68 protein-coding genes and 1 pseudogene (1 of these 69 only partly in view) are annotated in these 56603 nt (G+C 41.9%); 17 read left to right on the top strand and 52 right to left on the bottom strand.

Annotation, left to right across the window (positions count from 1 at the left end; genetic code table 11):
• Positions 1-13 precede the first annotated feature (13 nt).
• Both PFZ69_RS12490 and PFZ69_RS12485 read left to right on the top strand, forming a co-directional pair.
• Positions 14-616: a TetR/AcrR family transcriptional regulator gene (locus tag PFZ69_RS12490; RefSeq protein WP_270181411.1), complete on the top strand. Its 603-nt coding sequence runs from the start codon at positions 14-16 to the stop codon at positions 614-616.
• A gap of 10 nt (positions 617-626) precedes the next feature.
• The gene (locus tag PFZ69_RS12485) at positions 627-1790 is read left to right on the top strand and encodes an FAD-dependent oxidoreductase (protein ID WP_270181410.1); all 1164 of its coding nucleotides are present in this window, start codon (positions 627-629) and stop codon (positions 1788-1790) included.
• A gap of 32 nt (positions 1791-1822) precedes the next feature.
• On the opposite strand, the gene PFZ69_RS12480 is transcribed toward PFZ69_RS12485, so the two are convergent.
• The 7 genes from PFZ69_RS12480 to PFZ69_RS12450 all read right to left on the bottom strand — a co-directional run bounded on the left by PFZ69_RS12480 (position 1823) and on the right by PFZ69_RS12450 (position 5617).
• A complete protein-coding gene (locus tag PFZ69_RS12480) occupies positions 1823-2212 on the bottom strand; it encodes a sporulation protein (protein ID WP_270181409.1) in 390 nt (129 codons plus the stop codon).
• Between the two features lie 3 nt (positions 2213-2215).
• Positions 2216-2386: an FbpB family small basic protein gene (locus tag PFZ69_RS12475; RefSeq protein ID WP_270181408.1), complete on the bottom strand. Its 171-nt coding sequence runs from the start codon at positions 2384-2386 to the stop codon at positions 2216-2218.
• A gap of 260 nt (positions 2387-2646) precedes the next feature.
• Positions 2647-2919 carry a YkvA family protein gene (locus PFZ69_RS12470; RefSeq protein WP_270181407.1) on the bottom strand — a complete coding sequence of 91 codons (273 nt, stop codon included), beginning with the start codon at positions 2917-2919 and terminating at the stop codon, positions 2647-2649.
• A 253-nt stretch (positions 2920-3172) separates the two neighbouring features.
• Positions 3173-4087, bottom strand: coding sequence for an AEC family transporter (locus PFZ69_RS12465; RefSeq protein ID WP_270181406.1), 915 nt, complete (start codon positions 4085-4087; stop codon positions 3173-3175).
• Positions 4088-4210: 123 nt separating this feature from the next.
• Positions 4211-4507 carry a hypothetical protein gene (locus PFZ69_RS12460; protein WP_270181405.1) on the bottom strand — a complete coding sequence of 99 codons (297 nt, stop codon included), beginning with the start codon at positions 4505-4507 and terminating at the stop codon, positions 4211-4213.
• 104 nt (positions 4508-4611) lie between these two features.
• A complete protein-coding gene (locus PFZ69_RS12455; protein ID WP_270181404.1) occupies positions 4612-4938 on the bottom strand; it encodes a DUF3889 domain-containing protein in 327 nt (108 codons plus the stop codon).
• 196 nt (positions 4939-5134) lie between these two features.
• Positions 5135-5617 carry a CBO0543 family protein gene (locus PFZ69_RS12450; RefSeq protein WP_270181403.1) on the bottom strand — a complete coding sequence of 161 codons (483 nt, stop codon included), beginning with the start codon at positions 5615-5617 and terminating at the stop codon, positions 5135-5137.
• A gap of 223 nt (positions 5618-5840) precedes the next feature.
• Here PFZ69_RS12450 and PFZ69_RS12445 point away from each other — a divergent pair, with 223 nt between their 5' ends.
• Positions 5841-7238 (top strand): DUF2254 domain-containing protein, encoded by a 1398-nt coding sequence (locus PFZ69_RS12445; protein ID WP_270181402.1) that lies wholly within the window; start codon positions 5841-5843, stop codon positions 7236-7238.
• 321 nt (positions 7239-7559) lie between these two features.
• Here PFZ69_RS12445 and asnB read toward each other — a convergent pair whose 3' ends face one another.
• Positions 7560-9473: an asparagine synthase (glutamine-hydrolyzing) gene (asnB, locus tag PFZ69_RS12440; RefSeq protein WP_270181401.1), complete on the bottom strand. Its 1914-nt coding sequence runs from the start codon at positions 9471-9473 to the stop codon at positions 7560-7562.
• Between the two features lie 384 nt (positions 9474-9857).
• Positions 9858-10448, bottom strand: coding sequence for a peroxiredoxin (locus PFZ69_RS12435; RefSeq protein WP_270181400.1), 591 nt, complete (start codon positions 10446-10448; stop codon positions 9858-9860).
• A 181-nt stretch (positions 10449-10629) separates the two neighbouring features.
• Between PFZ69_RS12435 and PFZ69_RS12430 the strand changes: the two genes are divergently transcribed.
• Positions 10630-10908: a hypothetical protein gene (locus PFZ69_RS12430; protein WP_270181399.1), complete on the top strand. Its 279-nt coding sequence runs from the start codon at positions 10630-10632 to the stop codon at positions 10906-10908.
• 258 nt (positions 10909-11166) lie between these two features.
• On the top strand, positions 11167-11343 hold the full coding sequence (locus PFZ69_RS12425) for a hypothetical protein (protein WP_270181398.1): 177 nt from the start codon (positions 11167-11169) through the stop codon (positions 11341-11343).
• A gap of 391 nt (positions 11344-11734) precedes the next feature.
• Here the strand turns inward: PFZ69_RS12425 and PFZ69_RS12420 are convergent, their stop codons facing one another.
• Entirely contained in the window at positions 11735-12838 is a 1104-nt protein-coding gene (locus PFZ69_RS12420) for a histidine kinase N-terminal domain-containing protein (RefSeq protein ID WP_270181397.1), read from the bottom strand.
• 451 nt (positions 12839-13289) lie between these two features.
• Between PFZ69_RS12420 and PFZ69_RS12415 the strand changes: the two genes are divergently transcribed.
• Entirely contained in the window at positions 13290-13694 is a 405-nt protein-coding gene (locus tag PFZ69_RS12415) for a TipAS antibiotic-recognition domain-containing protein (protein WP_270181396.1), read from the top strand.
• Positions 13695-14073: 379 nt separating this feature from the next.
• On the opposite strand, the pseudogene PFZ69_RS12410 reads toward PFZ69_RS12415, so the two are convergent.
• Both PFZ69_RS12410 and PFZ69_RS12405 read right to left on the bottom strand, forming a co-directional pair.
• Positions 14074-14964 (bottom strand): annotated as a pseudogene (locus PFZ69_RS12410) (lipase/acyltransferase domain-containing protein); the annotation flags it as partial.
• A 141-nt stretch (positions 14965-15105) separates the two neighbouring features.
• The gene (locus tag PFZ69_RS12405) at positions 15106-15531 is read right to left on the bottom strand and encodes a GNAT family N-acetyltransferase (protein WP_270181395.1); all 426 of its coding nucleotides are present in this window, start codon (positions 15529-15531) and stop codon (positions 15106-15108) included.
• 120 nt (positions 15532-15651) lie between these two features.
• Between PFZ69_RS12405 and guaC the strand changes: the two genes are divergently transcribed.
• A complete protein-coding gene (gene guaC / locus PFZ69_RS12400) occupies positions 15652-16635 on the top strand; it encodes a GMP reductase (RefSeq protein ID WP_333489739.1) in 984 nt (327 codons plus the stop codon).
• Positions 16636-16721: 86 nt separating this feature from the next.
• On the opposite strand, the gene PFZ69_RS12395 is transcribed toward guaC, so the two are convergent.
• On the bottom strand, positions 16722-17186 hold the full coding sequence (locus PFZ69_RS12395; RefSeq protein WP_270181394.1) for a hypothetical protein: 465 nt from the start codon (positions 17184-17186) through the stop codon (positions 16722-16724).
• Between the two features lie 280 nt (positions 17187-17466).
• Between PFZ69_RS12395 and PFZ69_RS12390 the strand changes: the two genes are divergently transcribed.
• On the top strand, positions 17467-18981 hold the full coding sequence (locus tag PFZ69_RS12390; protein WP_270181393.1) for an esterase/lipase family protein: 1515 nt from the start codon (positions 17467-17469) through the stop codon (positions 18979-18981).
• Between the two features lie 36 nt (positions 18982-19017).
• Here PFZ69_RS12390 and PFZ69_RS12385 read toward each other — a convergent pair whose 3' ends face one another.
• Entirely contained in the window at positions 19018-19476 is a 459-nt protein-coding gene (locus tag PFZ69_RS12385; protein WP_442865154.1) for a MarR family winged helix-turn-helix transcriptional regulator, read from the bottom strand.
• Positions 19477-19623: 147 nt separating this feature from the next.
• Between PFZ69_RS12385 and PFZ69_RS12380 the strand changes: the two genes are divergently transcribed.
• Both PFZ69_RS12380 and PFZ69_RS12375 read left to right on the top strand, forming a co-directional pair.
• A complete protein-coding gene (locus PFZ69_RS12380; RefSeq protein ID WP_270181392.1) occupies positions 19624-20046 on the top strand; it encodes an organic hydroperoxide resistance protein in 423 nt (140 codons plus the stop codon).
• Positions 20047-20225: 179 nt separating this feature from the next.
• On the top strand, positions 20226-21662 hold the full coding sequence (locus PFZ69_RS12375; RefSeq protein ID WP_270181391.1) for an MDR family MFS transporter: 1437 nt from the start codon (positions 20226-20228) through the stop codon (positions 21660-21662).
• Positions 21663-21690: 28 nt separating this feature from the next.
• Here the strand turns inward: PFZ69_RS12375 and PFZ69_RS12370 are convergent, their stop codons facing one another.
• A complete protein-coding gene (locus PFZ69_RS12370; protein WP_270181390.1) occupies positions 21691-22083 on the bottom strand; it encodes a VOC family protein in 393 nt (130 codons plus the stop codon).
• 14 nt (positions 22084-22097) lie between these two features.
• Positions 22098-22481: a VOC family protein gene (locus PFZ69_RS12365; RefSeq protein WP_270181389.1), complete on the bottom strand. Its 384-nt coding sequence runs from the start codon at positions 22479-22481 to the stop codon at positions 22098-22100.
• A 163-nt stretch (positions 22482-22644) separates the two neighbouring features.
• Here PFZ69_RS12365 and PFZ69_RS12360 point away from each other — a divergent pair, with 163 nt between their 5' ends.
• Positions 22645-22854, top strand: a complete 210-nt coding sequence (locus tag PFZ69_RS12360; protein ID WP_270181388.1) for a DUF2642 domain-containing protein — start codon at positions 22645-22647, stop codon at positions 22852-22854.
• Positions 22855-22888: 34 nt separating this feature from the next.
• Here the strand turns inward: PFZ69_RS12360 and PFZ69_RS12355 are convergent, their stop codons facing one another.
• The 3 genes from PFZ69_RS12355 to PFZ69_RS12345 all read right to left on the bottom strand — a co-directional run bounded on the left by PFZ69_RS12355 (position 22889) and on the right by PFZ69_RS12345 (position 25812).
• Positions 22889-24091: an alanyl-tRNA editing protein gene (locus PFZ69_RS12355; RefSeq protein ID WP_270181387.1), complete on the bottom strand. Its 1203-nt coding sequence runs from the start codon at positions 24089-24091 to the stop codon at positions 22889-22891.
• Positions 24092-24377: 286 nt separating this feature from the next.
• On the bottom strand, positions 24378-24572 hold the full coding sequence (locus PFZ69_RS12350; protein ID WP_270181386.1) for a hypothetical protein: 195 nt from the start codon (positions 24570-24572) through the stop codon (positions 24378-24380).
• 19 nt (positions 24573-24591) lie between these two features.
• Positions 24592-25812: a GrpB family protein gene (locus tag PFZ69_RS12345; protein ID WP_270181385.1), complete on the bottom strand. Its 1221-nt coding sequence runs from the start codon at positions 25810-25812 to the stop codon at positions 24592-24594.
• A 351-nt stretch (positions 25813-26163) separates the two neighbouring features.
• Here PFZ69_RS12345 and PFZ69_RS12340 point away from each other — a divergent pair, with 351 nt between their 5' ends.
• The gene (locus PFZ69_RS12340) at positions 26164-27492 is read left to right on the top strand and encodes a hypothetical protein (RefSeq protein ID WP_270181384.1); all 1329 of its coding nucleotides are present in this window, start codon (positions 26164-26166) and stop codon (positions 27490-27492) included.
• A 161-nt stretch (positions 27493-27653) separates the two neighbouring features.
• A complete protein-coding gene (locus PFZ69_RS12335) occupies positions 27654-28265 on the top strand; it encodes an acetate uptake transporter (RefSeq protein ID WP_442865184.1) in 612 nt (203 codons plus the stop codon).
• 82 nt (positions 28266-28347) lie between these two features.
• On the opposite strand, the gene PFZ69_RS12330 is transcribed toward PFZ69_RS12335, so the two are convergent.
• Together PFZ69_RS12330 and PFZ69_RS12325 are read right to left on the bottom strand one after the other, a co-directional pair.
• On the bottom strand, positions 28348-29310 hold the full coding sequence (locus tag PFZ69_RS12330; RefSeq protein ID WP_270181382.1) for a ring-cleaving dioxygenase: 963 nt from the start codon (positions 29308-29310) through the stop codon (positions 28348-28350).
• Between the two features lie 72 nt (positions 29311-29382).
• A complete protein-coding gene (locus PFZ69_RS12325; protein WP_270181381.1) occupies positions 29383-30162 on the bottom strand; it encodes a GNAT family N-acetyltransferase in 780 nt (259 codons plus the stop codon).
• A 113-nt stretch (positions 30163-30275) separates the two neighbouring features.
• On the opposite strand from PFZ69_RS12325, the gene PFZ69_RS12320 reads away from it, so the two are divergent.
• Together PFZ69_RS12320 and PFZ69_RS12315 are read left to right on the top strand one after the other, a co-directional pair.
• Positions 30276-30479, top strand: a complete 204-nt coding sequence (locus tag PFZ69_RS12320) for a hypothetical protein (RefSeq protein ID WP_270181380.1) — start codon at positions 30276-30278, stop codon at positions 30477-30479.
• A gap of 6 nt (positions 30480-30485) precedes the next feature.
• Positions 30486-31121 carry an STAS domain-containing protein gene (locus PFZ69_RS12315; protein WP_270182029.1) on the top strand — a complete coding sequence of 212 codons (636 nt, stop codon included), beginning with the start codon at positions 30486-30488 and terminating at the stop codon, positions 31119-31121.
• A gap of 32 nt (positions 31122-31153) precedes the next feature.
• Here PFZ69_RS12315 and PFZ69_RS12310 read toward each other — a convergent pair whose 3' ends face one another.
• From PFZ69_RS12310 to PFZ69_RS12290, 5 genes are all read right to left on the bottom strand, one after another.
• Positions 31154-33067 carry an ABC transporter permease gene (locus PFZ69_RS12310; RefSeq protein WP_270181379.1) on the bottom strand — a complete coding sequence of 638 codons (1914 nt, stop codon included), beginning with the start codon at positions 33065-33067 and terminating at the stop codon, positions 31154-31156.
• On the bottom strand, positions 33057-33818 hold the full coding sequence (locus PFZ69_RS12305; RefSeq protein ID WP_270181378.1) for an ABC transporter ATP-binding protein: 762 nt from the start codon (positions 33816-33818) through the stop codon (positions 33057-33059). The genes PFZ69_RS12310 and PFZ69_RS12305 overlap by 11 nt, the downstream gene beginning before the upstream one ends.
• A 99-nt stretch (positions 33819-33917) precedes the next feature.
• Positions 33918-34922, bottom strand: a complete 1005-nt coding sequence (locus tag PFZ69_RS12300) for a sensor histidine kinase (protein ID WP_270181377.1) — start codon at positions 34920-34922, stop codon at positions 33918-33920.
• Complete coding sequence (locus PFZ69_RS12295) at positions 34922-35605, bottom strand: response regulator transcription factor (RefSeq protein WP_270182028.1); 684 nt, start codon at positions 35603-35605, stop codon at positions 34922-34924. The genes PFZ69_RS12300 and PFZ69_RS12295 overlap by 1 nt, the downstream gene beginning before the upstream one ends.
• Positions 35606-35673: 68 nt before the next feature.
• Positions 35674-36210 (bottom strand): DJ-1/PfpI family protein, encoded by a 537-nt coding sequence (locus PFZ69_RS12290; RefSeq protein WP_270181376.1) that lies wholly within the window; start codon positions 36208-36210, stop codon positions 35674-35676.
• Between the two features lie 214 nt (positions 36211-36424).
• Here PFZ69_RS12290 and PFZ69_RS12285 point away from each other — a divergent pair, with 214 nt between their 5' ends.
• Positions 36425-37108, top strand: a complete 684-nt coding sequence (locus PFZ69_RS12285; protein ID WP_270181375.1) for a bacteriorhodopsin — start codon at positions 36425-36427, stop codon at positions 37106-37108.
• Between the two features lie 63 nt (positions 37109-37171).
• On the opposite strand, the gene PFZ69_RS12280 is transcribed toward PFZ69_RS12285, so the two are convergent.
• The 9 genes from PFZ69_RS12280 to PFZ69_RS12240 form a co-directional block, all read right to left on the bottom strand.
• Positions 37172-38092 carry a type II secretion system F family protein gene (locus tag PFZ69_RS12280; RefSeq protein ID WP_270181374.1) on the bottom strand — a complete coding sequence of 307 codons (921 nt, stop codon included), beginning with the start codon at positions 38090-38092 and terminating at the stop codon, positions 37172-37174.
• Positions 38093-38095: 3 nt separating this feature from the next.
• On the bottom strand, positions 38096-39055 hold the full coding sequence (locus PFZ69_RS12275; RefSeq protein ID WP_270181373.1) for a type II secretion system F family protein: 960 nt from the start codon (positions 39053-39055) through the stop codon (positions 38096-38098).
• Position 39056: 1 nt separating this feature from the next.
• On the bottom strand, positions 39057-40388 hold the full coding sequence (locus tag PFZ69_RS12270; RefSeq protein ID WP_270181372.1) for a CpaF family protein: 1332 nt from the start codon (positions 40386-40388) through the stop codon (positions 39057-39059).
• Positions 40389-40401: 13 nt separating this feature from the next.
• Positions 40402-41598, bottom strand: a complete 1197-nt coding sequence (locus PFZ69_RS12265) for an AAA family ATPase (RefSeq protein ID WP_270181371.1) — start codon at positions 41596-41598, stop codon at positions 40402-40404.
• Positions 41595-42185 (bottom strand): Flp pilus assembly protein CpaB, encoded by a 591-nt coding sequence (gene cpaB, locus PFZ69_RS12260; RefSeq protein WP_270181370.1) that lies wholly within the window; start codon positions 42183-42185, stop codon positions 41595-41597. Before cpaB ends, PFZ69_RS12265 begins: the two co-directional genes overlap by 4 nt.
• A gap of 26 nt (positions 42186-42211) precedes the next feature.
• Complete coding sequence (locus PFZ69_RS12255) at positions 42212-43111, bottom strand: Tad domain-containing protein (protein ID WP_270181369.1); 900 nt, start codon at positions 43109-43111, stop codon at positions 42212-42214.
• Entirely contained in the window at positions 43111-43485 is a 375-nt protein-coding gene (locus PFZ69_RS12250; RefSeq protein ID WP_270181368.1) for a TadE family protein, read from the bottom strand. Before PFZ69_RS12250 ends, PFZ69_RS12255 begins: the two co-directional genes overlap by 1 nt.
• Positions 43482-43973 (bottom strand): A24 family peptidase, encoded by a 492-nt coding sequence (locus PFZ69_RS12245; protein ID WP_270181367.1) that lies wholly within the window; start codon positions 43971-43973, stop codon positions 43482-43484. Before PFZ69_RS12245 ends, PFZ69_RS12250 begins: the two co-directional genes overlap by 4 nt.
• A 68-nt stretch (positions 43974-44041) precedes the next feature.
• Positions 44042-44206, bottom strand: coding sequence for a Flp family type IVb pilin (locus PFZ69_RS12240; protein ID WP_270181366.1), 165 nt, complete (start codon positions 44204-44206; stop codon positions 44042-44044).
• A 393-nt stretch (positions 44207-44599) separates the two neighbouring features.
• On the opposite strand from PFZ69_RS12240, the gene PFZ69_RS12235 reads away from it, so the two are divergent.
• Entirely contained in the window at positions 44600-44941 is a 342-nt protein-coding gene (locus PFZ69_RS12235; protein WP_270181365.1) for a DUF192 domain-containing protein, read from the top strand.
• A gap of 49 nt (positions 44942-44990) precedes the next feature.
• On the opposite strand, the gene PFZ69_RS12230 is transcribed toward PFZ69_RS12235, so the two are convergent.
• From PFZ69_RS12230 to PFZ69_RS12150, 17 genes are all read right to left on the bottom strand, one after another.
• Positions 44991-46070: an AI-2E family transporter gene (locus PFZ69_RS12230; RefSeq protein ID WP_270181364.1), complete on the bottom strand. Its 1080-nt coding sequence runs from the start codon at positions 46068-46070 to the stop codon at positions 44991-44993.
• A 73-nt stretch (positions 46071-46143) separates the two neighbouring features.
• Positions 46144-46713 (bottom strand): nucleotidyltransferase family protein, encoded by a 570-nt coding sequence (locus tag PFZ69_RS12225; RefSeq protein ID WP_270181363.1) that lies wholly within the window; start codon positions 46711-46713, stop codon positions 46144-46146.
• 112 nt (positions 46714-46825) lie between these two features.
• The gene (locus tag PFZ69_RS12220) at positions 46826-48160 is read right to left on the bottom strand and encodes an FAD-binding oxidoreductase (protein WP_270181362.1); all 1335 of its coding nucleotides are present in this window, start codon (positions 48158-48160) and stop codon (positions 46826-46828) included.
• Positions 48161-48278: 118 nt separating this feature from the next.
• Entirely contained in the window at positions 48279-49319 is a 1041-nt protein-coding gene (locus tag PFZ69_RS12215; RefSeq protein WP_270181361.1) for a zinc-binding dehydrogenase, read from the bottom strand.
• Positions 49320-49457: 138 nt separating this feature from the next.
• Positions 49458-50015: an MEDS domain-containing protein gene (locus PFZ69_RS12210; protein ID WP_270181360.1), complete on the bottom strand. Its 558-nt coding sequence runs from the start codon at positions 50013-50015 to the stop codon at positions 49458-49460.
• Between the two features lie 125 nt (positions 50016-50140).
• Positions 50141-50284 carry a hypothetical protein gene (locus PFZ69_RS12205; protein ID WP_270181359.1) on the bottom strand — a complete coding sequence of 48 codons (144 nt, stop codon included), beginning with the start codon at positions 50282-50284 and terminating at the stop codon, positions 50141-50143.
• 46 nt (positions 50285-50330) lie between these two features.
• Positions 50331-51035, bottom strand: coding sequence for an alpha/beta hydrolase (locus PFZ69_RS12200; RefSeq protein WP_270181358.1), 705 nt, complete (start codon positions 51033-51035; stop codon positions 50331-50333).
• 61 nt (positions 51036-51096) lie between these two features.
• A complete protein-coding gene (locus PFZ69_RS12195) occupies positions 51097-51297 on the bottom strand; it encodes a hypothetical protein (protein WP_270181357.1) in 201 nt (66 codons plus the stop codon).
• Between the two features lie 23 nt (positions 51298-51320).
• A complete protein-coding gene (locus PFZ69_RS12190; RefSeq protein WP_270181356.1) occupies positions 51321-51896 on the bottom strand; it encodes a histidine phosphatase family protein in 576 nt (191 codons plus the stop codon).
• 34 nt (positions 51897-51930) lie between these two features.
• Complete coding sequence (locus PFZ69_RS12185) at positions 51931-52944, bottom strand: serine hydrolase domain-containing protein (protein ID WP_270181355.1); 1014 nt, start codon at positions 52942-52944, stop codon at positions 51931-51933.
• Between the two features lie 140 nt (positions 52945-53084).
• Positions 53085-53636: a DUF4269 domain-containing protein gene (locus tag PFZ69_RS12180; RefSeq protein WP_270181354.1), complete on the bottom strand. Its 552-nt coding sequence runs from the start codon at positions 53634-53636 to the stop codon at positions 53085-53087.
• Positions 53629-54375: an SDR family NAD(P)-dependent oxidoreductase gene (locus tag PFZ69_RS12175; protein ID WP_270181353.1), complete on the bottom strand. Its 747-nt coding sequence runs from the start codon at positions 54373-54375 to the stop codon at positions 53629-53631. Before PFZ69_RS12175 ends, PFZ69_RS12180 begins: the two co-directional genes overlap by 8 nt.
• 28 nt (positions 54376-54403) lie before the next feature.
• Positions 54404-54985, bottom strand: coding sequence for a sugar O-acetyltransferase (locus tag PFZ69_RS12170; RefSeq protein WP_270182027.1), 582 nt, complete (start codon positions 54983-54985; stop codon positions 54404-54406).
• 47 nt (positions 54986-55032) lie between these two features.
• The gene (locus PFZ69_RS12165; protein WP_270181352.1) at positions 55033-55776 is read right to left on the bottom strand and encodes an alpha/beta fold hydrolase; all 744 of its coding nucleotides are present in this window, start codon (positions 55774-55776) and stop codon (positions 55033-55035) included.
• 117 nt (positions 55777-55893) lie between these two features.
• On the bottom strand, positions 55894-56022 hold the full coding sequence (locus PFZ69_RS12160; protein ID WP_270181351.1) for a hypothetical protein: 129 nt from the start codon (positions 56020-56022) through the stop codon (positions 55894-55896).
• A 134-nt stretch (positions 56023-56156) separates the two neighbouring features.
• Complete coding sequence (locus tag PFZ69_RS12155) at positions 56157-56501, bottom strand: VOC family protein (protein ID WP_270181350.1); 345 nt, start codon at positions 56499-56501, stop codon at positions 56157-56159.
• A protein-coding gene (locus tag PFZ69_RS12150) for an aminoglycoside adenylyltransferase domain-containing protein (RefSeq protein WP_270181349.1) crosses the window boundary here: on the bottom strand, positions 56501-56603 show its final stretch. 707 nt of this gene lie beyond the right edge of the window; 103 of the gene's 810 nt are visible here — the last part of the coding sequence; its start codon lies off the right edge, out of view — the gene reads right to left on this strand; it ends in the stop codon at positions 56501-56503. The genes PFZ69_RS12155 and PFZ69_RS12150 overlap by 1 nt, the downstream gene beginning before the upstream one ends.

Genomic DNA, 56603 nt, shown 5'->3' with positions numbered 1-56603 from the left:
GGAGGAATCTTACATGAGTGGATTACGTGAACAGAAGAAGCAGGAGACAAGAAGGAGAATTATTGAATCTGCGAAAAAGCTCTTCCTACAGCATGGGTTTGATCATACGTCGACAGAGCAAATCGCAAAGCATGCTGAAATAGGCTCTGGGACAGTATTTAATTATTTTCCAACGAAGTCGGATATCCTGATCGAAGTGATGAAAGATGATTTTATCCGTAGTGGTGACCACTCTACACCTCCTTATCATATGAAGGAAACAGCTGAAGAAACGGTTCAATCCTATCTATTCAACCGTCTTGAAACCATCAGCTTACTCGATAAACGGCTGTTTCGTGAAGTGCTCACAGCCTCAATGAATGCCTATCAAAAGAGACCAGAGTTCTTATCGAGCCTGATGGAATTAGATTTCATGTTCATCGATGAATTGGTCGAACTACTTGAGGAGTTAAAAAACACAAACAAACTAGAGAACCAGTTTGACTCTTCAACAGCAGCTGAAGTGATCTATAGCTCAGTGATGTATGAAGCCCTCCTCTTTCTTTATATCGAGGAAAAAAAGATTTCAGAAACGACAGAACGAATTCGGAAAAAGATTAAATTTATTTTTAAGTGAGGCGAATAAAATGGACGTTTGCATTGTTGGGGGAGGAATTGCAGGTTTGACGTTAGCTTATTGGCTAAGTGAAAAAGGAGACAACGTAACGGTCCTCGAGAAATCATCATCCTTAAGAACAGAAGGCTATATGATCGATTTCTTTGGCCCAGGTTATGAAGTAGCTGAAAAAATGGGCTTGATGAATGAACTTCGTAACATCCACTATCCGATCGACTCGCTTGTATTCATGAAGAACGACGGAGAGAAAAAATATGACATCCCTTATCCAAAACTACGAAAACTGATGGACGATAAACACTTTAATTTCATGAGAGGTGACCTCGAAAGTGTTTTATATAAGCAGGTTAAAAACCGAGTAAACGTGAAGTTCGATTCCTCGCCAGTTTCAATCGACCAAGATGACGATCATGTATACGTCACCTTGACTGACGAGTCCACATTAACATCTGATCTTCTAGTCGGCGCAGATGGAATGCGTTCTTCCGTTCGCTCCCTAGCATTCAATGAAACTTTCAACAATTCGATTCGTTACATCGGCTATTACACTGCAGCGTATATCATCGATGATCCCGCCGTTCTATCAAAAACTGGACGAAGCTTTTATACGTATTCTGAGCCAGGCGCTCAAGTATCTGTTTACCCGATTCGAGGTAACAAAGTAGCGACATTCTTTTTATATACCTACCCTGAACAACAAGGGCATGTAACCCAGGAAAGAGCCTTTCATCAACTGCATGAGCAATTCGGTCATATGAATTGGATCGTTCCGGATTTACTAAAAGCAAGTGTAGATGCGGATGATTTCTATTTTGATGAAGTGTCACAGGTAGAACTGCCAGAATGGAGAAACGGGAGAATTACGTTTGTCGGGGATTCGTGCCAATGCGTTTCATTACTTGCCGGACAAGGGGCTTCCATGGCGATGGCGGGTGCTTACACTCTTGCAAAATCTTTAGAAAACCAAACTGACTTGTCAACAGCCCTTGCCCACTATGAACAGTCCTTACACAGTGATATCGAAGCTTTACAGCGCTCCGCCAGAAAGTTCGCAAACTATTTCCTTCCTGACTCATGGTGGCGCATTTATGTAAGAGATGTGCTTACTCGAGCTTCAGTTTTGCCTGGAATCAGGAAGTTTGTAAACTTTAAAACAGTACGGCTGCCGCAATAGTTCAAAAGGGGGCATCTCGCCCCCTTTTTCTACTAAACTTGTATCGCTATTTGATCTTGATCCACGCTTTTTACACCTTCATTGAACACAAGACGTGTTGAAAACTTGTAAGATGTACGCTTTTCAGTTTCAGGTATATTTTCAGGAATTCGGAAAGAAAATGGGATCGTAACGCGTTGCTCTTTCCGTACATCTTTTACCGTTAAAATTGTGACAGAATCAACGATCCGAGACGTTTTTTCAGCATGATTAATGTAAACGAGATCACATTCTACACGTTTGACTCGTTGCTCGATCGTCCCACCGGTGATTTCAAAAATACCCGTCACGAGTTCACCTCGCTTGAAGCTTAGCTTCTCAAGGACAAGATCGATTTTAGCTGCTCCAATTCCTAATAAACACATCGATTTTCTTAGGAGCACGTGCTACTTCCCTCCTTTAACAACCGATTTTCGGTGAAAACGATCATACTTTTCATCAAGCTGACGATCGATACGGTCCATTTCTTTCTTGTCATGCATCAAATCTTCTTTATTTTGTTTAACAAGTTCTTTAAATGAAAGTGATTTATTTTGTGAGTATAAGTTTTTCCTCATAATGATCTCCCTTGCTTCATTTTTTATTTTGATTGGGCTCAAGCAACAACTTATCATCCAATAAAAAATGACCTTTACCACTGTGGTAAAGGCCAAACAATAGACCTTTACCGTCTGGTAAAGGTCTGGCTAACAGCTATTCGCTGCCAATAAAGCCGAGAGCATCGCGCTCTGTCTTGACGACTTTATTGTAAAAGCTACTCCCCTTTAGGAGAAACGATAAATTGTTATCTTAATATTATAGAATTCATTAAATAGTGTCAATAGTCAAAATCATATTTCTCTTTTAATTCTGCTGGTGCATGTTTCACGATTTGGTGAAGAATGAATGTCAGAATCATAACATCATCCACCATTCCAAAGATACTGAGAAAATCTGGTATCAAATCGAACGGAAGAATAACGTAACCAAGGATTGCGAGTAGCGAGAGCCATTTCCTCCTACCACCATGGCGCGTAAAGTACTCATACAAAAACGGGATAAACTTCTTCACTTTGAAGAACAATCTTGCTCGTTTTACAATTGCAGTCATATTTTCACCCCTTTCAATTCTACTTCCAAATCAAAAATAACCTCTGCCACATCTGGCAAAGGTTATTCATGAGGAGTCCTTTACCACATAGACGGTAAAGGTCTTGCTAACAGCTATTCGCTGCCAATAAAGCCGAGAGCACCTTGCTCTGAAATGACGACTTTACTGTAAAAGCTACTCCCCTTCGAACGTTCGTTTGTAATTCTAACTTTAGATCAGCATGATCGATTCGTCAAGTAAAAAGTATTGAGCGTTAAAACAGCAGTCTGCTGACAGAAATAACCCCGGTTACGGTCACCATACTGAAAACGGTAGACGCGAGTACGATTTGAGCAGACAGCTCTGGTTCGTTTCGATATTCCTGAGCGATGATGGCGCTGTTAACCGCTGTTGGCATCGCGGATGATATTAAGAGCGCTTGTGCGGTCACCCCTCCCATAGCAAGAGCGTAGATCAGCCCGATCGCGATAGCCGGACCGAGGATCAAACGAATAAACAAACTCACATACACAACAGAAAGGTTTTTTGAAAATTTAAGCTGTGCGACCTGAGCACCAAGTGTTACTAGCGCGATCGCAACCATGGAATCTGCAATGTAATCAGCTGGAATCAAGATGAATTCCGGCACATCTACGTTCGTTACATTAAGGCTTATTCCAAAAACCATCGCATAAAGAACAGGCATTTTGAAATATCCGATAACCGCACTCAGCTTGTTGCCATCGACGGCTTTTAACGTGAAGATTCCCCATGAAAACGTTAAGATGTTTTGACAAGTAAGGATGATGACCTGAATCGACATTGCGAACGGGTCATGTTTAAAGACAAGGTCGTTTACTGGTACGCCGTAGTTTCCAGAGTTATAAAACAAAATGCTGTTCGTGAAGGATGCCCGTACACTCTTACTGTACCGAAACACTTTACTAACGATCAAAGAGATCACATAGAGGAGCACAACGAAAAATGAAAAGAACGATAGAACAGAGATGAACAGCGAAAGAGAAAACGTTGTTTCGTAGAGCTTTAAGAAGATAAAGCCAGGAACGATGAAATAAATGTTCACTTTCGCTAACGTGTAGAGATCTAACCGAAAGATCCGGTGAAGCAGTACACCGATTCCGATCAAAATAAATACTGGTACAATAATATCGATAAAAACACCAATCATGCTAAATCCTCAAATCTATACGATGTGAATTTCTGTAAAGGTTAATAATAACAGAATCACGTATAGAATTCTTCGCACATGCTTGTTCACACTTGAACAAAAACGTGTAAGCTTAGCGTTGACTCACGCCATCAAAGCCTTTGCCTCTCTTACCAGCTTATTCACAGCTTTTCGGTTTTCCCAAAGCATCTTTTGAAGTTCCTCTATCGATACGAACGTTTCCTCCTTATCACAATAGGACTCTCCCTTTCCATGTACGGAATAGGTCGCTTCATCATATTTCATCACCGTCCATTGGCCATTCCGATCGTTGTCATCAAAAACAATATAATGCTTCTCCCCGGTTGGATCATAGTTTGCCACTTTTTTAAAGTTCATGAGCAGCTCTTCGATATCTTTCTTACTTCTGATTACATTCATTCCTCTCTCTCCTTTGTTCCCAGTAGGTTTAGATAATAATTCCCTTTAAAGGCAAAAATCCCTTCTTTACCACAGAAAAAGCAGCTGTCTCCAGCTGCTTCTCGTTAAAACTCTTCTACATCATCGAAATAAACGTCGATCAGTTCTTTCTTTTTATCGTTTACGAGTACGTATACACGAACATTTTTCTTCATCCCATTCGATTTTAAGGTAAAGTCGAAATTATATTGATGCCTTTCATCAGAAATAAACACCTTGCCATCATACGTATATTCCGTAACACTTTCCTCAGGATACTGCTTCTTCGTTTCTTGAATGGCAATCTTTCCCCATTCCGCATAAGAAGGTTGCTGTGCACTTGCAAAAGGTCCTTGAATCAATAGTGCGAGACCTAACATGAGGCTCAGGCACCAGGTAACTTTCTTGAACATAAGGTGTACCCCCACTCTTTATTGGTATGGAGATAGTATTTAATACTTTGGCGTCATTCATACATTCGTGACACATGCATCAGGTTGCTCGTCCAAGCAAGTTTCACTCCCTGGACATACTCTATAAGTAAGGTAGATGGTTCCCCTTTCTTTCAATAATCTGGTGGAACGAATTTATAAAACACGCTAGAGCGTTCTAGTGTGTTCCTTTTTGTTCTTGATCAGGCAAATTACTAATGAATTGTAAAAGACATCGGATAATGACAAAAAATACATAAACACTTATAAAGGTGTAGTACCATTTCCACGTATTGTACTGAACTAAATCTGTAAATTTCTCAAGTAAAACTTCAGTAATGGTTAGGATCGACGTATACATAAACCCTTTTAGAAGGTAACCTTTAAACGAATAATGATACGTTGTTTGATAATAATGAAGACTTAATACAGGAAACAGTACGAGTTCAAACAGAGGGCTGCTATCAAAATAGGGAAAGATCGTTACGGGATAGGACAGCATGCCGCTTTCCACGACCATGACTCCGAGAATCAGTGCAAAATATCCTGTAATAAAGAAGGCGAGTAGCCAATCCTTTATCGGGGGCTTGCGCAAACTATAGAAAAAGAACAAGAGTCCACCTACAAACATGACATAAAGGATGACTTTTTCGGCTCCCATTTTTTCACCTACTTTACCAGCTAAGATTAAGATTGATGATTCACGTCTTACTTTTTCCAGAATGCGCTCCTTTTATCCATTCTTAACACTTGTCGTTAAACGTGGGCGAAGTGAGTATCACTTTTGCACGTTTATGTAAAATAAAATAAAAAAAGAATTCAAGTTTTACCATTGTGTACCAAGGGAAAAACGCTATAGACATCGGTAGAAGGGAGTCGCAGTCATGTTCAAAAAATTCTTACCCTGGCAGCTGCGCAAATATTTTGATATGCCGAGGAGTGTGCGAAAGCATGAGCTTCAATCCACCCTTTGGTATATGCCAGCTATCTATATTATCTGTGCAATCTTATTCTCAGGACTCACTCTATATCTCGATTTAAAAGTTAATCTTTCGCAATTCACTCCTGAGCTCATGCATGCAAGCACACAACCGACGAGATTACTCGTAAGCTCGCTGATCGGTGGAATCTTAACACTAAGTGCTTTCACCTTAAACTCCGTTCTCGTTGTGTTGACAACATTTAGTGGACAGTTTTCACCGCGGATGCTTCTTAATTTCGTTGCAGATCGAACCACACAACACTTTGTCGGGATTTTCCACGGAAGCTTTGTGTACGTACTTATTACGTTCCTATTCCTCACTAGCCAGTCTGAAGAAAATTTTGTTGTCATACCTGCAGTTACATTTATGCTGGCATTCATTACCGTGATGACGTTTATCTTGTTCATCAACCATGCGACGAGCTGGATGCAGGTACATAACATCGCGACCAACATGAAGAAAGAATCCATCTCGATCGTGAGAACGTCATTATCAGATGAGCTCGAAGAATTCAGAAGTGGAACACCCGTTCATTTTGATAAAGAAGAGAGAATCAATGAAAAAGAAGCGTGTTCCCTTGAATCAGGCTACATTCAATTGATTGACTTTCGAAGTATGATTGAAGAAGCAAGAAAAGACCGCATTGTAATACAGTTGCAGAAAAAAGTTGGAGATTATGTTTTAAGAGGCACTTCCCTTTTTACATTTTGGGGCGAAGGTGCAAAAGACATCAACGTGAAAAAGTATCATAAATTTCTTGAAATCGGTTATAAAGAAACTGAGATCCAAGATATTAAGATGGGTATGACGAAGCTCTCTGAGATCGGAGTAAAGTCACTTGGTAACGATGACCCTAAGACGGCAATCACCATCATTCACCAGATGGCTGATTTGTTGCTTGAAGTCGAAAATGATATCACGTTCACTCCATACCTCGCTGATTCTGATGGATGTGTACGTGTTATCATGGAGTCTGAAAGCTTTAGCTATTACTTATACCGCGGCTACGGTTACATTCGTCACTACGCTGGTGAAAATTATCTTATCATCTCAGAAATTATCCTTGCACTCAGTCTTGTTGCACAATCGATTTCTAAGGACAAGTTGAAGGAAGTTTGGGAATTTGGTAAGAATACCATGGATCACATCGATGAAAAACTTATCTATGATCTGGATCGAGATTATTTACTTGAAAAACTGTATAGCCTTGCATATTACACGGGTCACGAAGATGATTTCCACCAAATTGAAGAACGATTTGGTGAGAGCGGTTCAGAGGGCCATAAAATGGAAAATTAAGAATATGAAAAAGCCTGCCAACATTGTGGCAGGCTTTACTTATTGAGAAGCATGTGATCCATAACACGTATGTAACCCTTTTGCTTTCCGGTCCTCGAACGCCAGTCTGACCAGGGAAGACCACAACGGTTTCGCTGATAAAATTGAAAGTTCGCTGATATATGTCGCCCATTCGCTGATATAATTAAAAAATCGCTGATAAATAGACGGATTTCGCCGATAAATTCAGATTTTCGCTGATATAAGCTTTATTCCACGTGCCGCCAGCGGCTACAAAACAAAAATAAGCCTGCCAACATGATGGCAGGCTCTGCTTCTCATTTAACGAAAAGCCGCTATTTTGCTTTCGATCTCATCTTCCATCTGCAATTCTTCGAACGAATAAATCCGTTCTACAAAAATTTGATGCCAAAGCATGAAGACTAGGACGGTCCAAATCTTTCGAGAATAGTCACCCTTCTTCTGAACATGAGCTTCCAATAAGTCCGCCACGATTTTCTTATCGATGAGATAATCCGTCTCACTGACGTGGATCAGCTGCTTTGCCCAATCATAGAGTTCGTTCCGAAGCCAGTGTCGAATCGGAACTGGAAAACCAAGCTTTTTACGGTCGAGTACATGGTCAGGAACGATGCCACGAGCTGCTTTTCTAAGAATTGATTTTGTCGTTCCGTTAGCGATTTTTTCATGCACGGGAATTTCACTCGCTACTTTAAAGACTTCTTTATCTAAGAAGGGCACGCGCAGCTCAAGCGCATTTGCCATCGTCATCTTGTCTGCTTTAAGAAGAATATCCCCACGCAGCCATGTTTGAATATCGATATATTGCATCTGATTTACCGGATGATCGGATCGCACGTTTTGATAAAACGGTTTAGTGATTTGCTGATACGTTTCTTTCGGATCATAGGTTTGAAGCAGATTCTCTTTCTCTTTTTCCTCGAACATCTTCGCGTTTCCGATATAGCGCTCGGAAAGTGCCGTTGAACCTCGTTCTAAGAAGCTCTTGCCTTTCATTCCTTCTGGTAACACGGTCGCGACTTTGTTGATCATCTTTTTCAAACTAGTTGGAACCGGTTGGAACATGCGAAGCGCTTCCGGTTCACGGTAGATGTTATACCCACCGAATAACTCATCAGCTCCTTCTCCTGAAAGGACGACGGTTACATGCTTACGAGCTTCTCTCGCGACGAAATATAATGGAACGCACGCCGGATCAGCGAGAGGATCATCCATGTGAAACATGATTTTCGGGAGCTTTTGAATGTATTCTTTGGCAGATATCATGTAGGAATAATTGTCTACATTCAACTTGTTTGCCGTTTCCTTCGCAACATCTACTTCTGAATACCCATCTCTTTCAAACCCAACAGAAAACGTCTTGATGTTCGGATTAACTCGTTTCGCCAGTGACACAATAATGGAAGAGTCGATACCACCAGAAAGGAACGAACCGACTGGCACATCACTTCTCATATGTACATTCACCGAATCGATGAGGACATCTTGAATACGTTTCGTCCACTCTTTCTCATCCGTGTTGAGAATTGGGTTGAATGTCGCATGAAAATAGCGATGAAACTGAAGAGGTCTATTCAATTCTTTTACGAAATAATGACCTGGCTCGACCTTCTTTATTCCGTCGGTGAGTGTCATTGGCTCCGGAGAGTACTGAAAACTTAAATAGTGTTGAAGTGCTATTGGATCCACTTCTTCAAATTCTTGAAGAAGCGTTATGCTTTTCTTTTCAGAAGCAAAGATTACATCATGATCCTTTTCTTTATAGTAAAGAGGTTTTATTCCAAACGGATCTCTGGCACCAAAAAGGGTATCTTCATGTTTGTCCCATATCAATATAGAGAACATTCCGCGCAAATCAGCGAACGAATCTACACCTTTTTCTGAGAATAACGCGATGATTACTTCTGTATCAGATTCCGTTTGAAACGTTTTGCCTTGCTTTTTTAACTGCTCACGAAGCTCTACATAGTTGTAGATCTCCCCGTTAAAAACCATCCAATACCGTTCGTTTTCGTAGTGATAAGGCTGATGTCCAGATTCAATATCGATGATGCTTAGTCTCCTGAACCCTAACGAAACATGGTCATCGGTATAATAGCCTTCATCATCAGGGCCTCTATGAGTAATGACCTGGTTCATTTTAACTAGATCAGATTGTGATTGATATTTTGATTTTTCTGGTTCCGTACGTAGAACACCTATAAAACCACACATAACTATAGCCACACTTTCTTTGGGATAGTAATACAATTGTAACATTTAAGTAATAGTTACGTAACAGTTGAGTGAATATTTTGGTAAAGCAGTTCTATTTATACTGTAGAATCGATTGCGTCATAACAGCACATAATCAAAGAGGTGTATGTAATAGAATAATCGTTGTTTGAAGATTGCTGCATCTTTCAATTCCAATTTCAGTAATGATTATCCATTGATATTCCAACTATTACTTCTATTAAAGCACATTCCAGACGTAAATTGTCCCTACTTTTGACCCAAACCACAGTATTAGGAAGATAGTCTTATCTAATCCGTTCGATCTTTTCACACTCTCTTCACATAATAAAACGAAAAAAGCAGCAAAATAGTTCGCTACTTTTATTGTTGACCAATATTTTGTGTTGTGATCGTTATTCCCTCTTGACCAGGCGTCCAATTTGCCGGGACACCTTTTCCCGTTTTTTTATGGTACTGAAGAGCATGAATAAGTCTTACTAACTCGAATGAATTCCGGCCTACCTCTGGAGGATAGACCATTTTCGAACGAATCATACCAACAGAATCGATGATCACTGTTCCACGTAAAGCTGTCCCTGTCTGTTCTTCTAAAACGCGATATGATTTGCTTATTTGATGATTTCGGTCACTGACAAGGGGATATCGGACTTTTGCCGCTAAAGGAGAAACTTCTGTAAAAACTTTGTGAGAATAAACACTATCGGTACTAATTCCTAATACATTCGTGTTGATCGCTTTTAATTCAGGATAACTAGCAGCGACCGCTGCTAACTCTGTTGGTCAAACAAATGTGAAGTCACTGGGATAGAAAAATAGGATGACCCAGCTACCGCGATAATCTTCTAGACTAACCTGTACGATTTCTTTTTTGATGGGATCGTAAGCAGTTGCTCGAAATAATGGCGCAACATCGTTCGTTTGTGCGCAAAACGGCAGGCTCTCCTCTGACATATCCACTCTCCACCTCTTTTCACATGCCCTATATCATATGAGAACCCCACTTAAATCATTCGTTTCTTTGTATGATCAAAGAGATTGTGATTGACAATAATATCCTGCTTTTTTTAAGAGTAAAAACTTTTTCTCTGGTGATATTAAGAATCGATTCCATCAAATTTAAGGAGGAAAAGATATGAAGAAGAAAGCATTAGTATTAACGATGGTAGCTGCTCTTTCTACAGGCTCATTAGCAGCTTGTACGCCAGAGCAAGACGATATGAATCAACAGCCTGAAGATGTGAATTACGATCCAGTTCGTTACGACAACAACAGAGATGACGACATGGACAGACGTCACATTCGTCAGCCGGGCGAACGTGATACTCCAAACAATATGGATGAAGAAGAGCCAGATTTGGATGAAGAACCGTCCGAGCAAAGACGCCAGGACAGACGTGACCGTAACTACTAGAACTCACATCAGCTTCTGTACATGAGTGCAGAAGCTTTTGCATGTTATTTTTCTACATAAAAAGCCCCTCTAAACGAGGGGGGAGAGAATAGGCTATTGTTCATTATATGATCGGTGTGATCTATGTATTCCTCTAAAAGATGCAAGCGCTATCTAACCTGTCATTATCAATAAAGGGTAATTTTCCCTGATTATTAGGAATGCGAAATAATTTATGTTATCATAGTATCTACTCTAAATGGAAAAGAGGGGTTTTACGTGGAGGTAGAGAACGATATTATACTCCCAGAAATCGGTAGTGACGTACAAATAGGTAGCCGTAAAGCTAAGGTTATCAGCATTTTAAACAACACGATCGTAGCCGAATGGCATGAAGTATCTGAAGACGAAGAAAAACGTGTTGTTGCGAAGCACGACGAATATACGATTCTCTAAATTCTAAAAGGACAGGCTCTGCCTGTCCTTTCAGTTTGTCCTGTCAGCGTCCTCTTTCAGCTCTTCATACGCTTTTTCAAATTCTAGATACGTACTCTTCCCATAGGCATTCTGGTCGTTATCGAACAGTTCCTTAAATGTGAATGCTTTTGCTTCGTCTATCGTGAACCCCTTGGCATTCATCACTAGGTTGAATTAAGATACGAAATAATGCTTACTCATCTTTCCTGCATTTTTAGTGATCATCGTTTCCTCCGGTACCTTTACGATTAAATTCGAAGGGTTCGAATTAACCCCCTCTTCTATAAATAAAATACCCGGTCATCCTTATCTCCACACGAAGAAAAGCCATTTACTTATTACCAGTAAATGACATCTTTTTCACGTTAGCTTAACAAAGAGGTAACGTAATGGTAAACGTTGTTTCATCTTGATCTGATTTACATGAGATCTGACCGTTATGGTTCTGAATGATCTTTTGACAAACATAGAGACCGATTCCTGTGCCAAGCTCCTTCGTCGTATAAAACGGCTCAAAGATCGTATCGAGTTTTTTCTCAGGAATCGCTGGTCCGTTGTTGGAAATATGAAGCTTCATCTCACCCTTTAGCTTCTCACCGAAAAGATTGATCTTCCGGTTTCTTTGGATTTCCTTAAGCGCATCGATCGAGTTCATTACGATATTTAAAAGAACTTGACGGATCTTATCTTTTTGCCCGAAAATCCGTAACCCTTTAGGTATGTTATTCGAAATGTGAACATCCACGTCCACTACGCTTGGGTAAATGAAGTCGATCATATCATTGAAGACTTCCCCCACTTCAAATTCTTCCTCTTCCACCCCATCGATTTCCTTCTTCGATACGTGGAGGAACTGAGAAATGCGAAAGTTCAGCTGTTTCAATTCATGCTCAATCACATCAAGATACTTCATTTCAGGATTTTCTTTCCTAAGGATTGCCACGAAACCCATGATGGCTGTTAAGGGATTTCTAAATTCATGAACAAAACTTGAAGACATCTGCCCCAAAATCGATAGCTTTTCTTGATGAGTTTCATCTATGTATGAAATCTTCTCCTGTAACTCATCACTTTTGATCTTCGTATATTCCGTTACCGCATGATAGGCAAACGTGTCGAACAAGTCATTAAACGACTGAAGGATCGGAAGAAGATCATCAGAAGAAACATCCGATCGCGTCATATGGTCAAATAACACACTTCTCCCTAAGTTTACATTATAAATAAAATCCCCGATGTTGATATTCGCTTCAACTCGTTCCCTCGCTATTTGCTTCGCAAGTTCAGCGATTTTATTTTCATCGATCGGATCAACGATATTGGTTCTAACAAGTTGATACATTAATTTTCCATTCGCGACTACCTTATCCTTATAAATATCATCGTCAGAGATTCTAACTCGACGTTTCCAGCTATTAAGATATTCGTCTAGGTTTTGGTCGAGGTAGTCTACTAATTGATTTTGTGCAATCATAACCTCATCCCTCATTTATTTATAGTAAAAGACGAAAATATACAGAACTTTCTTACTAGTATAACAATGATACCGAAATGTTGAAATGATCAACTCAAGTTAGGCTCCGATCACGAACAATCACTTTGTACATAAAAGCATTTTCAGCAAAGCTCACAAGATACTCCTACTGTTCGTAAAAGCTCATTCAACCCCAGACCATGTTTAGCCTAACACTTCTGTATACCATAACAATCGTCTGGAATAAAAAACGATGTCATTACTGAAGTTATTACAATCGACAAGCTATCATAATAAGTTTACATTAATTCTGAAAAGAAATCTGTGCATTTCCGAAAATTTTATTCACGAACGTACCAGCCGTGATTCAGAAAGTCATACTCCCTGATTCCCTAGAATATATTTTAAAATAACATTCCCCTTCTCCTTAAGGATGGAAGGAGGTCGTATTATGGATAAAAAGGGAAGGTTTGAAGCGATTGCGTTCTTCCGCAGCCAGTATGCAAGCCAGAAGATGAGGAAAGCTCGCACGAGTCAGTTGAACCATTTATCAAATGAAGAAAAGAAAGAATTGCAAACTTCACTCGAAACCATTTACAGAAAGATCGCTAGTCTAACGTCGATTCCCCCACATTCGATTGAAACACAGAGCATCATCGATGAATGGTATCATTTCTTATGCGATTATTTTAACGGTTCGTATACTCTTGAGGAATTCTATCGACTTGGAGATCTTTATGTGAAGGACGCTCGATTCAAACGTAACATCGACAAATATGGAGCAGGCCTCGCTGAGTATATGCGTAAAGGGATCGCATGTTATATCGGCGTTGAACCAAATGAAACAACGGGATAATCCGTTGTTTCATTTTGCGTTATGGAATTTAAAGTGTGAGCAATGCATTCACAGGAATAGGATCTTTCGAACTGACGTGTATACGACTCTCCGTTCTCTTCCCTTTCTTAATGAGGAGATATTCCACATCTCGTAGCTCGTGAGGCACAAAGTTAACCGTGTACGTACGTAGAAACTCTTGAGAAACGACTAGGCAAGACATTTGTTTAATCCGAACGACGGACATATGGTGTTCGATCGACGTCGATGTGTCTGGCCTCAACAAATGACTAATGTGTTCAGTCTTCTCTTTCAGCTTAATGTGCCCTTTCCCTTTCAAGATGATCAGTGAATAATCATTGAAAGATGGATATGGCTTCTCTTCCCCACATGATCGTCCAAGTTTTTTTGCAAGAAGCGGCAAGCTCTTATACAGCACTTCGTTATGACTACCTTGAAAGATGTGTTTATCACCTTCGAGCGAAAACACGCTACTCAGCGTCGCATTTCCATCTCCAAGCTCTGTTTTCAACGAATTCGTCACTTCTCCATCTATCCAGATATCAGGTGAATCAGACGGTTCAACTTCCAAATACCGTATGGTTTCTTCACCGATGCCTCCGATCAGTGTGATTGGAATATGTCTTTTCTTCATCACTTCTCTCTTATTGTTTAAGCCATCAAGGAAGTTGTTCTTCGTATTCATCGTTTGATATGGGACGACACCAAATTCTCCATCGTTATTTTTCATAAAAAGGTAATTCCCGTAAGCAGCCCCTGGCGTAATATCTTTCAATCCTTTAAAAAATTCATGAATCGCATCAACTCTACTCATGTTGGTCACCCTCGGTAAAAGCCAGAGGTAAGCATCCATATAAAGGCGGACAAGGTTAAATTTATCCCCTGATTCGCCAGGTAATGACCCACCGGTCCAATAACTAAAATTAGGAGGTGAGCCAGCATTCGGTGTACACATCATGATAAGCTGACTTACATCGAATTTGTAGTAGTTGCTTTCGACATAGGAGCGACTCACTAATCCGCCCATACTATGACTTATGATGACAACCTTTTTCTTGCCCGTTATTTTCTTCGCATGCTCGATCGTATCGTATAAATACCGCCTCGCTGAATGCTCGATCGGTTTCCGCCAATCGTAATAGGAGACGAAGAAATTTTCTCCTTCTTTTAGACCGAGTTCTCTTTCAAGTAACTTTACGAAAGGTTTGTACACAATTCCTGCGAGGCCAAAGTGCCAGTCTCCTGTGCCTGGAATGATCTCGTCACCCATCGAACCAAATAACCCAGGTACAAACACTACCGGAAAATCACCTATCGACTGCTGTTGAATAGCCGTCCTCTCCCTTCAAGCAGGAATCGTAGCGAATACTAGTAAACTATATTCGGTTTGGACGAGAATAATAACTTGCCTCTAGAGCTTTTTATAAAAACCCGTTGCACTTCCTACAAACCCACACCGCTCATAAAACGCATGAGCATCGATTCGTTCAGGACGGTTACCGCTATTCAACGTAACCAACGATGCTCCGTTCTCTTCCGCCCAAGATTCTGCAAAGTGAAGAAGGGATTTTCCGATACCTTTTCCTCTAGCATGTGAGTCCACGACAAAACCGTTTATCCTAATATACGAGTCGCTACTTTCATACCGATAGCAATGCATAAAACCGATCATCCCTACTACCACATCACCATCAACATAAACATAAGTCTGGTAGTACTGGTTCTCAAAGATAATGCACATTCTTTTTTCCATTTCCTCAACACTCGTCGGATACCCGAGTTCTCCCATCAAATGTGCGAGTCCTTTCACATCACGACTGATTGCTTCTCTAATCACAATGATTCCTCCAATCGCTGAAATAAGTTTTGACATGGAAACCTTTGTCATGTACATTAAGTAATAGACGAACAATTTTTTAACACTATCAATGATTATTCGTATTTAGGGGTGTGTATTATGGAAAACGTGTTTGATTATGAAGATATTCAATTAATTCCTGCTAAATGTGTGGTTAACAGTCGCTCTGAATGTGATACAACGATCACACTAGGTGAGCATTCGTTTAAGCTTCCAGTTGTTCCTGCCAACATGCAGACGATCATAGATGAAAAAATCGCTACTTATTTAGCCACAAATGGCTATTTTTATATCATGCATCGCTTTCAACCGGAGCGACGCCTTTCCTTCGTGAGTGATATGAAGAAGCAAGGTCTTATCTCTTCGATCAGTATCGGAGTGAAAGAAGAAGAATACCGTTTTGTCGAGCAGCTTGCAGAAGAAAACCTGACCCCTGACTATATCACAATCGATATTGCACACGGACATTCTGAAGCCGTGATCGAAATGATTAAACACATCAAAAAGAACTTGCCACACAGTTTCCTCATCGCTGGAAACGTTGGTACACCAGAAGCAGTCAGAGAGCTCGAGCATGCTGGTGCTGATGCAACGAAGGTAGGAATTGGACCAGGTAAAGTATGTATTACGAAAATCAAAACTGGATTTGGTACAGGCGGATGGCAACTAGCCGCTCTTCGCTGGTGTGCGAAAGCTGCAAGCAAACCGGTCATCGCTGACGGTGGAATCCGCACTCATGGTGATATTGCAAAATCCATTCGCTTTGGAGCATCGATGGTCATGATCGGCTCACTTTTCGCTGGACACGAAGAATCCCCTGGTGAAACGACAGAACGTGATGGAAAGCTCGTGAAAGAGTACTTTGGATCAGCATCTGAATTTCAAAAAGGTGAGAAGAAAAACGTTGAAGGCAAGAAAATGTTCGTAGAACATAAAGGTTCCCTTCAGGACACCCTCATTGAAATGGAACAAGATCTGCAGTCTGCGATCTCTTATGCAGGTGGTAAGAACCTTGATGCTCTCCGCCACGTTGATTATGTGGTTGTGAAGAACTCCATTTTTAATGGTGACAAAGTATACTAAACAGTGAAAGCCACACCATAAGGTGTGGCTTTTTTCATGTTTCAGATGAATGGTATCTTTGTGCCGCTGGCTTCATCCTAACTTCCCTAAAACAATAAAGGCGTTTCGTTCACCCAAATCTTCCATTCTTCATACTCTTCTAGTTCAGTGACAATTTGATAGTTGCTAGAGTCTTCGACGCTACTCTCGTCAATGTCACCTTTTACATAACCAACGCTATATCCATCGTCTTTGCTAAGAAACATTCTTTTAAACGTTCCTATGTCATCAGATGGTTCTTTCATATTCGTGATCGACCGTACGCTCCACAAATTTTTGTCATGAACAAAGTGAACTTCTGCAAGCCATATTGCTTCTTCTGTATACGTTCCTTTCAGAAGAACTAACGCTAGCTCGTCATTCACTTTATAGGTTTCATAAAAACGTTCATCTTCTATTCGGTCGTATGTTTTCACAGCTTCTTCAGGCGTATTCTGGCCTCCTTCTTCCCACTGAATGCAAGCAGGTAGCGTGAAAAGTACAACCGCAATAAGGATCATCCGAATATGCATGGTTGTGCCCTCCCCTTGTAGCATTTACTAAGGTATACGATTTCACCTCCCATAAAGTTCCATTTATTCTAAAAGGAGCTCTTTAGTTAGTGCAATATACCCACCTTTCTCAATACCATTTTCATTCATTCTCACATCTTCTAGATATATGTCGATATACCGGTCATTTCAATCCAATAGACCTATCAAAAACTTTTTTAAACTAGTGATATCGTTTCTTGTTGTATTGATGGAATATTCATACAGTTAGAATATGAAATAAAGTAATTAGGAGGGTTTTATGAAAAAAAGACTGATTCCGTTACTTGTTTTCCTTCTCTTTTTTGCACCGCCCCTCGCTAACGATGCATATGCAGGAATTCTTGGAAAAGGTGATGCAACTGGGACACCTGGTGAATGGTACATAGGAGATGAGCCACTTTCAACGCGGTCAGGGTCGCTTCCAATCGTGTTCGTACATGGGTTGAACAGCTCTTCTAACACATGGATCGACGAGAACGATATGGATGAAATAACATACAACAAGAACTATCAAACCGCTTTCATCGACCTTTACCCGACGAAAAACATGTGGGACAACGGTCAGCTCCTTTCCACTAAACTATCAGAGATGTACACCTATTTTGGTAAAAAAATGATTCTCGTCACTCATAGTAAAGGCGGCATCGATGCACAGTCCGCGCTCGTTCATTCTAATGCACATCAGTATGTTGATAAGATCTTCACGCTTTCAACCCCTCACCATGGCTCACAACTCGCAGACCTTGCCTACAGCAGCTGGGCCGGATGGCTATCTGCAATCATCGGTACCAAAAACGATGCAACCTATTCTCTTCAAACCGGATATATGAGCTACTTTCGTTCGATCACAGATTCAAATTCAAAAACAATGCTAACGCCCTACTACACATTCGGTGGTACAGATTGGGGTAGCTTCGGTGGCTCGCTTTACTGGGGTGGTCTTTACTTAAGACAATACGGAGCAAATGATGGAGCAGTTACGGTCAAAAGTTCTAGACTGCCATATGGGAATGAAATTCGAGTTGGGGAGTGGGATCACGGAACAATAAAGAACGGAAACGCTACATTCAACTTGTTCGAGCCTTACCTCACTCAGTCTGTTCCTGCCTTTACATCACACCGATCGTTCAATGGTACTAATGAAGAAACTGAAACGGGGAATGTACTAGTTAGGGGCGGCGAATTTACAGGAACAAAGGTTGAAACCTTCGAAGTTGAAGAAGGTGCTAAGAGCATTGCGTTCGATTGGATGAGTCAAAACAAAGACTCTGACGTCATTATTGAAAGTCCTGAAGGCAAAAGATTTACAACCTTGAAAGCAACGAAAGACAGCGGAATCTTTCAAGGTGCCTATCACCATCAGGTAAAAGTAGATTCACCACGTTCAGGTAAATGGAAGGCAATCGTTAAACAGCGGAAGAAGGAAAGCTATTTGATGCAAGTATCCTACGATAGTGAGCTTAATGATGGGATTACAGTCGATGAACAGAAATCTAGCGAAGTAAAATTAGTAGTTGATTCTTCTGCAATCGAGACAGAATCTCTAAAAGGAGACATCGTGATTCAATATAGTAAAAATGGCAAAGTAAAACAAAAGAAGATCAGCTCAAAGAAATTTCATGCATTAGAATCTTTCCCTATTAAAAAGGCGGGTGAAGGAATCTATCACATCATGATCGACGTTGAGGGTGATACAAAGAAAGGAAAACAATTCGAGCGAACCATTCTTTATACGATCTATGTTGATAAACACGGGAAGGTTTATAGGCCATAGCGAAAAGACCCGAAGCGATGTGCTTCGGGTCTTTTCTTATTTCTTATCATTAATAGAATGTATGTGATCGAGTAGCTGTTGAAAACCAGTCAACGCATTTTTAAACTCTTCTTTTGACAAACCGCTGTTCGCTGCCATCGCATCCGGAATAATCGAAGCTTCTTCCCTTAGTTCTTCTCCTTTGGTCGTTAACCGTACCATCACTCTTCGTTCATCCTCTTTAGAGCGTTCGCGCTTTACAAGTTCTGACTCTTCCATCCTTTTAAGCAGTGGCGTCAACGTTCCAGAATCCAAATAAAGTTCTGCACCTAAAGCTGTGACGGTTGTTTCGTGATGTTCCCATAGAACGAGTAACACAAGGTATTGAGGATACGTAATTCCGAGCTTATCTAAGTATGGACGATACATCTTCGTAATTTCTCTTGAACAGGCATAAACAGAAAAACAAAGCTGATTTTCTAATTTTAATTGATCATTTTGTTCGATCTTTAACACCTTCTTTTACAAAAGTTGTGCACAATCAATTTATCTTGAAGAGCCAAGGAAGTCAACTTTAAATCGTTGACAAAGTGAAAGATGTGCCGTATATTATATTTTGTAAAATTAAATTGTGCACAACTTAAATAACAGGAGGAGATTAGAATGAAACCATTATACACAGCAAAAGCATTCGCTCACGGTGGTCGTCAAGGGAAGGTTGAGTCCTCAGACGGTGTGATCAATATGGATCTTCGTATGCCTAAGGAGCTTGGTGGACAAGGTGGAGAAGCTACGAACCCAGAGCAGCTTTTTGCAGCTGGCTATGCAGCATGTTTCGATAGCGCACTCAATATGGTGGCAAGAATGAAGCGAGTTAAACTAAACGATACCTCTGTTGAAGCCCATGTCTCCATCGGAAAAGAAGAAGATGGTGCATTTGGACTCAGTGCGAAATTAACGGTTACGATTCCAGACATCGACCAACAAACTGCAGAAGAATTAGTAAAAGCCGCTCACGAAACATGCCCTTATTCAAGAGCAACTCGCGGCAATATGGAAGTTGAACTAAATACGATTACGAAATAGATGGACGATAGAGCTGCCGATTCGGCGGCTCTTTTTTTGGGTGAAAAATTCTACTATTCTATCGATCAGAGTGTTTGTCACGAGGTTGAATAAGGAGTATAATTTGATAATTGATTGCAGTTAAACTAGTAAACGAAACTCTTAAATTAACAACGGTCAACTAGAAAGGAGGCGTTTAAATGACGACCACTCAACCTTATAATAAATTACTGATCGCTGCCTTATTACTCGCAGGATCGTTTATTACGATATTGAACCAAACCCTTATGATCACTGCCATTCCGCCTATTATGGAAGAAATGAGTATCACAGCAAATACCGGTCAATGGCTGACGACCGTTTTTATGCTAGTGAATGGAATCATGATTCCAGTGAGTGCTTTTTTACTCGAACGATTTACGACAAGACAGCTATTTATTACCGCGATGGGGATCTTCTCAGTCGGAACCGTTGTCGGTGGATTAGCCCCTAACTTTGGCATGTTGCTGATGGGCAGGGTGATTCAATCCGCTGGTGCGGGTGTGATGCTCCCATTGATGCAAACTGTCTTCTTAATGATTTTTCCAGTTAATAAACGAGGGACCGCAATGGGATATATCGGGCTCGTCATTTCGTTCGCTCCGGCGATCGGGCCAGCACTTTCCGGATGGTTGACGGCTAACTATTCGTGGCGCTTATTATTCTGGTCGATCTTACCGCTTTCAATCATGATCATCATCATCGCATACTTCATCATGAAGAATGTGACAGAGCTTTCACGTCCTAAGGTGGATCCAGTTTCAATCATCTTATCTTCCATCGGTTTCGGTGGTTTACTTTATGCATTCACAAGCGCAGGAAACAATGGATGGGATAGCCCAATTACGCTTATCGTCCTAGCGATCGGTGTCGTTACGCTCGCGATCTTCATCACCAGACAGTTACGCATGTCTCATCCTATGCTAGAATTCAGAGTGTTTAAAGATAAGATTTTCACCATTACAACGATAATCGGAATGATCATGTTCCTTGGCTTAATCGGTGCAGAAACACTGATTCCACTCTACATGCAGAACATGAGAGACTTTACAGCTTTTGAATCAGGATTAGTCCTTTTACCTGGAGCGGTCATCGTCGCGTTCATGTCTCCGATCACAGGTCGAATCTTTGATAAATTCGGTGCGAGATTACTTGCTATTACGGGGCTAACGATCGTTACCGCATCAACAGTCGGTTTTGTATTCATCGATCCAACGACTACCATCACCTACCTTACCGTGATGTATGCGATCCGCATGTTCGGACTTTCCATGGTGATGATGCCTGTTACGACAGCAGGACTCAATCAGATGCCAAAACGACTCATCCCACATGGTGCAGCGATGAATAACACGATGCGGCAGATCGCAGCGTCTGTTGGTACAGCCATCCTCGTAACGGTCATGACGACAACAGCACAAACCGCACAGCAAGGATCTACTGCTAACCCAGATATTTATGGTGTAAAGGTCGCGTTCATCGTCATTGTCGCACTCACCTTTATTGGGCTCTTGCTCTCTTTCTTTATCAACAAGAAAAGCCCTGAAGAAATGGCCAAAGAGCAAGAAGCAGCGGAACCAAAATCAGTGAATATGTAAAAACTCGTCCACATCGGACGAGTTTTCTTTATGATTTGCGTAATTCGCTCCACACATCGAACACGTTGCCATCAGGATCTTTGAACACAAAATTATTACCTGCATGCCCGCGATCTTCTACTTCCCCTACACTCACACCGTTTTCATGTAATTCAGCTTGCAGATCTCGAAGTGCATTCAAACCATCCACTTCAAACGTTACACCAAAATGCTGATTACCTTTATAATCGGTAAACCCTAATCGTTCCCCTTCTTTCGCTCTTACTAGAAAAAAGCTTTGATCAGCGAAATCTAGAATCGCTTTGTCATGATCGACATAGTTTTCAAAAGCACCAAGAACATTTTGGTACCATTTTGAAGAATCCTTAGGATTTGCAACTGGAATATAGGTCGTGCCGACTCGCTTTAATAAAGAACTCAACCTGCTCCCTCCTGTTATCCCAAAATCGTTTGCATTCGTTCCGCTTCCATCTCTTTGTTAAGGTATTCATAAAACCCTAGGCGATTTCCCCATGGATCCGTGAACGTTCCCCATTTTACTGGAACTTCTTCTCTCGAATGTATTTCGAAATGAGCAACGTTTAGTTTCTTCATAACTCTTTCTCGCTCTGCTGAAATGTCTTCTACCCCTAATCTTAGCGGACCGCTTCCTTCCGTCGGTGTTCCTTCAGCAAGCTGCAGCCAACTTCCGGGCAGCATCTCCCATTCAACGAAACCTTCGTGAGGAACAAAATCAGGATCACGCTGAAAAAGTTCTTTGTACCAAGCCAAACCTTCTTCCATATCGGATACACGTAATTGAATCGTCATTTCAAACATTGCTCGATCGCCTCCTAAATTATGTATACAAAACTCTCTTTCATCTTACCAGAACATTTGTTCCTTCGCTAGTTATTTTTTAATTATTCAGTTTACTTCAGATCAAAATAATCCATTAGTGCATACGATGAGTTCGAATGCTTCCGTGTAAGGGGATGAAAGTATGAACTGTAAAAACCGATTTGCTTGTGTTGACCCATATATGCTAAACCGCTTATACGCTACCCTAGGAAAAGCGTTACTCATCCAAACGAGGAAAGACACGCTTCGAGGAAGTCTTATTCACGTTCAGCCTGATCACATCGTGCTCTATGACTCTGGGTGTGAATGGATCGTACACACTGAACAAATCGTTTTGATTATGCCAGAATAAAAAAAGGAAGCACGTTACGTGCTTCCCCTCTTAACTAAACATCGACAGTACATTGCGAGATCAACTCTTTTAAAACATCCTCTGCAGATCGTATCGCTTCTCCTCCACCTTGCGCAAAATCTTTCTTTCCGCCGCCTTTCCCATTGATCACAGGTAAGACTTCCTTTAGGACAAGGTTCATATCCAAGTTAACATCTGCCCCTCTACCACAGACGATTTGTATTTTCTCTCCTACCTCGCTAACAAGGAGTACGATAACGGAAGAGTTTTCATTCAGCATCATCTTCGCGAGCTTCTGAAGCTCCTTCATTCCATATTCATTTGTGATGAGCTGAACTACGTTATAGTCTCCAACAGGAAGTGGCGAATTCACGAGCGCTTCAGCTTCAAAAGCTAAGAGCTTTTCACGTAAATCGTCCATCGCTTTCTCCTGCTCTTTCGTTTGCTGAACCAAACGCTGTGCCGCTTCCGCTACGTTTTCTTGAGGAACGCTAAGCGTTTTCGTCAACTTCTCCATCACTTTTTGCTTTTGATAAAGCTCATCGATGATTCTCTTCCCACATACGAACGTTACTCTAACAAGCTTCTTCTGTTTTTCCCATTTTAAGATGCTGATGCCGCCTACTTCCCCAGTAGAAGCGGGGTGCGTTCCACCACATCCACTGTAATCAACATCTGGAATCATGACGAGACGAATGTTCTCCGTAACAGAAAGCTGCTTTCTGAGTGGAAACTGTTTAGCTTCATCTGGAGCTACCCATTTTGCAACGATCTTTTTGTTTGTTAGGATCACATTGTTCGCATAATCCTCAGCACGCTTCGCTTCCTCTTCAACGAGGTTTGAAATGTCGAGATCGATCGTACATGTATCCTTTCCAAGGTGAAAGCTGATCGTTTTATACCCGAACAGATCTTCAAACGCAGCAGACAAGATATGCTGGCCAGCGTGCTGCTGCATGTGATCGAAGCGACGGTTCCAATCAACTTCACCTCTCACTTTCTCTTGGCCACTGAGAGGTGATTCAAGATAGTGACGAACTTCTCCATCGACTTCTTCAACATTTTTTACAACAACACCATCGATCGTTCCCATATCATGAGGCTGTCCGCCTCCTGTCGGATAAAAGGCTGTTGATGTCAGAACAACATAGTGACCGTTCTCGTCCGTTTGTTCTTTTTCTACCGTTGATTCAAACGTGCGTATGTATGGATCTTCATAATAATATTTTTCCGTCAATCGATACCCTTCTTTCTACATAATAGTTTTATCGTATCACGTCCAGTGCACGCCCTGCACCTTTTCTCTCCAAACAAAAAGCTTGAGGCAACGAATCCTCAAGCCTTTCCCTCACTTCTTCTTTGTAAACTTTGAAAGCAAAATGGCAATTATCAAAAACAAAATTCCAAACGCCATGATGTTATCTGAAATAATATCCATAGTGTACAACTACCTTTCACAATTTGTTACCGATAGTAAAAGGATACCACATCAAAGAAAGGTACCGATAATCCTCACTCAATCTTCAACCGGAATAATGGCTGTCCTTTTCGCCTTTCTTAAATTGCCAGAGGATGATATACATGATCAAACTACCGATACAAAATAACGTGATGAAAGGCCAGCTTATTCGCTCACCTTTCAGTAGATCCACTAAAGAGATCGCTACGATACATCCGATCGCAAACGGAACCCAATGCCTCAATAAATATGCGATCACCTTTCATCACCTACCCGCCTCATTTTCTTCGTAACGTATAGACCTTATTTCTCGATATTTCACGACAGCCGTTCGCTTTAAACGTTTGTATCATGGGAATGTTTCGAAGACTCGTATTTCCTACATAAGATTTGGCACCAAAATCGTCTCGAAGAAAGCGCAAGCCCTGTCTATGAATCTCTTTACTTTTTCCTTTGCCTCTCTCAGAAGGTACTAATCCAAAATAAAACAGCCGTCCTTCTGTTTCTGTTCCGGGTTCGATATGAGGCATCATGACGCCGATTGCTTTTTCACCTTCGTAAACGGTCAGGCAGCTCTTTCTCCATCCCTCTCCAAGTTCACATTCAACGCTTTTCAGATGATCCTCGATCGTAAGAGAAGACTTGGAATTGAATGAACCAGACATCGCATCAGCCCATACATCTTTGAATACTTCTTCTTCTCCATCGTTTAGCGAGACGAACGTAAAAGGGGATGATTCTGTAATTTCCATCTGAAGATCATGTGTCACCTGGACCGTCTCATCATGTAGAACAAATCCCTCCTCCACGAGGAAACTGCATATCTCTTCTCCGCTGCATACAATGTTCAGCGTTTCTTTTTCTTTAAAAGCAGGATCGCTCAGTACATTTGCAACAAGCTCTTCCACCTCATTTTCGGATGCGTGATCAAGCTCCTCGATCGTTACAAACTTCTCACCTGTTACAATTTTCACCTTCTCATAAAGATCATACCTTCGTGAAAGAGCCAGATAGCCAGGTGACCGGAGTACCTCCTCCATAAACAATGCTTTTTCATTACGATATGCTTCCATCTCTTTCCCATGAAAAGTAGATTTTAATGAATTATATTTCGTCGTTAGACTCGGGTTTTCCTTGAAATAACCAGTGACTTTCAAAAAGTGATCGACCTCAGAATGCTTCAGCGTCAATTGTAGCCCGAGCGGTAACACTTCATCATTCTTTTCATAAGCTCCAAAGAATGATGTTTGACTACTTCCTTCATTCAGAGCGTACGCTTTGTCTAAGAACGTCCTCGCATGTTCAAATCCAGTTTCATCTACACGAACCTGGAGATCCACATCACCTTTCGTTAAAGATCCTTTTACGGCTGTACTGCCAACATGATAAACTTCAGCACCCGGAATCGCTCGTGTGATGATCTCTTTATGTTTGCGATAGACGTTCTCTGCGCTCTCCCTTAAAGTTTCCTCATATACAAATTCAACGATTTCTATCATACCGATACTCCTCATCTGTTTTTCTCACTTGTACCCTTCATCGGTACCATCCTTAATCTAGCATTTACATTCGTCCTACTATCTTCCATTCAAAGTGGGAGAAACCCTTTCCAAAAATACTTTAAAAAGACATGGAGGTTTTTGTCGGCTTCAATGTACGCTTACCGTTCAAGACTTCCCACCAAAATCATTCGACTTCCTGCAATCATTTCCCTGGAAATCTCCTATAAGCAGACATTGGAATTCTGCTAGATTAGACAGTAAAAATTTTTCCGACTCGACACCGATAGCCCTTTCTTTTACTAGGGTTTATGTATAATAAGTCCAAATCTATCGTTCGGGAGGAATCTTATGCGACCTTTGCGCCTCATGTTCTTATTCCTTTCTCTCATGCTAACCGCTTCTTGTAACCTTCTTCCTGGAAAGGATGCCTCGAAGGAAAGTGAAGCTGAAAAGCCAACTGAAGCAGTAGAAGTCGGCACAACACCATCATGGACAGAGGGAACGTACAAATGGGAAGAAAACGGAAATATCATGGGAACTCTTGATATTACCGATCCAAGCGGAGATTCGTTTGCCTTTTCGTTATTTGCATACGATGGACAAGATGTCGGTGAATTAGCTGGGAATTCGAGCGGAAATGATCAAGCAGTCTATACACACCCTGATAATGGAGAATGTACGGTCACGTTCACGAAGGAAAAAGAAGCGGTCGCAGTAGCAGCAACGGAGGGATGTCAAAACGTCGCTGATGTATCGTTTAACGGTATTTATACGTTTATTCCTATTGGTACAGAAACAACAGAAGAGTCTTCATCTGAAGAAGAAGCATCATCTGAAGAAGAACCTTCAGATAATGCAGAAGCCACGACCGAAGAAGCTGACGAACAAGATGACATCTCACACTGGAAAGAAGCCCTTTACATCGATGGGAGCTTCGATACCGGTAACTTAAGCGTGTATAACGTAACACCTGATTCATTTATGTTCTCATTTGACGTAAGCAACGGAGCACATGTTGGACAGCTTACTGGAAAGGCGAAAGCAAACGGAAACAAAGCGATCTTCCAGGATAATGATCAACAAGAATGCAAAGGAACGTTCGAAATAAATGACAACGTCATCACCTTTAAAGAAGAGTCATGCCTTTATTACCACGGTGCTGCCGTTGAATTCTCTGGTGACTTCACTATGACTGATGATCCTCCAAAACTTCCAACAGCAAAAGCAGATAAGAGCTGTTCATCTGAACCATTTCATTCTGGACTCTTATCCTTTGCAGAGAAAGGACACTTAAAGAACGCTACGATTTTTCTCGGAATGACAGAAGACGAATTAAAAGCTTCAAACCCTACCCTTCAATATGATGATTGGTATTTTGAAGGAATCCCTGCTTTCTTTGATAATACGTATGCCTACATGACGGTAGACGATAAAGTCTTCAATATGCGCTACAACGCATTATCTGAAGGTCCTGCGATTCCTTATGAACTGTTGACCTGTCAGTTCGGTGAGCCAGATGAAGTTTTCTTAAACGAGCTGAGAGGAGAATATTACCATGTGTATCATGCAGGCGATAATATGATTTCTTTCATTTCAACAGAAGAGAATGGCTCGATCAGCGCTGTCGAACTAGAGTCTCAAGATGATAAGCTGCAAGAGCATAAAGATTCCCATTAACAGTGACCCCCGGCGCACATTGTGCACGGGGGTTCTTGACGGATAATAGCTACTGACCCCTTCATTCGGTGCTAAAAAAAGAATGCGCTTCCATATAATTTCCTATTGCATACAAAGCTTTTATTGTGTAAAGTGGTCAAGTATGTTTTATAGGAGGTTACATCATGAATCAAACACAGCAAGTTCAAATTAAAGTAGCTGACCCTTCCGCAATCGGGTTATTTGGATTAGCGATGGTGACACTCGTCGCTTCATCTGCAAAACTCGGATTGACAGACGGCGTTTCGTTCATATTACCATGGGCAATCTTTCTTGGAGGAATCGCACAACTTTTCGCTAGCGTGTTAGACGCAAAGCACAACAATACGTTTGGCACAACTGCTTTTGGCGCATTCGGACTATTTTGGATGGGTGTCGGCACTTCGTGGTTGATCCAATTTGGAGTCTTTGGAGATGCGGCTGCAAGCGCAGTTGATCCGAACCAGCTAGGAATCGCCTACATCGGGTACTTGATCTTCAGCTTATTCATGACGATCGGTGCCATGGAAACACATAAAGTGCTATTCATCATTTTCGTTCTCATCGATTTTCTTTTCATCGGACTATCTCTATCAACGCTAGGAATCGCTCCTGAAGCGATGCACTTAGTCGCAGCGATTGCTGAGTTCCTCATCGCGATCTTCAGTTTCTATGGATCTGCTGCAAGTGTGCTCAACACGCATTTCGGAAAAGTAACGATACCAGTAGGAAAGCCATTTGGGGTATTTAAATAGCATGACAGAGGGACCTTTTAGGTCTCTTTTTTTCGCAAAGCCACACAAAAAAGAAGGACCTCTAGAGAGGTCCTTCTTTGTATTAAAACTCAAGTGGTCTTAACTTCTCTTCGATTTCAGCACGCTTTGGCTCAAGAAATGGCGGAAGGGCTAACGCTTCACCCATCGACTCTAACGGTTCATCCGTCGCAAATCCAGGTCCATCAGTGGATAACTCAAATAAAATGCCATTCGGCTCCCTAAAGTAAAGCGCTTTGAAATAATATCGCTCAACCTTTCCAGAGTTGGGTAATCTAAATTGATTCAAGCGCTCTGCCCATTTATCGTACTCTTCTTCATTTGGAACACGAAATGCTACGTGGTGGACGCCACCTCTTCCAAGTCGAGCTTTAGGAAGATCAGGGCGAACTTCGATATGGACTTCAGCTCCACTTCCACCTTCCCCCGTTGAATAAACGAGAATATCTTTCTTATTTTCTGGTGCGGGATACGTTCCATCTTCTCTAAAACCCATCACTTCTGTTAACACTTGTACTGTAGGTTTAGGATCGTCAACTGTTAATGTCACAGGTCCGAGTCCTACAATGCTGTGTTCTGTTGGAATATCCTCCCGCTCCCAAGGCGTTCCGGCTCTTACACCTTCTTCACCATCGTCAGCAACAAGAATCAGTCTCGTGCCATCAAAGTCTTCAAAACCGAGCGATTGACGACCTGCTCGCTTCTGTATGTCTTCATGCTTCACATTGTAAGCTTCAAAACGTTCTTTCCAGAAGTGAAGTGCTTCCGTAGTTTTTACTCGCAATGAAACATACGAAATATCTGATGTTCCTCTATATGATTTCCCTAACCCTGGAATATCGAAAAATGTAATGTCTGTACCCGGTGTACCTTTCCCATCCGCATAAAATAGATGGTAAGATTCTGTATTGTCTTGATTCACTGTTTTTTTAACTAATCTCATACCAAGGATCTTTGTGAAAAACTCATAATTTCGTTCTGCTTTTCCAGTCAAAATGGACACGTGATGTAGTCCTAATAAGTGCATCGTGATCCCTCCTTTGTGTTCACCACTAGTATAAACCAAAATTATCTCGAATTAAATATACTTGATTTCGAACTAACTGTCACATCCCCATCCATATACTTTCATTTCTCCAATCGCTTTGAAGCCAGCACTTTTGTAAATAGCATATCCGTCCGGAGATGCTTGCAAGAAACAGGCGTCCTTCTCGTACTTACTTGCTTCAGAAAGAAGATAACGAAACATGGCAGTACCGTACCCTTTTCCACGTTCTTCATCCGATGTTCCCATATCATAAATGCCAACACTATCTGAGCTAACGATCATTGAACCGGTCGTGACGGGTTTTCCTCCAGCAATCCCAATGTATAACGTCAAATCCGAAGACTTCATGCTGAGAGAAGCGACGTCATCGTAATATGACTTGACCGCTTTTCCTTCTAATGAATCTCCGAAAAATGAAGAAATCAACGCTCCGAACAAGACGATGTCTTCAGGTGATTCGATTTTTTTAATCTCAAAACCTTTTGGAAGTACCGGTTTTTTTACCACATCATTCATTTCCATAACCATCGCAACATTTGTCTCTACCTGAACCAATCCGAGGTTTATCAAATCGTTTCCGCGTGTACTTTCCTCATTCCAACACCATACGCTTAAAGGATACTCTTTCTTTTTGAACCTAGATATTGCTCCTAAGAAGACTTCTTCTGAGAGCGTTTGTCGAATCGCAATAACATTAAATGTATCTGAAGGGTAACCAGAGTCAACAATTGTCGCGTGCCTGGTTTCGATCACTTCCATCGTTTTTAGGCGTTTCGCAAAGTAAGAAACTTTATTAACAAAATTATCTACTAACCGGGTTTTGTATGCCAAAACGTTCCCCCTCTTCTCTATTGTAAATAAATCCGTGTCAGCGTTAGTGATACGCTTTTCTCCAAACTATGTTACGATGAAATTATACAGTAATGTGAAGAAGGGAGTGAAGGATGAAGATGACGCAATCCCCTGCATACAATAGCATTCATGACGCAGCAAAGGATGTACTAGAACTAATCAGCAAGTTTATCGACGTGAATACGTTTTTCGTCGCTAGAAACGATAAACAAGACGTTGATATCCTCGAAGCGTTTAATCGAAATGAAATTCTACTCGAATCAGGTTTCGAAACGTTATATCGTGATTCTTACTGACAATTCATCGTACGAGCTGGTCGTGAACCGCTCATCATTGAAGATCTAACGACAAATGATTTTACAAAAGAAATGGATGTTACAAAAAGCCTTGGTGGAGGCTCATTGATCGGAGTACCGATCAATTTTAGAAGCGGCGAAAACTTCGGAACACTTTGCGGGATGGACAGTCGTCCTCATCATTTTAGTGAAGACCATGTTGCGCTCATGAAATCGATGGCAAATTTATTAGGAAACGTATTAGAACTAGATCGCGCACAGACGAGCATCGAAACGCTATCTGTACCGCTCGTTCCCATCTCGAGTGAAGTAGCAATTCTACCGATAATCGGAGACGTTGATAACGAACGCACAGAGCGAATTATCGAAACTACCTTAGCACACAGTGTGAAGAAAAATCTCGAATATATATTACTCGACCTCTCGGGTCTTATTGATATTGATGAGAGCAATATGAGCAACTTACTGAAAATCAGCAAGTCCCTCGACCTTGTGGGTGTTCATATGATCATAACCGGCATTCGGCCTCAGCTTGCCTTGAGAGCCATTCAATCGGATAGTGATCTTGAAGACATTACTGTACGATCTAACTTAGAGCAAGCCTTAGATTATATCGGATACAAACTCGTAAAAGAAACTTAAACAGACCAGGGACGCTCCTGGTCTGTTTTTGATTACAGCGCTTCTTTAATAACCTGTTTATAGTACTTAATCGAAAGCAGCCCAAAGACCGAATAGAGAACTGTATACAATACCATCACGATGATCATCGGTGTCCATAGTTCTGTACCAAAGAAGAACCAGCCTGACCGAACAGCGAAGTAGCTATGAAGCAACCCAACGATGAGCGGAATTCCAAAGTTGAACACCTGCTTACCAGCGATTCCACGGAGCAAATCACGTTTTGAGTACCCTAGCTTTCGAAGAATACGATAGCTTGGCTTCTCTTCCTCACTTTCATCCATTTGTTTAAAATAAAGGATGCAGCCTGACGTGATGAGGAACGTAAGGCCAAGGTACGCTACGATAAACATCACCAAGCCCATGTTTTGCTTTTGATCTGTTGCAAGATCTGACTGAGACTGATAGATGTTACCGAAACCGAGATCATGAAACAATGTATTGGCTTCGTCATGCGTACTGCTTTTGGTCACATTGATCCCCACATAAACATTGTTTGATTCTTCCTCTCGTAACGTTGAGAAAAGCTTCTCATCTACAACAGCGGTCGGTAACCCTCCAAGAGACACACGATTATTTACGATGTATTCTTCTTCTAAACCGATATAGGTCAGTGGTAATGAAGAACCTTCACTGCTTACACTGATTGTTCCTTTCTCTTTAAGAGGCATGATCGCCTCGACCACATGATTGTATCCCGTAAACATCACTTCGTTTTCCTCTAGACTATTCGATACAGCATTTTCACTTACTAAGGTCATGAATGTTTTTGAAGGATCCATGGCTAATTCCAAATCAGTATCGATTAGCGATGAGATGTCTACTTCCTTCTGAACATACTCCACCCTTTTTTCTTCAAATGGGATGGCGTTTTTCTGAAGTGATTTCTGGAATCGTTCGGCATCATCAACATCTGTAAACGCAAAATGATCGGGTATGCTGATCTCAGCATTTTTCTCTGCTGAATAGAACGAAATGTAGCTCAAAGATAATAAACCGATTGCAACTGCTGAAACCGTGGTAATGACCGTTAACATGAAAGCATTCGATTTCATCCGAAACATGATCGATGAAAGAGACAGCACTGCATTGATATCGAGGTAACCACGCTTTTGTCTTCTTATGATATTCGTAATGAAGCGAACAGATCCTTTATAGAAAAGATAGGTTCCAACGATGACTGCCGTAAGAATCGACACCATGGCGATCATCATCTGAACGAGAGAGGTGATATCTCCTTCGAATAGCCGTGATGATATATAGTAGCCGAGGAGAATAAACGCGATTCCTAAAACGCCCATGACGATTTCCCAAACTGACATTCGTTTCACTCGTTCTTCAGCAGTCGTTGAAACACTAAACAGTGATAGTATTGTTCTCCTCTTTATAAAGAAATAGTTTCTTATTATCAGGAGAAGAAAGATGAACCCAAACACTGCAAGAGTTAACCAGAACGCATCCAAAGAAAAGTAGAGACTTGCTGTTTCTTCTATGCCTACTACCTTGAAAAAGATCATTAGGATGAGCTTTGATAAAGCAAAACCAACGAAAGTTCCTATCAAGATCGACAATACGAACACGATGGCATTTTCAATGCTAACGATGAAAAAAATGCGATTCTTCGTCATCCCAATCAGCTGAAATAGCCCGATTTCCTTGCTTCTCCGTTTGATGAAGATGTTATTCGCATATAGAAGAAAGACTCCTATAATGACGATCAAAAAGATCGATGTTGTTCGGATAGCTGCTGTAGCATTGATCGAACTGTCATTGCTAAGGGCCGGGGCAAATTGCAAAGTAACAAACGTAAAGTAAAGCGCAACAGTGAAGACGAGTGCAAAAATGTAAAGATAATAGTTTTTTACGTTCTTCTGAAGGTTACGGAATATGAGCTGTTTAGTACTCATACGTCACACCGCCAAGCACACCTTGCGTTTTCATGATGTCCTTAAGAAATGCCTGTCTCGACTGCTCTCCTTTATTCAACTGGGTGTAGATGCTTCCGTCTTTAATAAAGATTACCCGTGAGCTGAAACTTGCCGTCACAGGATCATGCGTGACCATCATGATCGTTGCTTTTCGTTTCTCATTCATCTCACTCAATTTGGTTAACAGGTCTGAAGCAGATTTCGAATCGAGGGCACCTGTTGGTTCATCAGCAAATATGATGCTTGGTTCATGAATGAACGCACGTGCTGCTGACGTCCGTTGCTTTTGCCCACCTGAAATTTCATTTGGGTAGCTGTCACTTATACGCTCGATGTCCAACTCTCCCGCCACTTCTTTAAACTTTTCATTCGCTTCTTTTTTCGATACCTTCTTGATTGAGAGCGGCAGAAGAATGTTCTCTTTCACTGTAAGCGTATCGAGCAGGTTATACTCCTGAAAGATAAAGCCCAGCTCATGCTTTCGATAGTTTGCTAGCTCCTTTTCTTTTAATTTTGATATTTCTTTTCCTTGTACCTTAATCGATCCATGACTGATTCGATCGATTGATGAGAGAACGTTTAACAACGTTGTTTTACCAGACCCAGATGCCCCCATGATACTGACGAACTCCCCTTGCTCGATCTGTAAATCGATCCCTTTTAACACTTCATGTTTCGTGAACTTATTTCCATAGCTTTTATGTAATTTTGCTGCTTCTAATACGATCATGTGAAGACCTCCCCTTACTTGATGTCTTAAGTGTAAATGAGGCGAGAACGGGTTTCCTTTCAATCACCTAACAAAACACAAAAGCATGTGACACTTTTGTCACACGCCTCGTATCGATTCAACTTTATTTGCGTTAGGGAAGATCACCTTAACAGTCGTCCCAACACCAGCCTCTGACTCCACTTCTAGTTTACTATGTAGCGCATCTGCAACTTTCCTCGCAAGGTAAAGACCCATTCCAGTCGCAGCATGATCGGAATGCCTCGTTGTCGAGGTGAATCCTTTATCGAAAATACGAGGCAAGTCTTGCGAGTCAATTCCTCGTCCATAGTCAGTAATAATAAGAACAGCTTGATCCTGAATCATCGTACTCGTAATATTCAAATCGGATGAATCACTATATTTCACAGCATTCGATAATAGCTGTCTTATGATAAACGCAAGCCACTTCGCATCACTCAACACTTCCTCTACATCAAGATCGATTTCAAATCCGATTCCTTTTCGGATACACCACGATCGCAGTGTCTTAATTTCACCGAAAAGAATTGACTCAAGATTTACCCGCTCGATGTACACGTCGGTTTCAATAAATGAAATGCGCTTTTGATGAAGCTGTTGATCTAACAAAAGGTGAATCCGAAGCCACTCGTACGTTAACTGAGCTTTTGCCTCTTTATCCTCAAGGCGCTCAATCATTAACGACATGACGGTAAGAGGTGTTTTCACTTCATGAATCCACGAAAGCATATCATCCTTTTCTTGTTCGATCGCCACCTGTTTTCTTGATACTTCTTCTTGAAGCTTTTCGATTTCTGAAACTAAATTACGTTCAACGATTTGCTCAAAGGGACTGTTTGCCTCAGGAACACTCCATCTTTCAAGGTTGTTTTCCCTCTGTTCTAATTCTCCGTAAAATGTTGTTTCGTTTCGATATCTCATGACAAGAAAAATCGTCATGATGAGCGTAGAAAGAAAGACAACGTACAGAATCGACGAGAACGAAATCGACTGATCAACGTACGAGGTTAGGAGCAGCAAAAGCTGCAGAAAAAGAAATAGACCGATCCAACTTCTACGTTCGATAAGAAAGGTTTTAATCATTACACACGCTCCACAGCCATGTATCCCTGACCAACCTTCGTTACGATCGAATCTCCAAGTCCAAGCTCTGTTAGTTTCTTTCGTAATCGGTTCACATTGACTGTTAGCGTATTGTCGCTCACAAATCGTTCATCTTCCCATAGCACCGTGATGATTTCATCCCGACTAATGATCTTATTCTTCTGCTCGATCAAGATTTTTAGAATATAGATTTCGTTTTTTGTTAAATCGATCGTGCCCTGTTCATTCGATAAGCGATTCCGCTCATAATCTACCGTCGCTCCAAGCCACGTCTTCACGCCAGTCTCTTCGGTGTTGTAATTGTATACACGTCTTAAGATCGCTTGAATCTTAGCAACGAGAACATCAAAATGAAACGGCTTTTGAATGAAATCATCTGCCCCAAGATTCATGGACATCACCATATCTGTCGGATGGTCTCGAGACGATAAGAAGACGATCGGAACGTTTGAATGTTCTCGAATCATCCGGCACCAGTGAAAGCCATCAAACTTAGGAAGCTGGATATCGATGATCACTAACTCCGGCTTCAGCTCCAAAAATTCCTTAAAAACATGATTAAAATCACTCACCCCATGTACATCATACGACCACTGGGTTAAGCGTTTTTTCATCTCACTAAACAGTGACTGATCATCTTCGATCAGAAAAACCTTAAACACCATACTTCACCACGCTCATCTGTCATTTTTACCCAACTACTATCCTACCACACATTCGCTCGACGCCTCTATCTTCCATACCAGCTTCGATCGAATGAAAGCCCTAACGATTCACCGTACTGAAAAGCAAAGTCAACATAAGATGAACCCCTTGCTGTAATAATCTGTCCATCTACAAGTATTGGCTTATCACTGTAATAGTCTTCATCGAAGGTTGCTAGAAACGTTCGCTGCTCGCGCGTCAGGCCCGTCGTGTATCGTTTGTTCTCTAACAATCCACTCATCGCTAAGAAATATGGAGCACTCGAAATCGCCCCGATCAACAAATCTTCTTCCTTCAAGCTCTTTAAGAATGCTTTTAACTCATCGTGCTCAACAAGATGTTCGAAATCATCAACCCCAGGAAGAACGAGACTATCTAACTTTGATCGGTCGACCTGATTGATACTAAACTGTGGATAACAAGGCATCCCAGCTTCTCCTGAGACAAGTCCGTGATCGAGTCCTATAAAAACGACCGGCTTCTTTCCTTGCTTAAGCACAGAAACAAGTACCGATAATTCATACTCACTGAATCCATGGTATAAGAGAATACCCGTATACATGACTCACGCTCCTTCATTTTAATGACAATGTAGAAAAGAGACACGAAACTATTTTTGGTTCAACTTTCCCAAACACTAGTACCTTTTCTGCAACGTCATCACGTTTTCCTTTCTTCTAACCTTCAAATGGAGCACCTTTTACTAGAATAGGATTAATAGAACTGAGTTTTGTCTATACTGGATACCACTAAGAATTCGTATAGGGGAGAACGATATGTCTAATTTGGATATTACATTACACATCATTTATTTTATTTTAATGATTGCTGCCGCTATCTACTTCTTCATCCTAAGTCGGAAGCCAAAGAACGTGCCACTTTATGAATACGTCATCCCAATCATCATCACCGCCTGGTCTGGTACAGCTTACCTTTCCATCGCTTTAGGACAAGGCGTTGTTGAACGTGCGGATCGAACGATTTATTTCGCACGGTACCTTGACTGGGTTGTCACGACCCCGCTACTGCTGTTATCACTAGCCTTAACCGCTATGTTTTATGAGAAAAAGAAAAACAAAGGACTTCTCATCGGCTTAGTTTCTGCCGACGTATTTATGATTTTAACCGGGCTGATCGCTGACTTCTCTCCAGAAAGAACGAAATACATCTGGTATACGTTCGGTATAATTGCACTCGTCATCGTCTTATTCATTCTATGGATGCCTTTACGAAAACTAGCGCGAGCTGGTGGTAAGCGACTGTACCGCCATTACAACATTACCGCTCTTTACTTAACATCTTTTTGGGTGCTCTATCCAACAGCATGGCTGCTTGGTTCCACAGGCTTAAATATAACCCAGGAATTGGTCAGTGCTCTTTCCTTTATCATCCTGCCCCTGTTCTCAAAAATAGGATTTGGAATGATCGACTTGCACGGACTGAGAAGACTTCATCAATAGAAAAAACCAGTATCTATGCAGACGATACTGGTTTTTTCTATGTATGTTCTCTCTCCACGATTCTTACCCCAATCCTTCCATGAATACCTTAACGACTAAAGGACCTAAGATGACGATAAAAATCGGAGGGAAGATAAATAAAATCATCGGTATAAGCATCTTCACAGGTGCTTTCATCGCTTGTTCCCTTGCGATCTCACGTCTCTGCTCTCTTAATCTCGTCGTTAAACTCACGATAACTCTAGTCATTCCCACGCCTAAGTGATCAGCTTGAATAATCGATGTCATCACGCTTCTAAAACTATCAGAAGGCACCCTTCTTTTCATATCGTAGAAAGCTTCACGCCTCGATTTCCCTCGTTTCATCTCATCTAACGTTTTCTTAAATTCAGAAGATAACGGTCCTTTCATACGGTCACATACATCCGTGATCGCTCCTTCTAGACCAACACCAGCTTCTAGTAGTAAGCTCACCATATCGAAAAAGTCAGAAAGTTCTCTGTTAATAAGCTTTATCCGTTGCGTTCTTTTCTTAGCTATATAAAAGATGGGATAGCGATAAAACAAGAAAGATACTGCGATCGCAAAAAATAAAGTAGATAGGCCATCAGAGGTCGGTCCAATCAGCAATAGCGTAAGAAAACCACCGGTAACACACGCAAGAATTTGGATCAGACGAAATTCTATAGGTGATAGTTTTTCATAGCCACTTTCCCGAATCATCAGCTCTAGCTTTCGATGATCCTTTCGCTCAAGCAACCTTCCTAGACGCGCAACACTTATATTCCACAATTTACGAAATAGCGTTTGAGTAATTCCATTCGATGTCTTTTTGGTACGTTTCTCGACACCTTCAGATTTACCGAAATAGACATCTGCACGAGATTCAATCGCAATGTCCCTTTGATAAATTGTAGAAAACACTGCAGTAAATAAGAGCATGAAGAAAACGACGGAAGAGATCACAAACAACATGCTGATCATATGCTACACCTCGATTCGTACGATCTTTTGAATGATGAACCACCCAAGCATAAGGGAAATTAAACCTATGCCAAGCAATACCCACCCTATTGGATAATCGATCATCGGTTGAAAGTAGTCAGGGCTTACAAAATAAAGATACAACGTTAAAACGATTGGTAGTGCTGTAATGACCCACGATGAGAGCTTCCCTTGTGCAGTTAATGTATTGAGCTCTTCTAGTATCCGGATTCTTCCCCGAACGGTCTCCTCCATATTATCCATGAGCTTTGCTAGATTTCCTCCGCTCTTACGCTGTGCTAAAATCGCTTGGATGACAACTTCAAGCTCTTTATTTGGAACACGAGCGATCAGGCTTTCAAACACTTCTTCCATCGGAATCCCCATCCCAATTTCCCTAACCGCACGCTCGAACTCAGGACCGATTGGATCTGGCATTTCTTTTCCGATCAATTTCATCGTTTGAACAAAGCTAAACCCTGCTCTAAGAGAGTTCGACATTGTTGCTAAGGCTTCTACTAGCTGGTAAGACAGCTGTTTGTTTCGTTTTCTTGCTTTATTGACCATATATCGTTCAGGCAGAATATACCCGATTCCAATCGCTAAAAGACAGAAGTACCATGGAACCGTGAGAAGAAAAAGTGCGATAGGAGTTGCAGCAGCGACAAGAAGTCGTACGACAAAAAACTCCTCGACCTTTAATGTACTTCCTGCCTGCTGAAGCTTTATTTCCGTATCCTTGCTAAACTTCACTCCATTAAAAAGGTTGGAAAGTTTAATGATCAGTGGCCTCAGTAGTTCCTTCTTATCCTCGCTCTTCTTTTCAACGACCGACGGACCAGCTGGTACGAACTCTTTGATTCTCGTATTGGCCTTCTTCCTTTTCTTCCAACTCATCGTAATGAAGTAAAATGTCAAAGAGAAAGCCAAAAATATCAGTATCAATAGAACGATCTCATTCATCTCACCACTCCTCTTTGAACCATGAAGCTGGAATCGTAAATTCATTTTGTTCGAGCACTTCGGCAAACCCTGGTCTTACCCCAGTCGATACGAAGCGACCCTCGATTTTCCCTTTGCTATTACGCCCCTCTTCTTTAAAAACGAATAGATCTTGAAGTACGATCGTTTCTCCTTCCATACCAAGAACTTCAGTGATCTTTACCATCTTTCTTGAACCATCCTTCAAGCGAACTTGATGAACGATAAGATCGAGAGCATTTGCAATCTGCTCACGAATCGCACGAAGCGGCAGATCGAACCCTGCCATCAAGACCATCGTTTCCAAACGAGACAGCATATCACGAGGAGAATTGGCGTGTCCTGAACTTAAGCTTCCATCGTGACCCGTATTCATCGCCTGCAGCATGTCGAGCGCTTCTGCACCACGAACCTCCCCTACGACGATACGATCTGGACGCATACGAAGGGCATTTCTAACGAGGTCACGAATGGTGATCGCTCCTGTTCCTTCTATATTGGAGGGACGCGATTCGAGTGCAACGATGTGGTCCTGTGAAAGCTGAAGTTCGGCAGCATCTTCGATCGTTACGATTCGCTCATCGTTTGGAATGAACGATGATAATACGTTCAACGAGGACGTCTTCCCTGAACCTGTTCCGCCACTAATGAAGATGTTTAACCGTGATTTAACACACATACTTAGGAAATCTGCCATTTCGGTACTGAGCGTATTGTAATCGATCAAATCATAGATTTGGAAAGGAGTCGCTGAGAATTTTCGAATCGTTAAAGACGGACCCCGAAGTGCTAGAGGAGGAATAACCGCGTTGACACGAGAGCCATCTGGTAATCTCGCATCTACCATCGGCGAACTCTCATCGATTCGACGCCCAAGGGGTGATACGATCCGCTCGATTACACGCTCAACATGTGCATCATCACGAAACGATGATTCACTTTTTAAGATTTTCCCTTGATGCTCGTAATAAATATCGAATGGGCCATTCACCATGATCTCAGAAACCGTAGAGTCTTCTAGTAGAGGCGTGATGGGTCCATACCCTAAAAGCTCATGCTCGACCGTTCCAAGGAGACTCTTCTTCTCTTCGAACGTTAACCGCTCACCTTCTTTGTCGATGAACGCCTTACCAAGTTCACGAATCTTTCTCGTTTCTTCATCACGATCAAACTGCTTTTTCTTTAATTCTTCTAATAAATAGTTTTGGAGTTTTGTTTCCATCACAATGTATTCATTCGTCTTAACAGGAACTTTAACCTTGCCTTCGCCAGCATCTACAGGTTGAACATCTACATAACGTTTGAAAAGAGACACTCGATTCCCTCCCTTACCTACTCAATAAAGGCCAGCGCATAGACTTGATCGATTTTAATCCAGATTGAACGGACTCCTCTTCTTCCGGCAACAGTTGCTTTGAAAGCGAAAAGATCGCTTTTGATAGAGCGTTTTTCGCATCTTTTAATACGAGCGGATACCCTTCGTTTATTGAAGTTGCAACAGGTCCTGGTTGGTCTGGAAGCATAGAGAGGATCGATTTCTGAAGAATCTCTTCTAAACGCTTCTGATCGATCGTCGTTTTTCTAGAATCTCTGTTCAAAATAACGCTTACCTTCTCGATTAACTTCAGTGGTTCAAGCGTTTCCATGTAGAGCTTCGTATTACGAACAGCAGGTATGTCGCTCGTCATCAGCAATAAGATATCATCAGAAAGAACGAGGCTCTTCAGATGGATTTCTGAAATCGTAGAAGTTGTATCAACTAAAATCACATCGTAATCTTTCCTAAGTTCGGTGATCGCCATCTCGATGTGATGCTCGGTAATGATCTCAAAAAACTCTGGTCGAGGTGGTGGAGCTAGAATCGCAACACCAGAATCGTGTTTTGTTAAATAATGCGTGACTGAAAATCTCCCTTTGTCGTACCCTTCCTTCACCCATTCATAAATCGTATTTTTCGGTTTCACGTCAAAGTACATTGTGACGTCTCCGAATTGAATGTTCGTGTCGAGCACAGCGACCAACTTCCCTTCACGTGCGAAACTCGCCGCTAAATTCACGGTAGTTACCGTTCGCCCGATTCCACCACGTGGACTACAAACGGAAATCACACGACTTTCGTTCTTAGGTTCATGATTCTCTTTTACACCTTGCTGTTCAGCACGATAGTTCATGTATCGGTGAGCCTGTGTCACCACATCGACGAGCTCTTCTGTTTTGATCGGGAGTGTCAATACGTTCGAGGCACCAGAATGCATCGCTTTCTTCGTATTTTCACTCGTTTCTTCAGAGATGATGATGATGTAGATATGTGGGTGCTTGATCGAAATCTCTTCGCTAAGTTCATAGACATTGTAAACATTGTTTGGCTGTAAAAAGAGAGTAGCATTAGAGGTATCTTCAAGACGTGACTGAAGGTCTGTAAGAGTTTGAAAACACGTTAAATGTTGTCCTCTCTTCAAAAGGAACGTCTCAATTTTTTCTGCTCGGCCGTTTGAGTCGCAATAAAAGTACCACTCTACACTCATTTCGCAACAACTCCTTCAACAACCTGTCTTGTTTCTTTCAGTTCTGCCTTCTCGATCGCTTTGTCGGTTTCATTTCGTAACATTAAGTAAAAACCGTTCGCATCCGTTGAAGCTAGACTTATTTGAACTCCTTGTTTTGCATCTACTTCTAATGTGACAGTTTCATACAAAAGTGACTCTTCACCAGCATCCGAAGCTTTTCCGGAGCCTAGGACTTTAACATTTTGGAGAACAACCTTCGCTGATCGAAGCTCTTCTTTCTTTTCTTCGTTCACTGAAGTCTCAAACGCCACAACATCTACGAATGATCCTGGTACAACATAACCCGATACCCCTTGTTCAAGCGTTACTTTTATTGAAATGGCCCGCTTTCCTTCACTGACCTCGAGCATTTCATTGCTCATTTCCCTTTCGATGACCGTCGGGGCAGCTTCTGCAACCTCAACAACCTCTGGCATCTCTTCCACATCTGAGTCAGAACCTGTTGAGGCAACGATCCCTATGTTTGAGAAAAGTGCTACGTAGACGATACACGTTGCAATCACTCCGAAGACGAGAGACCACATCCAGATTCGCTTCGTTTTCATATGCTCCTCCTTACCTTTTCCTGTCTTTACTTGATAAGTTTCACTCCGTAAACGTTCCCAGTTTGTGACCCATCGATTTCCCCAGATGTGATCATCTTCTTGAACTTTCCAACAATACGCTTGGGTTCGTCGATGCGATCGACCCAGTAAGAAGCAAATCCTACAATTTCAACCGTCGATTTCCCATTCACGCCGTCCCAAGATTTGATTAACGGGATAATGATCATCCGATCGCACGATGCATCTGCTGATGTCGCACTTTGACAATGAGCTTTTCCTGCGTCGTTATCGATTAGCGTCTGAAATGCACTCTTAACCGGTCCCCACTTTTGCCCTGGCTCAGTTTGTACAGTTTTAGTACCTTTTGGTATCTCTACACCGTTTATAATGTTGTTCGCAAGTCCCTGTGCTCCATTGCTGCCGATATCAAGATAGCCGCAGTTTCCGTTTTTTTCACCCGGGTTGCTACACTTCAATTCCGTTTGATGTGGTACTGCTGTATACTCTAGTGCAATTGGCGTGATCCCCTTTGTTGGCCAAACAGGTCCAACTTTTGCTTTTGCAGAGGCACTTACCTTCGCATCCTTGATGCCGAGTACTTTCGCAAACGTCATCGGCACATTTGTAGCCTGAGAAACATGAATCGTGTCAGCTCCGGTCCGTACATCGCAGTAAGAAACCGGATAACCATTTTTATTCGCATAGCTTCCAGCAACCAGCGTTGCTTTACTTCTGCTAGTGAGCAGCTCTTGAGCCCCTGCAAGGGCTGCTGCATCAACTGCGTTCTGCAATGTACTCTTTTCATGATAGAGGCGTCCTACGTCGACTACCATCGCCGCTGCACCGAGTAAAACTGTGATACTGACCGCAACCATCGCCATTGTTCCGCCGCTTTCATTTAATAGTAGCTTAAATATTCTTTTCATCACTCCACCCTCATCGCCGTTGTACTCGTCAGATCGATCGGACCAGTTAATGAGGCGATCACAGGAGTGAGGAAATCAATGTTGTGACTGATGGTGATCCTAACTTCGCTGCCTGATGTTTTCTTTCCACCAGGAGAGATCGATACTTGAGAGCCAGAAAGATTGATACTCGTTGCATTATCAACTGCTACTGCCCGAATCGTCGCATCGTCTTCTCCAACGCTTGCTGAACGAGCAGCTTCTCGACTTGCATGATCGATGGTGAGGTAGGCATGGAAGATTCGCCCAAAATCAACGATGCCGAACAATAATACAATGAGCACAGGAAGAACTAATGCAAATTCAACCATCGATTGACCTTTTTCAGATTTCACATCATCCCTCCTAAGAAAGACGCACACAACGTCCCAACTGTAATGGCTACTCCATATGGAAAGGTGATTTTTGGTTTGTCGTTCTGAGAGCTTTTTAAAGAAAACAAGAAAGAAAATAGATAGAGGGGAGAAAGTCTTTTGAGTTCTATTTTTCTGACAAGTAAGATAAACCCGATCAATCCACCTATTAGTACCGTGTAGATAAATGACTGAAAGACGAAGGTTACGCCTGTAAGGGCTCCTATTGCTCCAAGTAGCTTCACGTCACCCGCTCCCATTCCTCCTAATAAGTAAGGAATGAAAAGCAGCAACAACCCTACTAATAAACCAGCTCCACTAAATAAAAAGCCATCCAACCCTTGTGTCACCGTATGGTAAACCAAACCAATCAGCATGGCTGGGAACGTGACGATGTTCAAGATCTTCCTACTTCTTATATCCGTATAGAAAGATAAGAGTAACGTAACGACCAAGATACTAAAGATCATCCCTATGCATCTCCTTTTAAAATTAGCCCCACCTATGAAAGTGGGGCTAGAGAAAGAAGGTGTTCGTACTATTGAAGTTTAGCTGTTACTTTATCGATCAATGCATCAACCTGACCACCAAGAAGATTAAACGCGCCAACTGCTACGATTGCTACCCCAGCAAGAATTAATCCATACTCTGCCATCCCTTGACCTTCTTCTTCTCGAACGAACGCTGCCATCTTCTTTAACATTTCATTTCCTCCCTATTTGGTTGTTTTTATTTAGTGAGATACTTATGGCTACAAATGAAACGGATTTCAGTAAGTATGCTTTAGAGACCTTGAAAGAAAGTAATAACATAGCAAGACGAAGCAGTTACGCTATCCTCATTTCAAACCCCCTTTTACTAGTGAACGTCAGTATACGTTTACGACCGTTCATTATAGTGTTCAATTCTGAGTTTTCGTTCTTTTTAAAGAACTATCTGTACTTTTATTGTAGTTCTCAATAACGAATTTGTAAACCTATTTTTTTATTTTAATTGTAAATGTTTGAGAATAATAGAAAGTCGTTACATACAGTTGTGAATGTTAATCCCTTGTTATATAGTATATACAACGAAATCTCTAGGAGGTATGAAGAACATGAGAGAACCCTCTGGACGTATGATATATAGAACACTCCCTCATTCGATTACGTTCGCTGACTCATTCACAACACGGTTTAGAGGATTGATGTTTCGTAAACGACCTCTCAACTTAGAAGGACTGCTGATCACACCGTGTAACGCCATCCATATGTGCTTCATGACCTTTTCCATCGATGCTGTTTTCCTTAACAGCGAAAATAAAGTGATTAAACTCATACCTAATTTAACTCCGTGGCGTTTTACGATGCCGGTTAAAGAAGCACGCTCAGTTCTTGAACTTCCCGCAGGAACCATATCAGAGTATAAACTCAAGGTGAACGATCATCTTCAGTTCTAGTTTAACGATAAAAAGATCGGTATAGCGCTATGCACTACACCGATCTTCCTCACTCACTAATCTCTCGCATCTGCCTCAGACGATACAACTCATATATGTTTTTGATGATTACTTTTAAGACAGAGTAAAACGGAATCGCAATCAGCATTCCGATAAACCCATAAAGCGCTCCCGCCACGATCAATAGCAGAATGATGGTTAATGGATGGATGTTCAGCCTGCTGCCTAATACGAGCGGTGCGACTAAGTTCCCTTCAAGCTGTTGCACGATAACGAGTGCCACGAGCACTGAAAAAGCCATCATCGGGTCTTGTGTTAGAGCGATAACAAGTGCCGGGATAACGCCAATGATCGGCCCGAAGAATGGCACGACTGCTGTAAGCGTAACAAACATTCCAAGTATAAGCGCATAAGGAAGCCCGAGTATGAGATAGGCGATATACATAAGTACACCATCGACAACTGCCACGATCACTTGACCTGTAATGTAAGCTGCCACCGTATCATCGATGTTCTGTAAAATTTTCTTCCCTTCTTCTTGGTGATGGCCAGGAACAAACTTCAATAAGTATGGAATCAACTTATGATCATCTTTTAGAAAATAAAAGAGAACGAAAGGTACGACGATCAGTACTGTTGTCGCACTAGTAAGAGTCGAAACGATTTGCGTGATGTTATCTCCGAAATTTTGTGTGACGTCTCCTAGAAAACTTGTTGCTTTATGTCTCAGGTTTCCAACTGAAACCATGCCCATATCGTTTTTCTCAATTGCTTTTTGTGCCTCTTCAGCTGATTTCTCAAGCTTCTTCGGAAGATCCTTCATAATACTAGTCGCCTGATCTGCAATCGTTTGAGCTAATAGCTTAAACCCTATATATACGAGTCCACCAATCGATGCAAAGACGATCAGAATCGCTGCAAGATTTGGAACGAATGGGATCTTTCGAACGAGTCGAACGACCGGTTTAAGAATGTAATAGAAAAATCCTGCGATCAGCACTGGGTAAAAAAGCGTGCTGATGATTGTGATGACCGGCTTTACAAACTCTAATTCAGCAAGAAAAAAGAATAAGATAAGTACGAGTATCGCACCAGTCATATATTTAAAAAAATTGTGTTTCATCCACATCGTCATAACTCCTCTACGTAAAAGTGATAGCTTTTACTATATTCCACAAGAAGGAGTCTTCATAACAGGGAATTTAAATTTTTCCATAAGTAACGTCTAGAAGAGGCCATTTAGAAATCCAGTTTTTCTTACGAAGTCGTTCTTCATAAAGCCAACTACGCTCGTTATTTAAAAAAGCTGGAGTTGGACGCAGCTTCATTTGAAGGACATCATCTAGCCCATGAGGGGCAGCAATGATTAAGCGGTCTTGTTCGTCTAGCTTTACCCCAAGCGAAGTAGCTGTCTCAGGAAATTTCGAGATGGCATCCACTGAAGAATGGTAGGGTGCCATGTCGTTTAACACGTGCATTCTTGCTTGGTTTTTCACCGACCAAGGCACGTCTTTAAAGACCTTGTAAAGCTGTTTCTCTAGTATTACTTCTTCACCTTCATCGATATGATCCTTGTCAAAATAAATGACGTCCACATCTGGCAACTTCGTAGGTTCTTCATAGCCGTGCTGAACATCCCAGATCTTTGAACGCACAAACCCAGCACACACCCACCAATCTGGAAGGTTTAGTGACTTTGCTGCTCTCAAAATTTCCATCATCTTAGAGTCTTTTGTTACACTAGTCAGCAAGTCTTCTTCAGTATGTAACATCTTGATTCCCCTTTCTCTAATTGCAGCCTGTCTTCTTTGCTAAACCAATTATTTCAAAACATGGAAGGAACCACAATCGAAAATAAAAAGCACTCTCAAACGAGAGTGCTTTTTAATATGGTGGAACGCTTTGTTGAAAGCGAAACACGTTTAAAGGATCGACTTCTGTCTTGATCTTTCGTAACCTGTGAACGTTTTCCCCATAGTAAGCCTGTTGCCAATCCCTAATCGTTTCATCTGGCCAGTTCACATAGTCACCTTCCGTATACCGTCTCATTTGTTTCCTTAACGCGACTACCCATTGGACGTTATCCCTAGCTTCTTCTTCATTCGTCCACGTTGTGTTATATTCTTGTGCGATTTTCGCATCTCGGTGAAAAAAAGCAGTGTCTGATGGCGGAACATCAGAAACAGCGCCACCTAGTGACTGCTGCCAAATAACCGCATCTTCATTCGGCGCGTGTTCGAGGAATCGTTTCATAATCGAAATGCCTCGCTCCGGAATAGGCTTATACACGAAAGACCCAGACCTTTTAAAGAATGACGGCTTATTTCCTGAAGGCTCATTGAAATAATTGAACGCCTTATTAAAAGGAAGGGATCCAACCTGGACTTTTCTTGGCTTATTGTCCTTCAGCAACGGTTTGATCAGTTCGATCAACCGTTTCTTCGACCCCAAGAACTGACCTTCAGAGCGGATGAGGTTCTTACTTTTCGCATGAAGTTCTAGCGTCGAGGTAAGCTTATGATCAGTGAACGGAGCCCAATTTTGCCACGTTTCGAATACATCTTCGAGCTGATCGAACTCCCAATCGATTTTGAAAACGGAGACGTTGTCGATCGGATGTGTTCGAAAAGTAAACGATGTGACGATACCGAAATTCCCGCCGCCTCCACCGCAGCAAGCCCAGAACAAATCGCTATTTTCATCTTTTGTTGCCTCAATGATTTCGGCACCTTTCTCACCTTTTGGGACGACGATTCTCATGCGCTCTACATGGTCACACGTTAATCCGAATTCTCTCGACAAATACCCGATGCCGCCACCTAGCGTTACACCCGAGACACCTACACTGAACTCTGTTCCTCCAGGTAGTGCGAGGCCATATTTCCATAGCGTGTTGTACACTTTTCCTAAATCCGCTCCAGCACATACCTTCGCTGTCTTGGTAGGCACAGATACCGATATCTCGTTCATCTCACTAATGTCGATCACTAATCCTCCATCTAGGTTCGAAAAGTTTTGATAGCTATGTCTTCCGCTCCTCACTCGAAAAGGAAGACCTTTTTCACGAGCAAATGTTAAGGCATGTAAGACATCCTTCTCCTCCTGACAAAATACGATCGCTCCAGGAAACTTCGATTGATACAGATTCAGATTTTCCCTTGCTTTGTCATACGCTGGATCACCAGGTAAAACGACCCGTCCGGTTAATTCAGTCGCCATCCTCTCGCCCACCTTTTCTTATTCATACAGCAGTGTATGTGGGCGGAGGACGTTGGGTAGCTTCTGTATATAAAAATGTGATAAAAAAAGACCCGCCTGTTCGGACGGGTCTTAACGTTTATTCCTCTGGCAGTAGAACGATCTTCCCTAACTTACCAGCATTCTTAAAGTACGTCTGTGCTTCTCTCGCTGCATCAAGTGGAAACGTTCGATCGATGACTGGTTGGATCTTCCCTTCTGAAATGGCAGTTAACATCTTCTCAAACTCAGCGCGCGTTCCGAGTACAGATCCGTAAAGAGTAATATGTTTTAAATAGAGCTTACGAAAATCGAGCTCAGTCTTCTGTCCACCAGCAGAACCTGACGTACAAAACTTTCCGCCTTTTTTCAATACTTGTAAAGAGGTTGCGAAGAGCGCGTCTCCAACAACGTCTAGAACAGCGTCGATCGGGCCGCCATTCGCATGGAGAATGTCTTGTGCAAGGGTTTCAGACTTATAAGAAAGCACGTGCGTCGCTCCAAGCTCCTTCATGCGTTCTTCTAGTTCAAGATCACCGACGATCGCTACGACATTTGCACCAAATACGTTCGCTGCAATCTGCACGTTTAAGGATCCTACTCCACCGTTCGCACCTGTAACCATGATCGTCTCGCCAGGCTTCGGCTGGATTTGTTCAACCATGTGCCACGCGGTCATCCCACTTACGGAGAACACGGCACTTTCAATATAGTTCGATAGCGGCATATCAAAACAAAGATCTGCTGGCCAAACAACGTATTCCGCATAGCCGCCATCGTATTCCGATCCGATAAAGGACATGTCTTCAGAAATATGTTCAGCGCCTTCGTCCCCACTCGAGGTAAAAGGAAAGAGAACGACGTTCCTACCTTTCATCGCCCCATCGACACTCGCTCCAACTTTTACAACCTGACCCGTAATATCCGACCCTGGCGTACGCGGGAATTGTACCCCTTCAGGACGCCAGCCGGACTTTGATCCCGTTCCATATGCACCTTCTCGCATCCAGATCTCTGTATTGTTGATCGCGCAAGCTTTTACTTTTACTAACACTTCATGATCCTTTGGTTCTGGGATCGGTACCTCCGCAACCTGTAGCTTATCAACATCACCGTACCCTGTTACTTGAACAGCTTTCATTTCTTCCTCACCTTTCGCGTTATGTAGTCTTGTTACAAATAAAAAAAGAGCCTTAGCTCTTCATAGTCTTTCACAGTGTGAATCATTATATCATTCGTTTTCTTTATTAACACGGAAGTTGCTTTAAGCAGACAAATGTTAAGCCTGGTATTGCTTCGACGTTATAAATTCTTCTTCCATCAGCACGTACGGGTGGGTTTCCATGAGAATATCGATGAGATAATCTGGCATCCGTTCATCTTCATATGCACAGATGAGCGGAAACGAATATTCATGAACGGCGCGATCAACAATTCTCTCGAAATCTTCTATAATATGCAGCGGTTCTTCCATCGAGGCCCATTCGACATGCGCCCAAGACCTGAACGAAACATTATTCTCTACAAAAGGTTCCACGGATTTTTGAAAATGCTCTACAATCGCTGGAGGATGATAGCTGCCGCTTGAAAAGTAAAAATCAAAGTTGTTGATCCGGTGGACGTATGATCTATCTTCTTCTGTTAACAGTCTGGAAAGTTCTTTCTCGATAAGACGATAAACAGGTTCGTTTTCAATCAGGATTACATGTTCACCCGCTTTGATACCATCTTGGATAAAACCGAGCACCTGTTTAACATAATTCGATCTTCCCTGGTAGGCATAGAGCACATGAACGCACCGTTTGTCCTCAAACAACCGATTCATTTCACTTTTCAATACATCACCCCTCTAGTTTATTTAAGACTTTCTTACTACGAGGACGTTGCTCACTTAAAGTATTAGACAAAAAAAGAGCGAATCCTTTATTTGATTTGCTCTTTTCCTAAATTGCTACCTTTTAACTATGCAATTTGCCTTTTTCGCATGACGTTAATCGTCATAAATGCAAACACGAGCCCAAGAACACACATCCACAAAATGGCGATGAAAGGATAGAGAACGGGTTGTCCAAAGGCATTGATCGCATTGAATTTTTTTATATCCAAGGCATAAAAAAGGAACTCCCTTTAAGAAGTTTCGTTAACCAATTTCTTAAGAAAGCTTATGTAACCACGCTAACACATCGTTAACCATTTCATCCGTGAATTCATGACCAACACCAGGGTAGCGGCGGAATTCTGCATGACTTCGATTCTCTTCCATCACTTTGCGAAAGTAATCTTCCTGCCCACATATCGGAACGATCGCATCGCATTCACCATGAAGAAATAGCGTAGGCGTTAACGTGCACGCCTGCTCAACAAGATCATAATTTTTCAACCCTTTTAAAAGGTTATTCGGGATCTCTCCTCGGCCATCACGCTTTCGGAATAAGGTTTCTGACCGTACGAATGAACCTGAGCCATTCACACTTATTAACCCTCCTAACGAGTGCTTACTTGCAATCCCATTCGCAATAAAGCCACCCATCGAACTTCCAAGGAGAACGACGTCTTCCATTTTTTCATCGATCGACTGAAGAAGCTTTGGAAATTCGTCAATGCTATGGAAGATCGTTTTCCAAAAGTACGACTGCATGATGTCCGGTTGAAAATGATTGGCAAAGGGTCCTCGAGAATCGTGGTAGATCAACTCCGGAATCACGACTGAAAAGCCTTCCTCAAAAAGGGTTTCTGCTACATCCAGCAAGCCTTCCACCTTGCTCCCCCAGCCGTGATACAAGACGATTGTTTTGGAAGCTTTCGATTTAATAGTTGCTATATGATAAGGCAAATGTTTATTCTTAATGCGTTTCACATATCTTCACTCCATTATGCAAAAACGACGCTGAACATATAGATCACCTGATTTTAAACGGTCACTCTTGCTTGCTTTCAAACATTTTAATGATTGAACGATTTTGGATGGAATAAGCCATTAGGGATACAATTACCCCAATAACTAGAGCTCTTCCTACATGGCCGAAAATTGATGGAATAGATCGGCTGCCGTAATCTCCGAATAGTAGAGATAAAATAAACGGATAGCCGAACCACTTACTAGAAAGAATTTTTCTCAAAAACACCCCTCCAGAATTGAACACTATGATAAGTGCTTGATGCAATTGAATAGTGGGTTGTGCCAACCTTGACCCGCTCTTTCGATGATTGAAAGTGACGTGTTGTCGATCAACGCATGAGTGTACTCTTCAGGAAATAAATGTTCGAGCGTGATTCCGATCCACGCCCCGTGGCTCACGACGAGAACTCTTTTTCCTTGATGATCCTTCGCTAACTCTTCTAAAAATGCGTTACCTCTGATCGCTACATCAGATCGCTCTTCCATTCCGAGGTCATGATCACACCAATTCTCACCCCATTTTTCCACTCTTTCATCCTCTGTCGTTCCTTCGATATCACCACAATTTATTTCTCGAATCCACTCTTGCTCGATCAGAGGCGTGTTCAGCTTCGAAGCGATTATCTCCGCCGTTTCCTTCGCCCTCATAAGGTCACTCGTGATGATAACATCCCATGGTTCTTCCTGTGAGAGTCTCTCAGCGAGCGCTAATGCCTGCTTTCTTCCTTCCTCGTTCAAAGGCACATTCGCATGGCCTTGTGCTTTCCCTAACGTATTCCATTCTGTAACGCCGTGTCTTACTAGTCCTACTGTCGGCATAATTTCCCCTACCCTTTCTATTTATGTATCCCCATTATCTATTAAACGCATCTGCTACAAGATTACTAAACTCTTTTAAATAGTATAAGTAGTTTTCACCACCATAGTTATACCGCTTGTTGTACATCTTCACGACCACCACATCATATTCAGGAATAACAAGAAGCGTCGGTCCTGTTACACCAAGAATTTGATAAGATCCGCTAGGAACGCGGCTGCCAAGCTCACTCCGTTCACGCGGAACGTCTTGAACGTACCAGAAGAAGCCGTTCTGGGGTAGTTCCTTATCAGTGTAAGGTGGATTTTGAATCGTCGCTGACAGATCAATCACCTTTTCTGGCACGATTTGTTTTCCATTCGCCTTTCCCCTGTTTAGAAAAAGATTACCCCACTCTGCAAACTCTCTTGTATTTACGAAGAGATTTTTATCTAGACCATCTTCAACTGTTCCTAATGCACGTTCCCCTTCTTGATTAGGATTTACGATCACCCTGACGAGGTCCTCTGCATCCGAAACCTCCCACCACGTTTTCGTAAAACCCAGCGGTTCAAAGACTCGTTCTTTTAATAGCGAAGGGAAGGGTTTACTGTAAAGATGGTGGATGAGCTTTGTCATCATGACAACATTGATGTTTCGATAAGTCCAGTTTTCACCAGGTTCGAACTCTCTATATACGGTACCATCGGCGTCCTCATCTAGACCATGTGAATGTGTAACGAGATGCCGAATGGTGGTCGCCCCGAGCAACTCAGGATCTATTTCTGAGAAGTAGTCTCTCGCAAGATCATCTAAACTCGTAATCTTTCCTTCATAGACAGCAAACGCAACAGCAAGACCAAGATAGCTTTTCCTTGCAGATGCGACGTTGAACCGTGAATGGTGATCGACCTTACGAGCACCCTTCGTGTTATTGTGTGTGCCACTATAATGTTCGAATAGAATATCGTTGTTTTTCATAATAAGAAGTGAAGCAGCTGAACTAGCATTTTTGTTCTTAATGTCTTCTACCCATGAAAGAAGCTCATTCATGGTACCTGTCTCGTTCATGGTACCTGTCACCACCCGTTTTTTACGATATATTGTCGAAGAATCTCCACCATAAGTTTAGCATAAAATTCCAAATGCAACTCTCGATTCTCAAAGAAAAGAAGGAGGTATCTTCCCTCCTTCTTGCTTAAAGCGATCGTTTAGATTAATTCAAACTCTTTACCATATTGGATCAGCCCTTCGTACGGATCACCTGCTATTCCAAGCAATCTACAAAAAGCTGGTTCTGTTTTGTGTCCTTGTTCTTTAAGTTCGACCACACGTTCCTTCAAACCCGGTTGCTTCTTCATGAGCTCATACTCGATCACCATGTGAAGAAACGCATACTGGTTATGAACTGGTTCCGCTTGTCCGAACAGTTCAAATTCAAACCCTTGAAACCAAAAATTAGCTTTAATGATGGTTCTCCCTCTGACCATCGTTCTCTTTAATCTGAACTCATCTTTCGTCCCATATAATTCTGTAACCTTCCGCTCGAACTCTTCAGCATCGTTCACTTCCATCACGATATCAAGATCTGAACTATCGAGATCGATACCGATTGGAATGGTTCCGCAAAGTACTGGATGATACGCTTGTAGATCCTTCATAATCCCTAATACAGCGATTGCACGATAAGCGCTCTTTTGCTTCTCGCTGCCAAATTTCATCGAGGAAAAAAGGCTGCGGCCGATCGATTCTGTTCTACACATTAGCAGATCCTAGCGTCATGCCCCCATCCACCACAATTTCAGTTCCTGTGCAATAAGAGCTTTCATCTGAAGCAAGGAAGGCAACAGCTCTTGCGATCTCGATCGGCTGGCCGATTCGACCAAGAGGAATCGATTCATAGAAAGATGGTACACCTTGCCCCTGTGTTGCCATTTCGGTTTCCACTCCACCTGGGTGGATCATGTTCACGCGAATTCCTTTAGGTCCCACTTCGATGGCTGCTGCTTTTGACATGGCTACAACAGCCGCTTTTGTAGCAGCATAGGCAGTGGACTTACCGATCGGTGCAAATGCAGAGATCGAGACGTTGTTGATGATCGATCCTTTCTGCTGTTTTTCCATCAAAGGTAGAACTGCCTGCATGCCGAGGAATACACCGAGCTGGTTTACGTTGATGAGCTCCTGGTAGTCTTCAACGGTTATTTCTTGAAACGCTTTTCGTTTTAGGACGCCAGCATTGTTCACTAGAGCATCTAACTTCCCGAACTTCTCTTCTAACTCAGCCATAGCCTTCTGCCATTGTTGTTCACTCGTAACATCTAGCTGCATAGGATAAGCTCGTTCGTCACCTAGCTCATCACAAACGGCCATTGCACTTTCAAAGTTTCGGGCTGCGACAACAACTGTTGCTCCGAGCGTGACGAGGTGCTCCGCAATCGCTCGCCCCTGACCTCTGTTAGCGCCGGTGATAAGTATAATTTGGTCCTTTAAATCTGGCATAGTACCCCTCTTTCTTTCATGGTGCCTGTCACCGCCCGCTATTTGTCGAACGGTGTGGCACCTCTCTTATCTTCTTCGCTGGATTGCCTCCAACGACTACGTTATCTGGTATACTCTTTGTGACAACTGCTCCGGAAGCGATGACAACATTATCTCCAACCGTCACTCCTGGATTAATGATTGCACCTCCTCCAATCCACACGTTATCACCGAAGATGATTGGTTTCCCGTATTCTTTTCCAGAATTACGTTCGACTGGATCTAGAGGGTGCGTCGCACCATAAATATGAACCCCTGGCCCTAACATACAATTATCCCCAAAACGCACCTCACAAATATCGAGGATCACACAATCAAAGTTCATAAAGAAGTTTTCTCCAACGTGTATATTGTACCCATAATCACATTTAAACGTTGGTTCGATGCCCACGTTTTCCTTCGTAGAACCAAATAGTTCTTTTATTAACCGTGAGCGCTCTTTGTGATCTGTTTCGATCGTTTGATTATACAATCTCGTCATTCGTCGAGCACGAAGGCGATCGATGATTAGTTCTTCGTCACCTGGATTATACAGTTCTCCGTCTAGCATCTTTTGTTTTTCGGTTTTCATCATTTTTCATCCCCATTCATCAAACGAATACAATAGGAGCTTACCACTCAACTGGTAGACTCCAACAGATTGCGATTCTTTTTATCTACTCCATCCAAAAATGCTGTTAACATCTCTGTATACAAGGAAGGTTGCTCACTATGGACAAGGTGAGAAGCAAACGGCAGGACACTCACATGAACATTTTCATGCATCCGCTGGTATTTTGAAGCAGATTTCACTTCATCATGATTTCCTTCACCGACCATAAACAATACAGGTACATGGACACCATCGATATCTGAAGTAAGTTCAAACGGATACCAATTCACATCGCGAGCCATATAGATAAACTGCTTCCAATCACCACTATGAAGCTGATCAAGTTGAGCAACAACTTCCTGTTTTTGAAGAAGTTCTGTTTGAAACGTCACTTCTTTTGCATGAGATTCGTTCCAATGATCCGGTCGATCAGCTGTTATCCCTGATAACGTTACACTCAGCAGTCGATTCGGAAACGTTTTGGCAAATAGCAAAGCAACTAGTCCACCTAACGAACAACCGACTAAGTGAATCTGATTTAGATGCAAATGGTCTATCGTATCTCTCAAATCCTCTGCAGCGTCTTTGAAATAATTGGAAAAATCATCATTCACTGATTTCCCATGACCTCTTAGATCCGGCACTATAACCTTTCTGCTTTGCTGTAATGCATTTCTTTGTTCGATGAAGTCAGTTTCTCCAGTTTGTAATCCTGAGTGCAATAAAACAACAGGTTCGCCTTCTCCGTATGTTTTTGTATGTAAAATCATTTCTTCTCCTCCAGTTGATCTCATTCATTAGCATGACAAAGAATATTGAGCATCTTTCCAAAAGGATCTCTTACGAAAAAACGCCTGACTCCCCATGGCTCATCTATTGGACCATGCTCAAACTCTCGCTTCTTTCATCACCCAAAGCGCTTCCTCTAGATCATCCACTTCAATAGAAAGATCAGGAGTAGGAATATTGGAACCTCCATCTATAGCTGCATTGATTTGCGCCGTCCGCTGAACCATACGTCGCGATCCAACTAAGATTCATCAATTCTTCAATGCCAAGTATATCTGTAAAGCGCCTTTGCTTTCGCCAAATCATCCGCTTCAATGTTGGCTACAATCTCCGTTTAATTTTCATTTCCCCCTACTCCTTTTTACTCCCAGAAACAAACCTGCATTCGATTTCCATCAATGTCATAAAGGTCGAAGAACGTATTCACTTCATCACGCTGCAGCTCGCTTACCTCAACATCACGGCTCTTAAACGTCTCATAAGTCTCAGCAATCGCTGATGTGAAGAAGATCGGATAGTTCTGGTGCTTAGATTTAGACGGTTCACCTTCCTCAATCGTGATTGGAACGCTACTATTACCCACACTTAAAATGCGATACCCATCATCACGAAAGGTCTCTTTCAAACCTAGATTCTTTTGATACCACTCACTCGCTCGCTCAACATCACGCACTCTTAAACAAAACGTATCGATTCGTTCGAGCATCACATGCCCTCCTTATAGTTAATCAAACTCTTAACTCTTCGTCGAAAATATTCTCTCACTGCTGAAAGTTCGCTTTTCTCAAACGAACGATCTTTCATGCCT

The organism is Alkalihalobacillus sp. CinArs1, from assembly GCF_947387515.1.
GTDB lineage: Bacteria > Bacillota > Bacilli > Bacillales > Guptibacillaceae > Guptibacillus.
This window is presented reverse-complemented; position numbering and strand designations above follow the sequence as displayed.

Coding starts and splice junctions, on each gene's coding strand:
- PFZ69_RS12490 (WP_270181411.1), top strand. CDS start 14: ATGAGTGGATTACGTGAACAGAAGAAGCAGGAGACAAGAAGGAGAATT.
- PFZ69_RS12485 (WP_270181410.1), top strand. CDS start 627: ATGGACGTTTGCATTGTTGGGGGAGGAATTGCAGGTTTGACGTTAGCT.
- PFZ69_RS12475 (WP_270181408.1), bottom strand. CDS start 2,386: ATGAGGAAAAACTTATACTCACAAAATAAATCACTTTCATTTAAAGAA.
- PFZ69_RS12470 (WP_270181407.1), bottom strand. CDS start 2,919: ATGACTGCAATTGTAAAACGAGCAAGATTGTTCTTCAAAGTGAAGAAG.
- PFZ69_RS12465 (WP_270181406.1), bottom strand. CDS start 4,087: ATGATTGGTGTTTTTATCGATATTATTGTACCAGTATTTATTTTGATC.
- PFZ69_RS12460 (WP_270181405.1), bottom strand. CDS start 4,507: ATGAATGTAATCAGAAGTAAGAAAGATATCGAAGAGCTGCTCATGAAC.
- PFZ69_RS12455 (WP_270181404.1), bottom strand. CDS start 4,938: ATGTTCAAGAAAGTTACCTGGTGCCTGAGCCTCATGTTAGGTCTCGCA.
- PFZ69_RS12450 (WP_270181403.1), bottom strand. CDS start 5,617: ATGGGAGCCGAAAAAGTCATCCTTTATGTCATGTTTGTAGGTGGACTC.
- PFZ69_RS12445 (WP_270181402.1), top strand. CDS start 5,841: ATGTTCAAAAAATTCTTACCCTGGCAGCTGCGCAAATATTTTGATATG.
- asnB (WP_270181401.1), bottom strand. CDS start 9,473: ATGTGTGGTTTTATAGGTGTTCTACGTACGGAACCAGAAAAATCAAAA.
- PFZ69_RS12430 (WP_270181399.1), top strand. CDS start 10,630: ATGAAGAAGAAAGCATTAGTATTAACGATGGTAGCTGCTCTTTCTACA.
- PFZ69_RS12420 (WP_270181397.1), bottom strand. CDS start 12,838: ATGATTGCACAAAATCAATTAGTAGACTACCTCGACCAAAACCTAGAC.
- PFZ69_RS12415 (WP_270181396.1), top strand. CDS start 13,290: ATGGATAAAAAGGGAAGGTTTGAAGCGATTGCGTTCTTCCGCAGCCAG.
- guaC (WP_333489739.1), top strand. CDS start 15,652: ATGGAAAACGTGTTTGATTATGAAGATATTCAATTAATTCCTGCTAAA.
- PFZ69_RS12395 (WP_270181394.1), bottom strand. CDS start 17,186: ATGCATATTCGGATGATCCTTATTGCGGTTGTACTTTTCACGCTACCT.
- PFZ69_RS12390 (WP_270181393.1), top strand. CDS start 17,467: ATGAAAAAAAGACTGATTCCGTTACTTGTTTTCCTTCTCTTTTTTGCA.
- PFZ69_RS12380 (WP_270181392.1), top strand. CDS start 19,624: ATGAAACCATTATACACAGCAAAAGCATTCGCTCACGGTGGTCGTCAA.
- PFZ69_RS12375 (WP_270181391.1), top strand. CDS start 20,226: ATGACGACCACTCAACCTTATAATAAATTACTGATCGCTGCCTTATTA.
- PFZ69_RS12365 (WP_270181389.1), bottom strand. CDS start 22,481: ATGTTTGAAATGACGATTCAATTACGTGTATCCGATATGGAAGAAGGT.
- PFZ69_RS12360 (WP_270181388.1), top strand. CDS start 22,645: ATGAACTGTAAAAACCGATTTGCTTGTGTTGACCCATATATGCTAAAC.
- PFZ69_RS12345 (WP_270181385.1), bottom strand. CDS start 25,812: ATGATAGAAATCGTTGAATTTGTATATGAGGAAACTTTAAGGGAGAGC.
- PFZ69_RS12340 (WP_270181384.1), top strand. CDS start 26,164: ATGCGACCTTTGCGCCTCATGTTCTTATTCCTTTCTCTCATGCTAACC.
- PFZ69_RS12330 (WP_270181382.1), bottom strand. CDS start 29,310: ATGCACTTATTAGGACTACATCACGTGTCCATTTTGACTGGAAAAGCA.
- PFZ69_RS12320 (WP_270181380.1), top strand. CDS start 30,276: ATGAAGATGACGCAATCCCCTGCATACAATAGCATTCATGACGCAGCA.
- PFZ69_RS12310 (WP_270181379.1), bottom strand. CDS start 33,067: ATGAGTACTAAACAGCTCATATTCCGTAACCTTCAGAAGAACGTAAAA.
- PFZ69_RS12305 (WP_270181378.1), bottom strand. CDS start 33,818: ATGATCGTATTAGAAGCAGCAAAATTACATAAAAGCTATGGAAATAAG.
- PFZ69_RS12300 (WP_270181377.1), bottom strand. CDS start 34,922: ATGATTAAAACCTTTCTTATCGAACGTAGAAGTTGGATCGGTCTATTT.
- PFZ69_RS12290 (WP_270181376.1), bottom strand. CDS start 36,210: ATGTATACGGGTATTCTCTTATACCATGGATTCAGTGAGTATGAATTA.
- PFZ69_RS12285 (WP_270181375.1), top strand. CDS start 36,425: ATGTCTAATTTGGATATTACATTACACATCATTTATTTTATTTTAATG.
- PFZ69_RS12280 (WP_270181374.1), bottom strand. CDS start 38,092: ATGATCAGCATGTTGTTTGTGATCTCTTCCGTCGTTTTCTTCATGCTC.
- PFZ69_RS12275 (WP_270181373.1), bottom strand. CDS start 39,055: ATGAATGAGATCGTTCTATTGATACTGATATTTTTGGCTTTCTCTTTG.
- PFZ69_RS12265 (WP_270181371.1), bottom strand. CDS start 41,598: ATGAGTGTAGAGTGGTACTTTTATTGCGACTCAAACGGCCGAGCAGAA.
- cpaB (WP_270181370.1), bottom strand. CDS start 42,185: ATGAAAACGAAGCGAATCTGGATGTGGTCTCTCGTCTTCGGAGTGATT.
- PFZ69_RS12255 (WP_270181369.1), bottom strand. CDS start 43,111: ATGAAAAGAATATTTAAGCTACTATTAAATGAAAGCGGCGGAACAATG.
- PFZ69_RS12245 (WP_270181367.1), bottom strand. CDS start 43,973: ATGATCTTTAGTATCTTGGTCGTTACGTTACTCTTATCTTTCTATACG.
- PFZ69_RS12240 (WP_270181366.1), bottom strand. CDS start 44,206: ATGTTAAAGAAGATGGCAGCGTTCGTTCGAGAAGAAGAAGGTCAAGGG.
- PFZ69_RS12235 (WP_270181365.1), top strand. CDS start 44,600: ATGAGAGAACCCTCTGGACGTATGATATATAGAACACTCCCTCATTCG.
- PFZ69_RS12230 (WP_270181364.1), bottom strand. CDS start 46,070: ATGTGGATGAAACACAATTTTTTTAAATATATGACTGGTGCGATACTC.
- PFZ69_RS12225 (WP_270181363.1), bottom strand. CDS start 46,713: ATGTTACATACTGAAGAAGACTTGCTGACTAGTGTAACAAAAGACTCT.
- PFZ69_RS12220 (WP_270181362.1), bottom strand. CDS start 48,160: ATGGCGACTGAATTAACCGGACGGGTCGTTTTACCTGGTGATCCAGCG.
- PFZ69_RS12215 (WP_270181361.1), bottom strand. CDS start 49,319: ATGAAAGCTGTTCAAGTAACAGGGTACGGTGATGTTGATAAGCTACAG.
- PFZ69_RS12190 (WP_270181356.1), bottom strand. CDS start 51,896: ATGCCGACAGTAGGACTAGTAAGACACGGCGTTACAGAATGGAATACG.
- PFZ69_RS12185 (WP_270181355.1), bottom strand. CDS start 52,944: ATGAACGAGACAGGTACCATGAATGAGCTTCTTTCATGGGTAGAAGAC.
- PFZ69_RS12180 (WP_270181354.1), bottom strand. CDS start 53,636: ATGTGTAGAACAGAATCGATCGGCCGCAGCCTTTTTTCCTCGATGAAA.
- PFZ69_RS12175 (WP_270181353.1), bottom strand. CDS start 54,375: ATGCCAGATTTAAAGGACCAAATTATACTTATCACCGGCGCTAACAGA.
- PFZ69_RS12170 (WP_270182027.1), bottom strand. CDS start 54,985: ATGAAAACCGAAAAACAAAAGATGCTAGACGGAGAACTGTATAATCCA.
- PFZ69_RS12165 (WP_270181352.1), bottom strand. CDS start 55,776: ATGATTTTACATACAAAAACATACGGAGAAGGCGAACCTGTTGTTTTA.
- PFZ69_RS12160 (WP_270181351.1), bottom strand. CDS start 56,022: ATGGTTCAGCGGACGGCGCAAATCAATGCAGCTATAGATGGAGGTTCC.
- PFZ69_RS12155 (WP_270181350.1), bottom strand. CDS start 56,501: ATGCTCGAACGAATCGATACGTTTTGTTTAAGAGTGCGTGATGTTGAG.